Origin of the sequence: Streptomyces sp. NPDC058579 (assembly GCF_042718575.1) — a bacterium.
In the GTDB taxonomy this organism is placed as follows: Bacteria; Actinomycetota; Actinomycetes; order Streptomycetales; family Streptomycetaceae; genus Streptomyces.
Genome location: NZ_JBHXPI010000047.1, coordinates 1 through 47879 on the forward strand (window position 1 = coordinate 1; position 47879 = coordinate 47879).

Annotated in this window: 37 protein-coding genes; 19 read left to right on the top strand and 18 right to left on the bottom strand. The window is 73.3% G+C overall.

Annotated features, from left to right (window positions below; genetic code table 11):
- Positions 1 to 138 precede the first annotated feature (138 nt).
- A complete protein-coding gene (locus tag ACFWRO_RS32155) occupies positions 139 to 1752 on the bottom strand; it encodes a hypothetical protein (RefSeq protein WP_384516596.1) in 1614 nt (537 codons plus the stop codon).
- A 37-nt stretch (positions 1753 to 1789) separates the two neighbouring features.
- Positions 1790 to 1984, bottom strand: a complete 195-nt coding sequence (locus ACFWRO_RS32160; protein WP_015032212.1) for a hypothetical protein — start codon at positions 1982 to 1984, stop codon at positions 1790 to 1792.
- 379 nt (positions 1985 to 2363) lie between these two features.
- On the opposite strand from ACFWRO_RS32160, the gene ACFWRO_RS32165 reads away from it, so the two are divergent.
- The 6 genes from ACFWRO_RS32165 (at position 2364) to ACFWRO_RS32190 (ending at position 11629) form a co-directional block, all read left to right on the top strand.
- Positions 2364 to 2756, top strand: coding sequence for an ankyrin repeat domain-containing protein (locus ACFWRO_RS32165; RefSeq protein WP_384516599.1), 393 nt, complete (start codon positions 2364 to 2366; stop codon positions 2754 to 2756).
- A gap of 252 nt (positions 2757 to 3008) precedes the next feature.
- On the top strand, positions 3009 to 4424 hold the full coding sequence (locus ACFWRO_RS32170) for a HEAT repeat domain-containing protein (RefSeq protein WP_384516601.1): 1416 nt from the start codon (positions 3009 to 3011) through the stop codon (positions 4422 to 4424).
- Between the two features lie 266 nt (positions 4425 to 4690).
- Positions 4691 to 5818 carry a glycosyltransferase family 4 protein gene (locus tag ACFWRO_RS32175; protein ID WP_384516604.1) on the top strand — a complete coding sequence of 376 codons (1128 nt, stop codon included), beginning with the start codon at positions 4691 to 4693 and terminating at the stop codon, positions 5816 to 5818.
- A complete protein-coding gene (locus tag ACFWRO_RS32180; protein WP_384516607.1) occupies positions 5815 to 6993 on the top strand; it encodes a glycosyltransferase in 1179 nt (392 codons plus the stop codon). The genes ACFWRO_RS32175 and ACFWRO_RS32180 overlap by 4 nt, the downstream gene beginning before the upstream one ends.
- A gap of 176 nt (positions 6994 to 7169) precedes the next feature.
- Entirely contained in the window at positions 7170 to 8021 is an 852-nt protein-coding gene (locus ACFWRO_RS32185) for an SGNH/GDSL hydrolase family protein (protein WP_384516609.1), read from the top strand.
- A complete protein-coding gene (locus ACFWRO_RS32190) occupies positions 8018 to 11629 on the top strand; it encodes a hydantoinase B/oxoprolinase family protein (RefSeq protein ID WP_384516612.1) in 3612 nt (1203 codons plus the stop codon). Before ACFWRO_RS32185 ends, ACFWRO_RS32190 begins: the two co-directional genes overlap by 4 nt.
- On the opposite strand, the gene ACFWRO_RS32195 is transcribed toward ACFWRO_RS32190, so the two are convergent.
- From ACFWRO_RS32195 to ACFWRO_RS32230, 8 genes are all read right to left on the bottom strand, one after another.
- The gene (locus ACFWRO_RS32195) at positions 11619 to 12311 is read right to left on the bottom strand and encodes a response regulator (protein ID WP_384516614.1); all 693 of its coding nucleotides are present in this window, start codon (positions 12309 to 12311) and stop codon (positions 11619 to 11621) included. The genes ACFWRO_RS32190 and ACFWRO_RS32195 overlap by 11 nt on opposite strands.
- Entirely contained in the window at positions 12308 to 13516 is a 1209-nt protein-coding gene (locus ACFWRO_RS32200) for a sensor histidine kinase (RefSeq protein WP_384516617.1), read from the bottom strand. The genes ACFWRO_RS32195 and ACFWRO_RS32200 overlap by 4 nt, the downstream gene beginning before the upstream one ends.
- Positions 13517 to 13614: 98 nt before the next feature.
- The gene (locus tag ACFWRO_RS32205) at positions 13615 to 14643 is read right to left on the bottom strand and encodes a DUF418 domain-containing protein (protein ID WP_384516620.1); all 1029 of its coding nucleotides are present in this window, start codon (positions 14641 to 14643) and stop codon (positions 13615 to 13617) included.
- Positions 14644 to 14776: 133 nt separating this feature from the next.
- Complete coding sequence (locus tag ACFWRO_RS32210) at positions 14777 to 15430, bottom strand: ester cyclase (protein ID WP_384516623.1); 654 nt, start codon at positions 15428 to 15430, stop codon at positions 14777 to 14779.
- 166 nt (positions 15431 to 15596) lie between these two features.
- Entirely contained in the window at positions 15597 to 16460 is an 864-nt protein-coding gene (locus ACFWRO_RS32215; RefSeq protein ID WP_384516625.1) for a biotin-dependent carboxyltransferase family protein, read from the bottom strand.
- A complete protein-coding gene (locus ACFWRO_RS32220) occupies positions 16457 to 17083 on the bottom strand; it encodes an allophanate hydrolase subunit 1 (protein ID WP_384516628.1) in 627 nt (208 codons plus the stop codon). The genes ACFWRO_RS32215 and ACFWRO_RS32220 overlap by 4 nt, the downstream gene beginning before the upstream one ends.
- Positions 17080 to 17844: a LamB/YcsF family protein gene (locus tag ACFWRO_RS32225; protein WP_384516630.1), complete on the bottom strand. Its 765-nt coding sequence runs from the start codon at positions 17842 to 17844 to the stop codon at positions 17080 to 17082. The genes ACFWRO_RS32220 and ACFWRO_RS32225 overlap by 4 nt, the downstream gene beginning before the upstream one ends.
- 105 nt (positions 17845 to 17949) lie before the next feature.
- Positions 17950 to 19230, bottom strand: coding sequence for an MFS transporter (locus tag ACFWRO_RS32230; protein ID WP_384516633.1), 1281 nt, complete (start codon positions 19228 to 19230; stop codon positions 17950 to 17952).
- Between the two features lie 173 nt (positions 19231 to 19403).
- Between ACFWRO_RS32230 and ACFWRO_RS32235 the strand changes: the two genes are divergently transcribed.
- The 5 genes from ACFWRO_RS32235 to ACFWRO_RS32255 all read left to right on the top strand — a co-directional run bounded on the left by ACFWRO_RS32235 (position 19404) and on the right by ACFWRO_RS32255 (position 27913).
- Positions 19404 to 20144 carry a GntR family transcriptional regulator gene (locus ACFWRO_RS32235; protein WP_384516635.1) on the top strand — a complete coding sequence of 247 codons (741 nt, stop codon included), beginning with the start codon at positions 19404 to 19406 and terminating at the stop codon, positions 20142 to 20144.
- Between the two features lie 149 nt (positions 20145 to 20293).
- The gene (locus tag ACFWRO_RS32240) at positions 20294 to 21829 is read left to right on the top strand and encodes a hypothetical protein (RefSeq protein ID WP_384516638.1); all 1536 of its coding nucleotides are present in this window, start codon (positions 20294 to 20296) and stop codon (positions 21827 to 21829) included.
- Positions 21826 to 22224 carry a hypothetical protein gene (locus ACFWRO_RS32245; RefSeq protein ID WP_384516640.1) on the top strand — a complete coding sequence of 133 codons (399 nt, stop codon included), beginning with the start codon at positions 21826 to 21828 and terminating at the stop codon, positions 22222 to 22224. Before ACFWRO_RS32240 ends, ACFWRO_RS32245 begins: the two co-directional genes overlap by 4 nt.
- Positions 22221 to 23168 carry a hypothetical protein gene (locus tag ACFWRO_RS32250; RefSeq protein WP_384516643.1) on the top strand — a complete coding sequence of 316 codons (948 nt, stop codon included), beginning with the start codon at positions 22221 to 22223 and terminating at the stop codon, positions 23166 to 23168. The genes ACFWRO_RS32245 and ACFWRO_RS32250 overlap by 4 nt, the downstream gene beginning before the upstream one ends.
- Positions 23169 to 23215: 47 nt before the next feature.
- Positions 23216 to 27913, top strand: coding sequence for a hypothetical protein (locus ACFWRO_RS32255; protein WP_384516646.1), 4698 nt, complete (start codon positions 23216 to 23218; stop codon positions 27911 to 27913).
- A gap of 134 nt (positions 27914 to 28047) precedes the next feature.
- Here the strand turns inward: ACFWRO_RS32255 and ACFWRO_RS32260 are convergent, their stop codons facing one another.
- Positions 28048 to 28476, bottom strand: coding sequence for a hypothetical protein (locus ACFWRO_RS32260; RefSeq protein ID WP_384516689.1), 429 nt, complete (start codon positions 28474 to 28476; stop codon positions 28048 to 28050).
- Between the two features lie 428 nt (positions 28477 to 28904).
- On the opposite strand from ACFWRO_RS32260, the gene ACFWRO_RS32265 reads away from it, so the two are divergent.
- From ACFWRO_RS32265 to ACFWRO_RS32280, 4 genes are read left to right on the top strand one after another with little or no spacing between them, the layout of a single operon-like run.
- Positions 28905 to 31667 carry a nitrate- and nitrite sensing domain-containing protein gene (locus ACFWRO_RS32265; protein WP_384516648.1) on the top strand — a complete coding sequence of 921 codons (2763 nt, stop codon included), beginning with the start codon at positions 28905 to 28907 and terminating at the stop codon, positions 31665 to 31667.
- Complete coding sequence (locus ACFWRO_RS32270) at positions 31664 to 32104, top strand: roadblock/LC7 domain-containing protein (protein WP_384516651.1); 441 nt, start codon at positions 31664 to 31666, stop codon at positions 32102 to 32104. Before ACFWRO_RS32265 ends, ACFWRO_RS32270 begins: the two co-directional genes overlap by 4 nt.
- A 13-nt stretch (positions 32105 to 32117) precedes the next feature.
- The gene (locus ACFWRO_RS32275; protein ID WP_384516654.1) at positions 32118 to 32579 is read left to right on the top strand and encodes a DUF742 domain-containing protein; all 462 of its coding nucleotides are present in this window, start codon (positions 32118 to 32120) and stop codon (positions 32577 to 32579) included.
- Complete coding sequence (locus ACFWRO_RS32280; protein WP_384516656.1) at positions 32560 to 33162, top strand: ATP/GTP-binding protein; 603 nt, start codon at positions 32560 to 32562, stop codon at positions 33160 to 33162. The genes ACFWRO_RS32275 and ACFWRO_RS32280 overlap by 20 nt, the downstream gene beginning before the upstream one ends.
- A 41-nt stretch (positions 33163 to 33203) precedes the next feature.
- On the opposite strand, the gene ACFWRO_RS32285 is transcribed toward ACFWRO_RS32280, so the two are convergent.
- The 3 genes from ACFWRO_RS32285 to ACFWRO_RS32295 all read right to left on the bottom strand — a co-directional run bounded on the left by ACFWRO_RS32285 (position 33204) and on the right by ACFWRO_RS32295 (position 35882).
- Positions 33204 to 34391 (bottom strand): lipid-transfer protein, encoded by a 1188-nt coding sequence (locus ACFWRO_RS32285; protein ID WP_384516659.1) that lies wholly within the window; start codon positions 34389 to 34391, stop codon positions 33204 to 33206.
- Complete coding sequence (locus tag ACFWRO_RS32290) at positions 34388 to 34897, bottom strand: Zn-ribbon domain-containing OB-fold protein (RefSeq protein ID WP_384516661.1); 510 nt, start codon at positions 34895 to 34897, stop codon at positions 34388 to 34390. The genes ACFWRO_RS32285 and ACFWRO_RS32290 overlap by 4 nt, the downstream gene beginning before the upstream one ends.
- 175 nt (positions 34898 to 35072) lie before the next feature.
- On the bottom strand, positions 35073 to 35882 hold the full coding sequence (locus tag ACFWRO_RS32295; RefSeq protein ID WP_384516664.1) for a M15 family metallopeptidase: 810 nt from the start codon (positions 35880 to 35882) through the stop codon (positions 35073 to 35075).
- Here ACFWRO_RS32295 and ACFWRO_RS32300 point away from each other — a divergent pair.
- Positions 35881 to 36441 (top strand): NUDIX domain-containing protein, encoded by a 561-nt coding sequence (locus tag ACFWRO_RS32300; RefSeq protein ID WP_384516667.1) that lies wholly within the window; start codon positions 35881 to 35883, stop codon positions 36439 to 36441. The genes ACFWRO_RS32295 and ACFWRO_RS32300 overlap by 2 nt on opposite strands.
- Before the next feature lie 143 nt (positions 36442 to 36584).
- Here ACFWRO_RS32300 and ACFWRO_RS32305 read toward each other — a convergent pair whose 3' ends face one another.
- Positions 36585 to 38939 (bottom strand): glycoside hydrolase family 31 protein, encoded by a 2355-nt coding sequence (locus ACFWRO_RS32305; protein ID WP_384516670.1) that lies wholly within the window; start codon positions 38937 to 38939, stop codon positions 36585 to 36587.
- Positions 38940 to 39156: 217 nt separating this feature from the next.
- On the opposite strand from ACFWRO_RS32305, the gene ACFWRO_RS32310 reads away from it, so the two are divergent.
- Entirely contained in the window at positions 39157 to 41127 is a 1971-nt protein-coding gene (locus ACFWRO_RS32310; RefSeq protein WP_384516673.1) for an acetoacetate--CoA ligase, read from the top strand.
- 373 nt (positions 41128 to 41500) lie between these two features.
- On the opposite strand, the gene ACFWRO_RS32315 is transcribed toward ACFWRO_RS32310, so the two are convergent.
- Entirely contained in the window at positions 41501 to 42832 is a 1332-nt protein-coding gene (locus ACFWRO_RS32315; RefSeq protein ID WP_384516676.1) for an aminotransferase class I/II-fold pyridoxal phosphate-dependent enzyme, read from the bottom strand.
- Positions 42833 to 42879: 47 nt separating this feature from the next.
- Here ACFWRO_RS32315 and ACFWRO_RS32320 point away from each other — a divergent pair, with 47 nt between their 5' ends.
- Positions 42880 to 44175 (top strand): MFS transporter, encoded by a 1296-nt coding sequence (locus ACFWRO_RS32320; protein ID WP_384516679.1) that lies wholly within the window; start codon positions 42880 to 42882, stop codon positions 44173 to 44175.
- Between the two features lie 22 nt (positions 44176 to 44197).
- Positions 44198 to 45094, top strand: coding sequence for a hypothetical protein (locus ACFWRO_RS32325; protein WP_384516681.1), 897 nt, complete (start codon positions 44198 to 44200; stop codon positions 45092 to 45094).
- Between the two features lie 82 nt (positions 45095 to 45176).
- Here the strand turns inward: ACFWRO_RS32325 and ptsP are convergent, their stop codons facing one another.
- Both ptsP and ACFWRO_RS32335 read right to left on the bottom strand, forming a co-directional pair.
- On the bottom strand, positions 45177 to 46847 hold the full coding sequence (ptsP, locus tag ACFWRO_RS32330) for a phosphoenolpyruvate--protein phosphotransferase (RefSeq protein ID WP_384516684.1): 1671 nt from the start codon (positions 46845 to 46847) through the stop codon (positions 45177 to 45179).
- A gap of 81 nt (positions 46848 to 46928) precedes the next feature.
- Positions 46929 to 47378: a PTS glucose transporter subunit IIA gene (locus ACFWRO_RS32335; protein WP_384516687.1), complete on the bottom strand. Its 450-nt coding sequence runs from the start codon at positions 47376 to 47378 to the stop codon at positions 46929 to 46931.
- Positions 47379 to 47879: the final 501 nt, after the last annotated feature.

The window sequence follows — 47879 nt, forward strand, 5'->3', positions numbered from 1 at the left end:
GCGCTAATCCGCTGTTCTTGTGGGGGGGGTGGGCTTTGTTTTTTTTTTCAGAGTGTGGGGGGGGGGGTTGGTGGCGTCGGCTCGTTTCATTGGGGTGGGGCCCCCCGCGGGGGGGGCCCCCCTTCGCTCTTCGTACGGTCAGCCCTCGGCGGGGACCGGGGTGTGGCCGAGGTCCAGGGTGGGGCCGTGGGCCGGGGCCGGGTCGGGGGCCGAACCGGGGGCCGGGGGCACCGCCGTCGACGTCGCGTCCTGCCGCTCCGGCAGCAGCGTGAGCACCGCCTGCCGGTGTGCCTCGCTCGTCGCCTCGTCGTACGGATCCGGCGTCGCCGGCACCTGCAGGCGCAGCACAGGACCCGTACCGAGGCGGGCGTACCCGCGGCCCGGCGGGACGGCCGGGATGGGTGTCGTGTGCGGCGCGGTGCCGAGGACCGACTCGATCTGGCCGGGCGACGCGGGGCCGAGGACAACGCGGGCGCGGGTGTGCGTCCGTACCGTCTCGCTCAGCGCGTCCACGCTGTCGAACTGTTCCGCCACCACCACCGTGACCTGCGCGGCCCGGCCGTGCCGCAGCGGCACCTGGAGGAGGTCCTGCGGGTCGGGACGCCCGTCGGCCGCCGCCAGGTGACCGAGGATGCTCGGCCGGTCGAGGAGGATCCAGAGCGGGCGCCGGGTGTCGTCGGGCGCGGGACGGCCCGCCTGCCGGGCCCGGTTCGCGGCGATCAGCCGCCGCTCGGTCTCGTGCGCCGCCCACTCCAGGCTCGCCAGCGCGCCCGCCAGTCCGCACTCGATGGCCAGGACGCCCGCACGGCCGGTCAGACAGGCGTACTCGCCGGTGCCGCTGCCCTCGACGATCAGCACGTCGCCGTACGGCAGGGTCTGCAGGGCGATGGAGCGCAGCAGTGAGGTCGTGCCGCCGCCGGGCTGGCCTACGGCCAGCAGGTGCGGCTCGGTCGAGCGTGGGCCCGTCCGCCAGAGCACCGGGGGAGCGTCCTGCTCCCCGTCGGCGGTGAGGACCGGCACCGTCCGCTGGACGGCGTCCGCGTCGGTGAAGCCGAGGACCGTCTCGCCCGGCACGGTGACGAAGCGCTGGGCGGCGATCGTGGTGGGCAGGGCGTGCAGCACGCTCATGACGAGCTGGTTGCCCTCCTCGTCCCAGTCGAAGCGGTACTCCCGGCCGCGCCCGGACTTGGCGTGCAGCAGCTGCTCGATCCGGGCCCTGGAGGCCGCCTCGCCGTCCGTGAAATACGCGGGGTACCGGATGCGCAGGCAGGTCAGGCGCCCGTCGTCGTCGAAGGTGAAGTCCCCGAAGGCGCCGCTCCAGTCACCGCCGTGGGCGAAGAGGGGAGCCGGGTCCTCGGGGACGGAGAGATACGGCACCAGTGCCTCGTAGAGGCCCTTGAGCCGCTCGACCTCGGCGTCGTCGGGCCCGGTCTTGACGACCGGGCGCTCACGGCCCGTCCACGCGGCCGCGCCCATCACCGAGACAAGGGCGAGCAGCGGACCGTACGGGACGAGCGCGACGACGAGGACGCAGGCCGCGACCAGGAGCAGCGTGGGACCGCGCCGCTCCTTCGGGGTCGCGGCCCACCTGGCGCGCATGGTCGCGGCCAGCTTCCGCAGACCACGCGAGATGGTGATCAGCGGATGGAGCACGTCGGTGGCGCTGTCGGCGGCCGTGCGAGCGATCTCTCGACTGCGAGCGATGCGGTCGCTGCCGCTGGTCAGAATGCGGGGGAGTGGTCGCCGGGCCACGTCGTACTCCTGGAGTTGTGGAAGGGGCTGTCGGGCGTCAGAACTTGATCCCGCCCAAGAGGCCGGCGAGGCTCTGGCCGCCTGCGGTGATGCTCGGGGCGATGGCGGTGCCCGCGAGGTAGAAACCGAAGAGGGCGCTGACGAGGGCGTGTGACGCCTTCATCCCGTCCTTCTTGAAGAACAGGAAGCAGATGATGCCGAGCAGGACCACGCCTGAGATGGACAGGATCATGAGGGGTTCTCCTGGTTGAGGGGACAGTCACCATGAGTCCTTCCAGGTTCACAGCAAGTATCTATGCGATTAAAGGTGCAAATGAGTGAAAGTCGGGTGATTTCACTTGACTGGCGGATATAGAGGGCTTGCCCGAGTTGCGAGTAGGGCTGTGGGTGGGGCCGAGGGTGGGCCGGAGCGGGTCCGGATCAGCTGGCGTTGAGTCGGGGTCAGCTGGGGTTGTAGCCGGGTTGAGCTGCAGTGATCTTTGCCGTGGAGGCCTCACGTCATGTCGCCGGACGGGCAGTACCCTGTCGATTCACCCGTACGGCTGCGCTTGCCGTGCGCAGGTCAAGATTCACTGTTCAGGGTTCCGAGGAACGAAAGGCGGGTACGTCGGATGAGCGAGACTCCGGACCCCGAGGTCATCGAGCTGGCGGGCAAGGTTTTCGAGCTGGCCCGCACCGGGGACGCCGAGGCGCTGGCCGCCTACGTCGACGCGGGCGTGCCGGCGAACCTCACCAACGACCGCGGCGACTCGCTCGTGATGCTCGCCGCCTACCACGGCCACGCCGACGCGGTCGCCGCTCTGCTGGCCCGCGGCGCCGAGCCCGACCGTGCCAACGACCGCGGCCAGACCCCGCTCGCGGGCGCGGTCTTCAAGGGCGAGGACGCCGTGGTGCGTGCGCTGCTCGCCGGCGGCGCAAATCCGGAAGCGGGGACTCCGTCTGCCGTGGATACTGCTCGGATGTTTGGGAAGGCAGAACTCCTGGAGCTGTTCGGGACCCGCTGAGGTTCTGGTCGATACCGGGTGAACGCGCGCTGAACCCCAGGTGGGAGCGGTGTCGTAAATGTGGTCGCGGTGGCGAAATGGCTGGGTCATCATGACGTCGAGCCCGCAACGGGCCACCGACGAGAGGCAGAGGAAGATGGTCAACACCAAGCGAAGGACGACGGGCGGCTCGACATGTTGCTGTGCGGCCTAGGCGATCACCAGTGCCCCGTACTTCCGGTCGTGTCGACAGCTTGATGTGAGGCGTCTTCCATGTTCGATCCAGTCATAGCGCCGAGCGGCACCTTGCTCGGCCTGCTGCAGAGGGGCCGCGGCGACGGCACCCTGCACGCGCTCGCCGCCCCCCGTGCCGAGGCCCTCGCGGCCCTGAACCACTGCGTTCTCAGCGACCCCCGCCACGACTGGCAGGTCGAGAACAGGTCCCTCTACTACGCGCGGCTCTACGTCGACCTCGCCGGCGAGCTCGACGAGGTCGAGGCCCACCTCTTCGGCGCCGAGGACCACCTCGACACCGAGGAGAACCGGACCGGGCTCGCGCTCGCCGTCCTCGGGCACCTCGCCTCCTACGGCCGCCAGGACGCCCTGCTGCTGCTCCGGCGGTACGCCGCGACCGGCACGAACTGGGCGTGGGCCCTCGACGAGCTCGCCCTGCGCGACGACGACACCGGGCTTCGCGCCCTCGCGCTCCCCGTCCTCGCCCGCTTCCCGGTCGGCCGCGAAGGCGACGCCGCGCTGGCGAGCGCCGTACGGGACGCCTTCGAGCCGCGCCCGTGGCGGCTTTGGGCCGAGGACCGGCGCGACGCCGTGGGCGCACGGGTCAGAGCCGCCCAGGAACAGGGCTCCTTCGACCGCTGGCAGCGCCAGATGCGACCCAGCGGCCCCCGGCCCGGGTGGAGCGTCCAGGCCGTCTTCGACTGGGCCCAGGAGGGCCTGGAGCGCGGCGCCGAACTGCACGGGCCCGCCGCCCGCTGCCTCACCGCCGTCGCCGGACCCGATGACCGGCCCCGGATCGTCGAGGCCGCCCGCAGCGGACCCGACGGGGCGCGCTGCGCCGCCCTGCACTACCTGGCCGCGTCACGGGACCCCGCCGTCCTCGACCTGATCGAGGCCGCCGCCGGAGGTGCCTCCCGTACCGTCGCCGATGTCGCCGTCGCCGCGTTCGAGCGCATGTGCGGCGAGCCCGCCGTCGACCGCGCCCGGGGCTGGGTCCACCGGCCCGACGCGCTCGGCGCCGCGGCCGGCGCCGTCCTCGCCTGCCGGGGCGGGGTCCAGGACTCCCTGCTCGTCCTCGGCGCGCTCCGCGAGACCGTCCGGGCCGAGGGCCCCGACGCCACCGCCCTCTACGCCCTGGTCGACGGCGCCGGCCGGCTCGGCATCGGCTGCGCCGCACCCGTACTGCGCCACGTCTACCGGGAGACCGCCTCCTCCCAGCTCCGCGGCCGAGCGGCCCGCGCCCTCGCCGCCACCGACCCGACCTTCCCGACGGGCTTCGCCGTCGAGTGCCTCTGGGACTGCGAGGAGACCACCCGCGAGGTCGCGGCCCAGCACGCCGAGACCGGCGACGTCCGCGTCGCGGACCGGCTGCGCCGCCTGGCCGCCGACCCGGCCGAGGAGGCCGAGGTACAGACGGCGGTCCGCAACCGCATAGGCCCCGACCTCCAGGTCTGACCCCGCCCTTCCGGCGAGGGGGCGCTCGGCACCCGCCGGTGGACGGTGGGTGCCGAGGTGCGTATTCGCGTACGGGGGAGGGCTTGATCCGGCCGTCGACCCGGCTTCGCACGGCCGTCGACCCGGCCGTCGTCCCGGGCGTCGGCTCGGCTTCGTACGGCCCCTCGGGACCCTTCTGCGGGCCAGGGGCAAACGCTCATGGGACGTTCCCCGGGTGTCCAGATCCCCGTCGGCGGGAACACGCCGGGCGCGACGACAACACCGGTATGCGTGTCGTCATCGTCACCGAATCCTTCCCACCCGATGTCAATGGTGTGGCGCACTGCGCCCAGCAGACCGCGCGCCACCTCGTCCGCCGCGGCCATGACCCGCTCGTCATCGCCCCGGCCGTCGCCGGAGCCACCGACACCCCGGACACCGACGCACCGTGCCCCGTCGTGCGCGTCCCGTCCCTGCCCCTCCCCGGCTACCCCCAGGTGCGCGTCGCGCTCCCCAGCCGCCGCCTCGCGACGGCCATCGCCGCGCACCGGGCCGACGTCGTCCACCTCGCCAGCCCCTTCGTGCTCGGGGTACGGGGAATGGCGGCCGCGACCCGCCTCGGACTGCCCGCCGTGGCCGTCTACCAGACCGACCTCGCCGGATACGCCCGCACTTACATGGGCGCGGGGGAAGGCGCCGCCTGGCGCCGGCTGCGGGCCGTCCACGGCGCCGCCGACCGCACCCTCGCGCCGTCCACCGCCGCCGCGCGCGACCTGGAGACGCACGGCATCGGCCGCGTACGGCTCTGGCGGCGCGGCGTCGACACCGTCCGCTTCCGCCCCGACCTGCGCGACGAGGCCCTGCGCCGCGAACTCGCCCCCAACGGCGAACTCCTCGTCGGCTACATCGGCCGCCTCGCCCCCGAGAAGCACGTCGAACTGCTCTCCGGCGTCTGCGGACTGCCCGGCATTCGCGTCGTGGTCGTCGGTGACGGCCCGAGCGAACCGGCCCTGCGGGCCGCGCTGCCCGGCGCCCGGTTCCTCGGCCGCCGCACGGGCGACGACCTGGCGAGGATCTTCGCCTCGCTCGACGTGTTCGCCCACACCGGCCCGTACGAAACGTTCTGCCAGACCGTCCAGGAGGCGATGGCGAGCGGTGTTCCGGTCGTCGCCCCGGCAGCCGGGGGGCCGCTCGATCTTGTCGACCACCGCAGGACCGGTCTGCTCGTACCGCCGGACGACACCACCGCCCTACGGGACGCCGTGAGCTCCCTCGCCGAGGCGCCGGCCCTGCGCGCCGCCTACGGGCGGGCGGGACGCGCCGCCGTCGAGGGCCGGACCTGGGAGGCCGTCGGCGACGAGCTGATCGGCCACTACCTGGAGGTCCTGCGCGAGCGGACGGCGGTGGCGGCATGAGAGACCACGCCATAAGCCGGCCGCTGCGCATCGTCCGGCTCGCCAACTTCGTCACGCCCACCTCGGGGGGCCTGCGCACCGCCCTCGAACAGCTCGGTCGCGGCTACCTCGCCGCCGGGCACGAGCCCGTCCTCATCGTCCCCGGCGATGTGGAGAGCGACCGTGTCACCGACCAGGGGCGGATCATCACCCTGCCCGGGCCCGTGCTGCCCGGCACCGGCGGCTACCGCGTCCTCGCCGACCGGCGCCGCGTCCGCGCGCTCCTGGAGGAACTCGCCCCGGACCGCGTCGAGGTCTCCGACCGCACGACCCTGCGCTGGACGGGGGAGTGGGCGCGCCGGGCCAGGGTGCCCTCGGTGATGGTCTCCCACGAGACCGCCGACGGCGTCCTGCGGACCTGGGGCGTACCGGCGGTCGCCGCCGCCCGCGCCGCCGATCGGCTCAACCGCCGTACCGCGTGGGCGTACTCGCGGATCGTCTGCACGACGGAGTGGGCGGAGCGGGAGTTCGTACGGATCGGGGCCCGCAACGTCCTGCGCGCGCCGCTCGGCGTGGACCTGGAGCGGTGCCGCCCGGGGCGGCACAGTGCCGCACTGCGCGCCGAGCACGCGGGCGGTGAGGGGGTGCTGCTGCTGATGTGTTCGCGGCTCTCCGTGGAGAAGCGGCCGGGCACGGCCCTCGACGCCCTCGCCCGGCTCCGGGGCCAGGGGGTCCGGGCGACGCTCGCCGTGGCCGGCGAAGGGCCGCTGCGGGGCGCGCTTGAGCGGCGGGCGCGGGAGGAGCGGCTCCCGGTCCGCTTCCTGGGGCACGTGGCCGACCGCGAGGCCCTGGCCGACCTGCAGGCCTCCGCCGACCTGTGCCTGGCCCCCGGCCCGGCCGAGACCTTCGGTCTCTCGGCCCTGGAAGCACTGGCCTGCGGCACACCGGTGGTGGTCAGCGCCTCCTCGGCGCTCCCGGAGGTCATCGGCGACGCCGGTGCCTGTGCCGCGGACGATCCGGCCGACTTCGCGGCGGCGGTGCGCACGCTGCTCGACCGGCCGGAGCCGCTCCGCCGCGCGGCGGCACGCGCGCGTGCCGAACTCTTCGGCTGGGACCGCTCGATCGCCGCGTTCCTCGACGCGCACGACGCCGCCCCGGCCACGATCCTCGTTCCGCCGCAGGGGGTGCGGGCATGACGACGACGGTTCCCGCCCCGGAGGAGGCCGTGCCGCCGGGCGCCACCCGGACTTCGGATCCAATATCCAAGACATCGGATCCAATATCTTGGATATCGGATCCGATCTCTCCTCCGGGCGCCGCCGTCCCCGCCCCCCGCCGCGCAATCGGATCCGATCCGCCGACACCCCCGCCGGTGCGGTTCGCCGTCCTCGGCGACTCCCTCAGCGAGGGCGTCGGCGACCGGGTCGAGGGCGCCTGGCGCGGCTGGGCGGCCCTGCTCGCCGAGGGCCTCGCCGGGCCCGGGCAGCGCCTGGAGTTCCGTAACCTCGCCATCAGCGGCGCCCAGAGCCGGGAGGTCGCCGAGTACCAGGCGCCCGTGGCGGTGGCGTTCCGGCCCGACCTCGCCTCCGTCGTCGTCGGCGTCAACGACACCCTCCGCCACACCTTCGACATCGAGCAGCTCGCCCGCCGCCTCGACCGCGTCTGCGCGGACCTCACCGCGAGCGGAGCCGTCCTCCTCACCGCCTGCCTGCCCGACCCGGGCCGGATGCTCGCCCTCCCCGCGCCGCTCGCCCGCCCGCTCGCCCGGCGCCAGCGGGCCGTGAACACCCTCGTCCACGCGCTCTCCGCCCGCTACGACGCCGTCCACCTCCACCTCGCCGACTCCACGTGGACCGACGACCGGTCCCTGTGGAGCGCCGACCGGCTCCACCCGGGCGAGCGCGGCCACCGGGCGATCGCCGCGCGGTTCCACGACCTTCTGGCCGCCCGGGACCTCGCCCACGGCACGCCGCCCGCGCCCGAGCCCCAGCAGCAGCCGCCCACCCGTACGGAAGCGGTGCTCTGGCTCGCCACCGCGGGCACCGGCTGGGTCCTGCGGCGCTGCCACGACCTGCTGCCCCAGCTGCTGCACCTGGCCGGCGCCGAACTGCGCCACCGGGCCCGCGGCACCGACGACCGGCTCGACCGGAAGGCCGAACAAGCCCTGAAGGCCGCGCTCGCGGCCGTGTCCCTGGACGCCCCGGTGGCCACAATGGGGGAATGACCGGGCGCTGGGAGTTCTGGATCGACAGAGGCGGCACGTTCACCGACATCGTGGGCCGGCGGCCCGACGGGCGGCTCGTCACCCGCAAGCTGCTCTCCCACGACCCGACCCGCCCCCACGACGCGGCCGTCGCGGGCATCCGGCTCCTCCTCGGGCTCGGCCCCGACGAGACGGTCCCCGCCGACCGGGTCTCCGTCGCCAAGATGGGCACGACCGTCGCCACCAACGCCCTCCTGGAGCGGCGCGGGGAACCGACGGTCCTCCTCGTCACCGAGGGCTTCCGGGACGCGCTGCGGATCGCGTACCAGAACCGCCCCCGGCTCTTCGACCGCCACATCGTGCTCCCCGAAGCCGTGTACGAACGCGTCATCGAGGTCCCCGAACGGGTCGACGCCCAGGGCCGGACCGTCGGTTCCCTCGACGAGGACGCCGTCGCCGAGGAGCTGCGGGCCGCCCACCGCGACGGCTACCGCTCCGCCGCCGTCGTCCTCCTGCACGGCTACCGCAGCCCCGCCCACGAGAGCCGGGTCGCCGACCTCGCCCGCGCGCTCGGCTTCACCCAGATCAGCTGCTCCCACGAGGTCAGCCCGCTGATCAAACTCGTCCCGCGCGGCGACACCACCGTCGTCGACGCCTACCTCTCGCCGATCCTGCGCCGGTACGTCGACGAGGTGGCCCGCGAACTCGCCGGAATCCGGCTCATGTTCATGCAGTCCAACGGCGGCCTGCGCGAGGCCGCCCACTTCCGCGGCAAGGACGCCGTCCTGTCAGGACCGGCCGGCGGCGTCGTCGGCATGGCCCGCACCTCGGAACAGGCGGGGTTCGACCGGGTCATCGGCTTCGACATGGGCGGCACCTCCACCGATGTGTCGCACTACGCGGGCGAGTTCGAGCGTGAACTCGGTACACAGGTCGCGGGCGTCCGGATGCGCGCCCCCATGATGAACATCCACACCGTCGCGGCGGGTGGCGGCTCAGTCCTCCACTACGACGGCAGCCGCTACCGCGTCGGCCCCGACTCCGCGGGCGCCGTCCCCGGCCCCGCCTGCTACCGCGGGGGCGGGCCGCTGACGGTCACCGACGCCAACGTGATGCTCGGGCGCGTACAGCCCGCCCACTTCCCCGCCGTCTTCGGCCCCGACGGCGACCAGCCGCTCGACGACACCGTCGTACGGGAGGGGTTCACCGCCCTCGCCCGCGAGATCGGCGACGGCCGCACCCCCGAGGAGGTCGCCGCGGGCTTCCTGGAGATCGCCGTCCTCAACATGGCCAACGCCGTCAAGAAGATCTCCGTCCAGCGCGGCCACGACGTCACCCGGTACGCCCTCACCAGCTTCGGCGGCGCCGGCGGCCAGCACGCCTGCGCGGTCGCCGACGCCCTGGGCGTCGACACCGTCCTCGTACCGCCGCTGGCCGGTGTCCTCTCCGCGTACGGCATCGGGCTCGCCGACGCCACCGCCATGCGGGAGCGGTCGGTGGAGGCCGAGCTCGACGCGGAGGGGACCCACGCGCGCGTGACGGAGCTCTGCGCCGAACTCGCCGAGCGGACCAGGGAGGAACTGCGCGCCGACGGACTGCCCGACTCCGCGATCACCACCCACGCGCGCGTGCTCCTGCGCTACGCCGGCACCGACGCGAGCCTCCAGGTCGACCTCGCCCCCGCCGAGCGGATGCGCGAGACCTTCGAGGGGATCCACCGCGCGCGCTACGCCTTCACCATGGAACGCCCGCTCGTCGTGGAGGCCGTGTCCGTGGAGGCCGTGGGGCTCGCCGGACCCCATGGTCCCGTCGTCGTCGACGCGGGCACCGGGGAAGGCGCCCCCGCGCGCCGGGCCACCGTAAAGATGCACCACGGCCACCAGGCCGCCGACACCCCGCTGTACCGCCGGGAGGACCTCCGCCCCGGAGCCACCGTCACAGGGCCCGCGATCCTCGCCGAGGCCGATGCGACCACCGTCGTCGACCCCGGCTGGCGGGCGACGGTCGGCGACGGCGGGCACCTCGTCCTCACCCGCGCCACACCCCGCCCCGCGCGCGTGGCGGTCGGCACGGACGTCGACCCGGTCCTCCTGGAGGTCTTCAACAACCTCTTCATGGCGATCGCCGAGCAGATGGGCGTACGCCTGGAGAACACCGCCCACTCCGTCAACATCAAGGAGCGACTCGACTTCTCCTGCGCCCTGTTCGACCCCGAGGGCAACCTGATCGCCAACGCGCCCCACATCCCCGTCCACCTCGGCTCCATGGGCGAGTCCATCAAGGAGGTGCTGCGGCGCGGCGGCGACGAGCTGCGCCCGGGCGACGTCTACGCCATCAACGACCCGTACCACGGCGGCACCCACCTGCCGGACGTGACCGTGGTGACCCCGGTCTTCGACGAGCCGGGCCGCGCACTGCTCTTCCTCGTGGCCTCGCGCGGCCACCACGCCGAGATCGGCGGCATCACCCCCGGCTCCATGCCGGCCTTCAGCCGGACCGTCCACGAGGAGGGCGTCCTCTTCGACAACTGGCTGCTCGTACGGGACGGCCGGCTGCGCGAGGACGAGACGCGGGCGCTGCTCACCGGCGCCCCGTACCCCTCCCGCGACCCGGACACCAACCTCGCCGACCTCCGCGCCCAGATCGCCGCCAACGAGAAGGGGATCGAGGAACTGCGCGCCATGGTCGACCAGTTCGGCCTGGACGTCGTCCACGCCTACATGCGGCACGTCCGTGCCAACGCCGAGGAGTCCGTACGCCGGATCGTGGCCGGCCTCCGGGACGGCTCGTACCGCTACGAGACGGACGGCGGCGCGGTCGTCCAGGTCGCGGTCCGCGTCGACCGCGAACGGCGCTCCGCCGTCCTGGACTTCACCGGCACCTCGCCGCAGCTGCCCGGCAACGCCAACGCGCCCACCTCCGTCGTGATGGCCGCCGTCCTGTACGTCTTCCGGACCCTCGTCGACGACGACATCCCCCTCAACAGCGGCTGCCTGGAGCCCCTGGACGTCCGCGTGCCGCCCGGCTCGATGCTCGCGCCCCGCTTCCCGGCGGCGACGGTCGCGGGGAACGTGGAGACCTCCCAGGCGGTCACCGGCGCCCTCTACGCGGCCCTCGGTGTACAGGCCGAGGGCTCGGGCACGATGAACAACCTGACCTTCGGCAACGCGCGCGTGCAGTACTACGAGACCGTCGCGAGCGGCTCCGGCGCGGGCGACGGCTTCGACGGCGCCGACGCCGTCCAGACCCACATGACCAACTCCCGGCTCACCGACCCGGAGATCCTGGAGTGGCGCCACCCGGTCCGGGTGGAATCCTTCGCCGTACGGACCGGCAGCGGCGGAACCGGCCGGTGGCACGGCGGCGACGGCGTCGAACGCCGCATCCGCTTCCTGGAACCGATGACCGTGACCCTGCTGACCGGCCACCGCCGTGTCCCGCCCTACGGCATGGCCGGCGGGGAGCCGGGCCGGCTCGGCGAGAACCTGGTCGAACGCGCCGACGGCACGGTCGAGCACCTCGGAGGCGTCGACACGACCGAGGTTGCCCCGGACGACGTCCTCGTCCTGCGGACACCGGGCGGCGGGGGCTACGGCACGCCCCAGGGCAGCCGTCGGTTCACCGTCTGACGGATCCCGTCTCCCACGCCCACGCTGCGATCTCCACCCGGTTCCGGGCGTTCAGCTTGGCCTGGACGCTGACCAGGTGGGTCTTGACCGTGGAGAGCGAGATGAAGAGCCCGGCCGCGATCTCCTGATTGGTGCGGCCGCGGGCGACGAGCCGGACGACGTCGAGCTCCCGCTCCGTGAGGACGCCGGACCCGCCCAGGGGCACGGCGGCGTCCGGCTGTTCGCCGAGCCGCTCCAGGAGGCGCAGGGTCACGGCGGGGGAGACCAGGGCGTCACCGCGCGCGGCGGCCCGGACGGCCTCCAGGAGGAGGGCCGTTCCGGCGTCCTTGAGGAGGAAGCCGACCGCGCCCGAGCGCAGCGCCCCGTACAGATACGCGTCCTCGTCGAAGGTCGTGACCACGACGACCCGCATCGGGTCGGCGACGCCGGGGCCCGCGAGGACCCGGGTGACCTCCAGGCCGTCGAGCCGGGGCATCCGTACGTCCACGAGACACACGTCGGGCCGCAGGCGGCGGGCCAGTTCGACGCACTGGGCGCCGTCGGCGGCCTCGGCGACCACCTCGATGTCCGGCTGGGCGTCGAGGATCATCCGGAACCCCGCGCGGACCATGTCCTGGTCGTCGGCGACCAGGACGCGGACGGGATCGGAGGCGGTTCGGGGCGCGCCGGACGTCGTGCTCATGCGGTGGATCCTTCCAGAGGCCGCGCGGCCTGTGCCCCGAGGACCGGCAGGCTCGCGGCCACCCGCCAGCCACCGCCCGGCAGCGGGCCGGTCTCCAGCTCCCCGCCGACCGCCTCCACCCGTTCCCGCAGCCCGATCAGGCCGAAACCGCCGCGACCGCCCGTCGGCCCGCGCCCGGACCTCCCGCCCGCCCGGCCGGGGCCGTTGACGACCTCGACGTCGAGCGTGCGGTCGTCGGCGGTGACCTGGATCCGGATGCCGTCGGTGTCGGGCGAGTGCCGCAGGGTGTTGGTGAGCGCCTCCTGGACGACCCGGTGCACCGAGGTCGCCACCTCCGGCGCGAGCCGGGCGACCCGGGCGGGCGCGGCGATCTCGAGCCGCGCGGCCGGAAGCCCGGTGGAGCCGTCCCCGAAACCGGCGACGAGCGCGCCGAGCGCCACGGACAGATCGTCCTCGCGGGGCGGCCCGGACTCCTCGCGGAGGATACGGACGAGCCGGCGCATCGAGTCGAGGGTCTCCGTCCCGGCCCGCTCGATGTCGGTGAGGATCGCGTCGACCTGCTCGGGCGCCACGTCCTTGACGGCCTGTGCCGCCCGCGCCTGGAGCACGATGCCGGTGACGTGGTGGGCGACGAAGTCGTGCAGGTCGCGCGCGAGGCGCAGGCGTTCCGCGTCCCGTACGGAGGCGACGGCGTGGGCCCGCCGGGTGTCGAGCGCCCGCAGGTAGGCGCCGAGCCCGGCGCAGCCGGCCGCCACGAACGCGAGCACCACGGCGAGCGTCTCGGTGTCGTCGTTGAACCCCAGGCGCAGCGGAGCCGCCGCGGCGGTCACCCCGAGCAGCACCCCGGTCCCCAGGGCCACCGGGGCCCGTTCGATGCCCCGCGCGGCCCGGGTGAGCAGCACGAGGAGGGCGATGGACTCGGCGAACCCCCAGGTGCCGGACCGGACCCCGTCGCCCAGCAGGAAGAACGCGGTGAGCCCGCCGGAGAGCAGCACGGCGGCCCCCGACCGCGCCGGCAGCGCGGGCCGACCCGGCACGAGGACGACGGCGGCGACGAGCGGACCGCACAGCAGCAGCGGCCACGGCCACCACGGGCGGCCCGCCACCAGGTCGAAGCACCAGGGGAGCAGCAGCCCCACGCACAGCAGCGCGGTCGTCGGACGCCGACGACCGCGTGCGGGCGGGGCATCCAGGGGTTCGTTCACGCCCTCGACCCTAAAGGGCCGCTGACCGGCCCGTACGAGGGTGTGCCGGAGCCTGCCCCGGGGGGAGGGCGGGCTCCGGTGTCAGGGTGAGCAGGGACTCACCCGGTCTGTGCGGTACGGGGCTTGGCCAGGGGCACGGCCTGCCACCAGGTGACCGAGCGCCAGCCCCACTCCAGGGGCCCGTAACGGTGTCCGGTCAGCCACCAGCGGCTCGCGGCGGCCTGGACGGCGATGATCGCGGCGGAGAGCGCCAGGGCCGTGCCCCAGCGGCCCGAGTCGTGGAGCCCGAGGACCGGAGCCGCCGCGAGGACCAGCAGCGTCGCGGTGACGTAGTTGGTCAGCGCCATCCGCCCGAGCGGGGCGAAGAAGCGGGCGAGGGCGCCGCCCGCCGGGGTGCGCAGGAGGAGCAGGAAGCCGGCGATGTACGCGAGCGCCGAGACGAGACCCGCGGCCGCGCCCACGCGGGTGGCGAGCGGGTCGGTCGGCGGGATGCGGTGCTGCCAGAGGGTGGCCGCGACGGCCAGCGGTGCGGCGAGGGCGAGGACGACACAGAGCTGCCCGCCCCGCCGCTCCAGGCTGTCGGCGATCCCGTACCGGGCGGTCGCCATGCCGAGCAGGAACAGTCCCGGGATCAGGCCCAGGCCGCCCCCGGCCAGGGTGAAGCCCGCGACGGTCAGCGCGCCGCCCGCGAGGGCCACGGCCCAGCGCGGTAGCCAGGTGGCGGGGACGAGCACGACCAGCGCCGCGATCGCGTAGTAGCGCAGTGCCTCACCGGGCTGGAGCAGGCCGTGCAGCGCGCCGAGCAGCCCGAGCGCGACGAGCCGGCGCAGCAGAAGGACCCGCGGCCGCTCGGAGCGCGTGGCGGCCCCCTCGTAGAAGAGGGCGAAGCTCAGGCCGAAGAGGAACGAGAAGATCGGGAAGAAGCGCTGGTGGACCGTCAGGTCGAGCGCTTCGGATATGGGATACGAATTCCCGGGAACGATGTAGCCCACCATGTTCGTGATCTGCGGGACGTTCACGAGCAGAATGCCGCAGAGCGCGAAGCCCCGCAGTGCGTCGAGCGCGTCGATCCGGGGCCGGCGGACCGTGGAGGTCGAGGGGGCGGCGGCAGGGGCCTGCGATCGCACGGGAGGAAGCTCCTTCTCGGGGAGGGGTGTGCCGATGAGAAGCCTCCGCCGGGACGGGCCCCACCACCTCGGCCGGGAGATGGGGCCGCCTCGTCCGAAAGTACGGTTCGCCCGGGCGCCGTCCGCCCCTCCGTCAGCCCTTGACGCCTAGCTGGGCGAGGAGCGTCTGGTTGTCCTCGATGTGCCAGTCCTCGACGATCTGCTTCTTGCCCACGTGCTGGATGTCGATGGCGTTGAACTCGACCTTCTGCCCCTTGCCCTTCACGCCGTCGAACGTGCCCGTGAAGGTGCCCCGGAACACGAGCCGCGCGGTGATCTTGTCGCCGGTGATCAGCAGGTCGGAGAGCTCGCAGGTCAGGTCGGGGACGGCGGCCCGGAAGTTCTTCGAGGCGAAGGCGGGTCCGGCCGGGCCCTGCGGACGGCCGGGCGGCAGCGTGTTGTCCTTGAAGTCGGGGCTGACGGCGGCCTTGAGGTAGCTCGTCCTCCCCGTGTGCCAGAAGGTGTAGAGCTGCTGGGCAAGGCGGATCTCCTGCCGGGCCCGCCGCTCGCTCAGCGAGCCGTCGACCGTCAGCGCCTTCGGACGCACCAGATCGGGCGAGCGGTCCACGAGGCGCATCGGGTCGCGGGAGCCGTGCGACGCCGTCACCGGGGCGTCGGCCGTCGCGGAGTCCGCCGTCGTGGAGCCGGCCGTCGTGGAGTCGGCCCACGACAGGCCGCCGGAGGCGATTCCCGCGCACAGAGTCACGGCGGTGAGGGAGAAGGCGACGGCGGCGGTACGGGTACGCATGGGTCCTCCGGAGGACGGTGTGGGGGTGGGGGGGGCCGGTCATGGGCGGCTGTGGCCTTGTGCCTGCCGCCGCGTACGACTCAACCCCACCCCTCCGCCATACGTCCAAGGCATGTTTTCTACCGCCGCCATGACTTCTCGTTATGCCCGGGGGAGCGTTCCCGCCTCAGCCCATCGGTACGAACCGCACCACCGTCCCCGGTACCGCCTGCGCCGCTGCCGCCAGGTCCGCCTCCCGCACCACCGCCACCACCGGATAGCCGCCGGTCGTCGGGTGGTCGGCGAGGAAGACCAACGGGCGGCCGTCCGGAGGCACCTGGACCGCGCCCAGGACCATGCCCTCACTGGGGAGTTCGGCCGTCACAGCCCGCTCCAGCGGCGGTCCCTCGGTGCGCAGACCGATCCGGTTGGTGGCCGGAGAGACCCGGTACGCGCGCGTGGCCAGCGTGCGCAGGGCCGCCGGGGTGAACCAGTCGTGGCGCGGGCCCAGCCGGACCCGGAGGACGAGTTCGTCCGCCGGACCCGGCCAGGGGGGAGCGTCGACCCACCCCCGTGGGGCCGACTCCGCTCCCAGCGGCAGCACGGCTCCGTCCGCCAGCGGCGCCGGACCGAGCCCGGACAGCAGGTCGGTGGAGCGGCTGCCGAGGACGGGTTCGACGGCGAGCCCGCCGCCGAACCCGACGTACGCGCGCAGGCCACGGGCGGCCCGGCCGATCTCCAGGAGCGCCCCCGCCGGTACCCGTACCGCCGTCCCCCAGGCCGCCGGCCGCCCGTCGACCGTGACCGGGCACGGCGCCCCGCCCACGGCCACGGTGACCGGGCAACGGGGCCGCACCGCACATCCGTCGACCGTGGTCTCCAGGACCGCCGCGCCCTCCGGGTTGCCCACGAGGCGGTTCACCAGACGGGCCGCGCCGGGATCCAGCGCCCCGGAGCGGGGCACGCCCAGATGCGCGTACCCGGTCCGCCCCAGGTCCTGCACGGTGGTCAGCGCGCCTGCCCGGACCACCGCCAACGCACGATCGGTCACCGGCTCTCCACGACGAAGCGCACCCGGGCACCGGGCGTGAGCAGCGCGGCGGGCTCACGGCCCGCGTCCCAGAGCACCGTGTCCGTGGAACCGATCAACTGCCAGCCGCCGGGGGACGAACGCGGATAGACCCCCGTGTACGGCCCCGCGAGCGCGACCGACCCGGCCGGGACGGAGGTGCGCGGAGTCGCCCGGCGCGGCACCTGGTACTGCTCGCCGAGCCCGGTCAGATAGCCGAAGCCCGGCGCGAACCCGCAGAACGCGACCCGGAACTCGGTGGCCGAATGGATCCGGACCGCCGTCTCCACGGACACCCCCCAGAGCGCGGCGACCTCGGCCAGATCGGGACCGTCGTAACGGACCGCGACCTCGACGGCTCGCTCCACGCGCGCGTGGAGCGGCGGGATCGACCACTCCCGCAGCTGGCCCGCCAGCACGTCCGGCGTGTCGACCCCGTCGAGGAGCACCGTCCGCGCCGCCGGCACGATCTCCCGTACGGACGGCAGGACACCGCCCGCCCGCCGGCGCAGCAGCTCGGCGTGGAACGCCTCCGTCTCCGTACCGCTCCCCAACTCGACGAGCAGCGCCCGCTCGCCCACCCGGTACACCCGTCGCGCCTTCATGCGAACGCCTCCACCGTGACTCCCGTCGCCTCCAGTTCGGCGCGCACCCGCCGGGCCAGGCCCACCGCGCCCGGGGTGTCCCCGTGCAGGCAGAGCGAGCGCGCCCGTACGGCGACGGACCGGCCGCAGTGCGCGGTGACGACCCCGAACCGGGCCATGGACACCGACCGTTCGACGACCTCGGCCGGATCGGTGACGACGGCCCCCTCCTGCCCCCGTGGCAGCAGGGAACCGTCGGCCGTGTACGCCCGGTCGCCGAACGCCTCGGTCACCACCGGCAGCCCCGCCCTCCCGGCCGCCTCGTGCAGTCGCGAACCGGGCAGCCCGAGCACGGGCAGTCCGCCGCCCGCGAGCAGCACCCCGTCGACGACCGCCGCCGCCTGTGCCTCGTCCCGGACCACCCGGTTGTACAGCGCGCCGTGCGGCTTGACGTACGCGACCCGCGACCCGGCCGCCCGGGCGAACACGTCGAGCGCCCCGATCTGGTACGCGATCTCGGCCGCCAGCTCGTCCGCCGGGACGTCCATCGCGCGCCGGCCGAAACCGGCCAGGTCCCGGTAGGAGACCTGGGCCCCGATCGTCACGCCCCTCGCCGCGGCCAGCTCGCAGACACGGCGCATGGTGACCGCGTCCCCGGCATGGAAGCCGCAGGCCACGTTGGCGCTGGTGACGACGGAGAGCAGCTCCTCGTCGTCGGTGAGCGTCCAGCGGCCGAAGCCCTCGCCGAGGTCGGCGTTGAGGTCGATCGAGACCCGGGTCATGGTGGTTCCTTCCGTCACGTGCGGCGACGCGGGCGGCTCAGGCCGCGACGCGGTACTCGGACTCGCGCACATCGGTGACCGCGGGCGTCTCGGTGACCGCGGGCGTCATGCCAGTTCCTTTCCGCGGGTCTCCGGCAGGCCGAGCAGCGCCAGGACCGCGAGACCGTAGCCGATCGCCCCGAAGATCAGCGCGCCGCCGACGCCCCAGCTCTCGGCGAGGAAGCCCACCAGCGTCGGGAAGATCGCGCCCACCGCGCGCCCGGTGTTGTACGTGAAGCCCTGACCCGTGCCCCGTACCGCCGTCGGGTACAGCTCGGCGAGGAAGGAGCCGAACCCGCTGAAGATGGCCGACATGCAGAAGCCGAGCGGGAATCCGAGGACGAGGAGGAGCGTGTTCGCCCCCGGCGGGATGTTCGTGTACGCGAGGACGGACAGCGCCGACAGGGCCGCGAAGAGCGCGATGTTCTTCTTCCGGCCGAGCCGGTCGGTGAGGTACCCGCCGGTCAGATAGCCGATGAAGGCCCCGGAGATCAGGAACGTCAGATAGCCGCCGGTGCCGACGACCGTCAGTCCCCGCTCGGTCTTCAGGAAGGTCGGCACCCAGGTGGCGAGGGTGTAGTAGCCGCCCTGGACGCCGGTCGAGAGCAGTACGGCGAAGAGCGTGGTGCGCAGCAGCGTCGGCTTGAAGATGGCGGTGAACGAACCTCGTTCGGCCGAGCCGCGCCGGATCTCGGCGGCCTGCGGGGCGTCCTCGACGTTCCGCCGGACGTAGACCACGAGCAGCGCGGGCAGGGCGCCCGTCCAGAACATGATCCGCCAGGCGAGGTCGGCCTCCACGAACGCGAAGACCAGGGTGTACACGATGACCGCGAGCGCCCAGCCGGCCGCCCACGCGCTCTGGACGGCGCCGAGCGTACGGCCCCGGTGCTTGGCGGAGGCGTACTCGGCGACCAGGATCGCCCCGACCGCCCACTCGCCGCCGAAGCCGAGGCCCTGGAGGGCGCGGAAGACCATCAGGGTCTCGTAGTTGGGCGCGAAGCCGCACAGGACGGTGAAGAGCGCGTAGGTGATGACCGTGATCATCAGCGCCTTCACCCGGCCTATGCGGTCGGCCAGGATGCCGGCCAGCGCGCCGCCGACCGCCGACACGACCAGGGTGACCGTGGTCAGCAGACCGGTCTGGCCCTTGTCGAGGCTGAAGTAGGCGGCGATCGCCACCATCGAGAGCGGCAGGGTGAAGAAGTCGTAGGAATCCAGGGCGTATCCGCCGAACGCGCCGCCGAAGGCGCGGCGGCCGCGAGGCCCGAGGGCGCGCAGCCAGGCGAACGCGCCCGTGTCGTCGGGCCGTTCGCCCTGGGTCTGCTGCTGGGTCTGTGTCGTGCTCATCTGCACCTCGCAGAGCGGGAGGAGCGTGCCTGAGGGACGTACTGAAGGACCGTGCGGTGTCGTCAAGGTAGGGGATCGTTGAACGATCCGACAAGAGGTAGGTCGTCATGTTCTTGTTTCCGGGCAGGACCTGCGATTGACTCGGCCGCGAACGACGAGAGGAACGAGGCGCGGTGGGCGGAATCGGTGGAATCGGCGGGAGCGGCCAATCCGGTGAACTCGGCGAACTCGCCGACGACCGGGCCCTGCTCGGGCGGACCAGCACGGCGGAACGCGTGGCGGACATCCTCCGCACCCGGATCGCCGAGGGCTTCTTCCCGCCCGGCACCCGGCTCTCCGAGGACAGCATCGGCGGCGCGCTCGGGGTCTCCCGCAACACCCTGCGCGAGGCGTTCCGGCTGCTCACCCACGAGCGGCTGCTCGTCCACGAACTCAACCGGGGCGTCTTCGTCCGGGTGCTCGCCGTCGAGGACGTCGCCGACATCTACCGCACCCGCCGGCTCGTCGAGTGCGCCGTCGTCCACGGCCTCGGGGAGCCGCCGTTCGCCGTGGACGGTCTGGTCGCCGCCGTCGAGGAGGGCCTGGCCGCGGCCCGCGCCGAGGACTGGAAGGGCGTCTCCACCGCCAACATCCACTTCCACCGCGAACTGGTCGCCCTGGCGGGCAGCGCGCGCACGGACGAGCTGATGAGGGGCGTCCTGGCCGAACTCAGGCTCGCCTTCCACATCGTGGACGACCCGCGCGGGCTGCACGAGCCTTATCTCGTACGAAACCGGGAGATTCTGGAAGCCCTGCTCGCCGGGGAACGCGAGACGGCGGAACGGCTCCTGGCCGGCTACCTCGACGACTCCCGCACCCGGGTCGCCGAGGCGTACGCGAAGGCGGTCGACGAACCGGAGCGGGCGGAGGCGTAGGGGGCTGGAGGGGGGCGGAGGCGTAGGGCTGGAGGAGGCGGAGGCATAGGGGCGGCCCTGAGCCCCCGGCGGGGCGAAGACCCAGGTGCGGCCGGGTCGTATCTGCGCCGTTTCGACCGTTGTCAGTTCGAGGACCTAATCTGTGCACCGTGACTTCGCCTGCCTCGACGGACCTCGTTCCGCCCCAGCTCAGCGCGGGGCCGCGGCCCGCGCCGGGTCCGGCCGCCGACGAAGGGCTCGCGCGGCGCCTCCGCGCGCTCGCGTGCACCGCCCCGCTGCACGACCTGGACACCCGCAAGGCGAACCTGGCGGGTGAGTACTCGGTCTACGCGATGGCCGAGGTCGCCCTCTCCGCCATCGACCTCGTCACGCTCAACATGGACTTCGACACGGGCGCCGACCACGAGCAGATCGTCTCCCGCCTGCTGCCCCGCGTCGCCGCCCAGGCCCCCTCCCGCCCCGCAGCCGAGCACGAGCGGGTCGCCCGCTGGGTCCTGGAGAACCTGATCAACGTCGGCAGCGTGGACCGCGGCTTCCGCGCCGTCTACGGCACCTTCGGCGCGGACGGCGTCTACACCCGCCGCGACTACGACTTCAAGCTGATCGAAGAGGTCCCCGGCTACGGCGGCGGGGTCTACCTCCGGACGACCGACGAAGCGGTCAACGTCCTGGTCGGCGCCCTGGACACCGATGTCACCAGCGCCCAGATCGCCGCCGAGGTGAAGCTGGAGGTGCTGATCAGCCGGGGCCGGCTCGCCGACGCCCAGCTCGCCGCCGAGCAGGCGCGGTACCGCACCGTGCAGTACGCCGAGACCCTCCGCAGGACCCTGGAGGCGACCCGCCGGAACGTGCGCGCGGTGGACTGGCTCGAGGCCGTCCCGGACATGATCGCCGAGGCCCTCGACCACGTGGCCGACCGCTACCGCCACGAGAACGCGATCCTCACCAACATCCGCAAGGCCCGCGACGAGGCGGAGGGCCCCGAGCACAAGCGCCGCGCCGCCGAGCTCGTCGACATCGTCAAGGACTGCATCCGCCGCCACACCCAGCTCCAGTCCCGGCTCCTGGAAGCGGGCCCGCTCTTCCGCGCGGAGCAGGACCGGCAGGCCTTCGCGGCCCCGACCTCGTACACCGGGATAGACCTGTACGGGCAGCTCGTCGCGCCGATCCTGCCGCTCCCCGTCGAGCGGGCGACCCGGGTCACGGACGCGTTCTTCGCCCGGGGTACCGGTCTGCGCACCCCCGCGTCCGTGCGCGTCGCCGACCTCGTCGAGATGCTCCTCACCCCGCCCGTCGAGCGCGAGCACCTCGGCGCGGAGATGCCCGAGCCGGACCTGATCGCCACGCCCGACGACAGCCGCTTCAGCGACGAGCAGCTGGCGAGCGCGAAGCAGCTGCTCGACCTGGAGCACGACGCCCCGCGCCGCCTCTCCGGCCTGCTCGCCGAGGCCCGCCTCCGCGCCCCCGGCGACCCCGACCTCCCGTACCTGGTCGCTCTCCTCGCCGTCCACGCCGCGAGCCCACCGGTCGGCACGGCGTACCGCCAGGGCGAGGAGCGCCTGCTCTTCGCGGTGGACGACGGCACGCAGCTCGACGACCCGGAGTTCGGCGGCGCCGACCTGATAGTCGGTACGGCGCTCCTGGACGCGCTCGGCATGGCGGCGGACCGCTCGGAGGCCTCATGACCACCGAGCAGGCGGTCCCCGGGAGGACTCCCGAGCCGGAGGCTCCGGACGGTCCGGAGGCTCCGGACGCGACCGCGACCGCGACTGCGACCACGACCGCGACCACGGACGCGGCGCAGGCCGCGGCCCCGGGCGAGGCCGCCCCGGCCGTGCCCCTGCCCCCCATGGTCATGGGGGTCGTGCCCGTGCCCCCGCCCGCGCCGGTCCGGCGCAGCCCCGCGCCGTACGTGCGGGCCATGCGCCTGACCGTCACGCGCCCGGTCGAGCCCGCCCCGCCCCGGCGCCCCGCCGTGCGGGTCACCCCGGTCCGCCTCCCGCTGCCCCGCCCCGAACCGACCGCACCAGCGCCGACCCCCACGACCCGTACCACCCCTCCCGAGGAGCCCCAGCCGTGAGCGAACACCACGCCGAGCACGCCGACGCGTGGAGCGAGCCGGAGCCCCCGCACACCCCCGCCGCCAACCCGGCGGCACCCCACGCGCACACCGCCACGCCCGCAGCGCCGTCCGCACCGCACGCCGTCACCCCCGCCGACGCGGCCGACGCCGCGCGGCTCGTGTCCTTCGGGCTCCAGCCCAAGCTGCTGCCCGCCCGGGACGCCGAGTACACCGAGCTGCTCCGGCGCTACCGCGAGGACCCCGCCTTCGCGCGCCTCGCCGACGCCGTCGCGACCGGCCTCGGCCTCGTCGTCCTGGAGGTCTCCCCACGCGCGGGGATGGCCGTCACCGCCGGTGAGGACTCCGTCTTCGCCGTCCGCATGGGCGACTACGCGCGCCGCGCCAACACCGACTCGGCCGACCGCTTCCTGCACGGTCTCGCCCACCTCGCCGTCGCCGCCATGGCCTTCCCCCGCCCCGAGGACCTCGCCGACGACGGCTACATCGGCCGGCTCACCGTGAACGGCGTCGACGCCTTCGTACGCCAGGCCTGCCGCCGGCTCGAAGAACGCGCGGAGGAGCAGGGCGAGAACACCGACCCCGCCTCCGACGCCCCCGGCCTGGAGGCCGCCTGGCGGATCTACGCCCGCCGCAGCTCCACCGGTGCCACCAAGGACGCCCGCCGCCTCGCGGGATCCACCACAGGCATCGTCGGCAAGGCCGTCGCCTTCCTCACCGAGTCCGGCTTCCTCCAGCGCACCGGCGACGACGCGGGCGGCGCCTACCGCACCACCGCCCGCTACCAGCTCCAGGTCCGCGACATGGCCGGCAGCGCCGCCATGGCCGAGCTGATCGACCTCGGCGTGGTCCCCGTCAGTGACGGCACCGCGACGCTCCTCCCGCCGCCCGAGGGCGACGACCTGGAGCTCGCCGCCGACGCCGGCCTGCCCTTCCACGCATAACCGCCAGACTTCAGAAGCTTCAGAAGACGACTGAGAGCCGCGCCGCCATGTACGAGTTGTCCCGGGTCCGCCTCTACTCCATCGGTCCCGCCGGTGCGCGTTACGCCGACACCGTCCTGGACCTGCGCGGAGTCGGCGCGCCCGTGCCCAACCCCGCCCCCACCCAGGCGGAGTTCTTCGAGGACGAGCCGGTCGGCCCGCCGCGCCGCCCCGCCCCCGCGGGCGTGCTCTTCCTGGAGAACGGCGGCGGCAAGTCCGTCCTCCTCAAGCTGATCTTCTCGGTCATGCTCCCCGGCCACCGCAACACCCTCGGCGGCGCCAGCTCCGGCGTGCTGCGCAAGTTCCTGCTCGCCGACGACTGCGGTCACGTCGCCCTGGAGTGGCAGCACACCCTCACCGGCGAGCTCGTCGTCGTCGGCAAGGCCAGCGAGTGGCGGGGGCGCCAGGTCTCCAACGACCCCCGGAAGTTCGCCGAGGGCTGGTACTCCTTCCGCCCCGGACCCGGCCTCAGCCTGGACAACCTGCCCGTCGCGGAGGCCACGTCCGTACGCCCGCCCGTCGAGGGCGCGTCCGGCGCGCAGGGCCGCCGCCGCACCATGAAGGGCTTCCGGGACGCCATCACGGAGGCGGGCAAGGCGTACCCGCACCTGGAGGTCTACTGGGAGGAGATCCACGACCGCTGGAACGAACACCTCGGCGACCTGGGCCTCGACCCCGAGCTCTTCCGCTACCAGCGGGAGATGAACGCCGACGAGGGCGAGGCCGCCGGCCTCTTCGCGGTCAAGAAGGACTCCGACTTCACCGACCTGCTCCTGCGGGCCGTCACCGACACCCGGGACACCGACGGCCTCGCCGACCTGGTCAGCGGCTTCGGCAACAAGCTCGGCCGGCGCGCCGAACTCACCGCCGAACGCGACTTCACCGCCGGCTCCGTCGACCTCCTCGGCCGCATCGTCGAGGCCGCCGAGACCCGGGCACGCGCGCGTGACGTCCACGCCGGGGCCGAGCGCCGAACCCGTACGCTCGCCCGCCGGCTCTCCGCCCGCGCCACCGAGGAACGCGCGCGTACGGCCGAACTCGCCCAGCAGGTCACCTCCGCCGCGCACGCGGTCTCCGAGGCCGAGACCGCCCGCGGCCGCAGCTCGCTCATCGCGGCAGAACTCGCCTTCCGGCACGCCTCCCTGGCCCTGACCGTCGCCGAGAAGGGCGCCGCCTCCCAGCGGCGCGAGCTCATCGAGGCGCGCACGCTGCACTCCGCCTGGCAGGCCGCCGAGGCCGTGCTCCGCCACCGGGCCGCGGGCGACCGCTCCGCGCGCGTGGCCGCCGCGATCCTCGAGGCCGAACGGGACGCCGCCCCCGCGCTCGCCGCCCGCGCCCTGGCCGCCGCGGACCTCGTACGGGCCCTGCACGCGGCCGCCGGGGAAGGCGAGCGGCACGCCGCCGAGGAGGAGGAGCGCTCCGCCGCCCTCCAGGAGGCGGGCGAGACCGCCCACCGCGACGCGACCGTCGCCGCGACGGAGGCCCAGCGCGCCCGCAGTGAAGCCGGGCACCTGCGCCAGCGCCTCGCCGAGGTCGCGCAGGAGACGGCCGAGGCGGTACGCGCGGGCTGGCTCGACGACTCCGCCCCTGACGCCGACCCGGCCCGCGCCGCCCTCGCCGCGAGCGACGCCGAGAAGACCGCGGTCGCCGCCTGGGACGCGGCCCGCGACGCAGCCCGCGAGGCGGCCGACCGCGCCCGCGAGGCGGCCTCCACCGAGTCCCGCGCCGAACTCGCCGCCGCCCGCGCCACGGACGCCGCCGAGGCCGCCGAGAACGCCTACGACGCGGAGCGCCGCACGGCCGACTCCCTCGCCGCCGACACCCGCCTCGCCGACCTCCTCAGCCTGCCCCCGCAAGCCCCCTCTCCGCTGCCCGGACAGCGGGCGGGGGAGGACGGCCGCGCGGGCGAGGACGGCCCCGGAGCCGCCGCCCCGGTCGCCCCCGAGGAAGCCTCCGGTCCCGAAGGGACCCCCGGTCCGCTCACCGTCACCGAGTTCGACCGCTACGCCGACGAACTGCGGAGCCTGCTCGACCAGTCCATCGCCTCCGCCGAGCGCCAGCTCTTCGACCTGCGCACCGTCGCCGCCGACGACTCCCGCATCCTCGGCGCCCTCGGCGACGGCGGGCTCCTGCCGCCCGGCCCGGACGTGCTCCACACCGTCGAGTACCTCGGCGAGCAGGGCATCCCGGCCCTCCCCGGCTGGCGCTACCTCGCCCAGGCCGTCGACCCCGCCGACCACGCCGCCGTCCTCGCCGCCCGCCCCGAGCTGGTCGACGGTGTCGTGATCACCGACCCCGTCTCGTACGCCCGCGCCCGCGAGGTCCTGAGCACGGCCGCCCTGCTGCCGCGCTCCACGGTCGCCGTCGGCACCGCCGCCGCTCTCCTCGCCCCCGTACCGAGCCCGGAATCTGGCGAGGACCAGGGCGTCTTCCTCGTACCGCCGAACCCGGCCATGCACGACGAGCACGCGGCCGACGAGGAACGGCACGCCCTGCGCGCCCGCGCCGCCGCGCGCGACGAGGAGATCCGTACGCTCGCCGCCCGCCTCACGGGCGACCGCTCGCTCGCCGCCCGGATCGGCTCCTGGCGCGCCGACTGCCCGCCCGGCATGCTCGCCGAGCTGGCCGCCGTCGCCGCCACCGCCCGCGAGACCGCGGAGGCGGCCGCGGCCACCCTCACCGAGGCCCGTACGGTACGCGCGGAGGCCGACGAGGCCGCCGCCGACGCCGCCCGCGTACGCGACGAACGGCAGGAGGCCGCCCAGCGCGCCCGCCGCGCCGCCGACGCCCTCGCGGGCCTGGCGTTCCGGCTGCGCGAGCGCTCCGCCTGGCAGGCCAAGCTCCGCGAACTGGCCGACGACGCCACCGAGTCCGAGGCCCGCGCACAGACCTGCCTGGAGCGGGCCAGGGCCGCCGACGAGGACCGCCGCGCCGCCCAGCGCGCCGCCGACGACGCCCACCGCACCGCCCGCGCCCTGCGTGCCGAGCGCGCCGAGATCGCCGGCGCCCCCGACCAGCTCCCCGAGGAGGCCGCGGACGCCCCGCGCACCGCGCTCCCCACCCTGCGGGAGGCGTACCGCGCCGCTTCCCAGCTGTACGAGAAGGTCGGCGTCGGCGCCGACCTCCGCGCCGAACAGGCGCGCGCCGAGAGCGACGAGTCCGCCGCGCTCGCCGAACTGGACCGCCTCACCAACAAGGTCCGCGTCCGCGCCGAACAGCTCCTGGAGTCCATGGACGGCGCCGACGGCCCCTCCCGGCAGGCCGCCGCAGCCCGCGCCGAGTCCCTCGTCCAGATGCTGGAGAGCCGCGCGACCGAGGCGAGCGAGAAGCTCGGCCGACTGCGCGGCGAGTCCGAGCGGCTGGCCCCCGAGGACGGCGCGTCGCACACCGAGCTCCCCGAGGACCTGGTCCCCGCCGACGCCGAGCACGCGCAGGCCCTGCTCCGTACCGCGACCACCGAACTCGGGGCCCGCAGCGACGCCCTGGAGGCGGCCCGCACCGCGCACACCGGCCTCCTGCGCGCCCACCGGGCCGCCGAGGACGCCGCCGGCGGCTTCGACGAGACGGCGGCCCTCCTGCGTGACCTGATGCGCGACCACACCGAGGACGAGGAGGACGGCCCGGAGCCGTACCCCGGCACGCTGGAGGAGGCGCGGCAGACCGCCGCCGAGGCCCGCCGCTCGCTGCGCGGCTGCTCGGCCGACCTCTCCGGGGCCGACGCCGCCGTCCGCGAGGCGAGCGACATCCTCGTCCGGCACGCCAACTCGACCCGCTACGAACAGGTCCGCACCCCCGCCCGGCAGCAGATCCGCGAACTGCCCGCCGCCGCGCTCCCCGAGCACGCCGCGAAGTGGGCCGAGGCCTTCGCGCCCCGGCTCCGCGTCCTCACCGACGAGCTGGAGCAGCTGGAGCGCAACCGCGACTCCATCGTCGACCGGCTGCGCGGGCTCGTGGAGTCCGCGCTGACCACGCTCCGCTCCGCGCAGCGTCTTTCGCGGCTGCCGGAGGGGCTCGGCGAGTGGTCGGGCCAGGAGTTCCTGCGCATCCGCTTCGAGGAGCCGGACCAGGCCACCCTCGCCGAGCGGCTCGGCGAGGTCATCGACGAGGCGACCCGGGCCGCCGTCAAGAAGAACTCCGACCTGCGCCGCGACGGCATGTCCCTGCTCCTGCGGGGCGTTCAGTCGGCCCTGGAGCCGCGCGGCATCGCGGTCGAGATCCTGAAGCCCGACGCCGTGCTGCGGGCCGAGCGCGTGCCGGTCGGACAGATGGGCGACGTCTTCTCGGGCGGCCAGCTCCTCACCGCCGCCATCGCCCTCTACTGCACGATGGCCGCCCTGCGCTCCAACGACCGGGGCCGCGACAAGCACCGCCACGCGGGCACGTTGTTCCTCGACAACCCGATCGGCCGCGCCAACGCCACGTACCTGCTCGAGCTTCAGCGGGCCGTCTCGGACGCCCTCGGCGTCCAGCTGCTGTACACGACCGGTCTGTTCGACACGACCGCGCTCGCCGAGTTCCCGCTGGTCATCCGGTTGCGCAACGACGCGGACCTGCGGGCCGGGCTGAAGTACATCAGCGTCGAGGAGCACCTGCGGCCGGGCCTTCCGCAGCCGACCGCCGAGGACGGCGCGGTCCATGGCGAGATCACCGCGACCCGGATGTTCCGCCGCTCGCAGGAGGAGCACCAGGAGCCCGCGCAGAGGTGACAGCGGCGCGGCCGTACCGCGCTGAACACGGCGAAGGTGCGGCCCGTAGCGCCCTGAACGCGTCGAACGGCCCGGCCCCGCAAGGGGACCGGGCCGTTCGCATCCGTTCCTCAGGCCGTCAGGCTTTCAGGCCCTCAAGCCGCCTCGGACAGCGCCGGCGCCTCCGCGCGCCGTAGACCCGAGGCCCCGTGGCCGCCCGGGTCGCCTTCTGCGACGGCCCGCGCGGCCTTCTGCTCCCGGCGCCGCTCGCGGCGCGACGGGCGCGCCGTACTGCTCGGTTCGGACACCACTCCGTTCCGCTGCCGCCACACCTGACGCGTCACCCAGACATCGAGCACGCTCCAGGTCGCCACGACCGTGCTGCCCACGGTGGACAGCAGCATCGGAAACGCGAGCCACGAACTCGTGACCGCGCAGAAGAAGGCCACCACGGCCTGTACCAGTGTGATCGACGTGATCATCACGGCTCGTACGGCGGCGGTACGCACCGGGTCCGGCATACGGCGCCGGGCCTTCTCGTCCTCCACCCACAACTGCCGCGCTGACCGCGCCTCGTACTCCATCGCTTCGTCACTCCCCACGCCGACCGTCCTCAGGGGTGGCTGCCCGTCTTGAGCGGCTTTACTCGGACGCACCCCTCCCCACGGACAAAGACGCTCAGCGGGGGGAAAAGGTTTCCCCACCCCCATACCGGAACGAAAAATTCCAGCCATCCGTTCGACAGCCGCCTGCAAGGTTCCGCAACGTGTCCTGCGCCACATTGTGGAATCCCAACTCCCCGGATAGCGGGACATCTCCAGAACAACGCTCACTCAAGAGGCTGAAAATCGCCTGGATGCGTCTTCGAGTTGGCTGTGATGCAGTAGTAGGCTCACGCCGCCAATTGTTGAAGTTGATGGTTGACGCCCTGGGTTGACGCTGTGTGTTGACGCCGCGCGTCGCACAGGAGGACCTCCGCGCCGGGCGGGGGCCTGCCGAACTGGGGGAGGCCATGCGCTTTCGCGGGAAGTCCATCCGCCGGAAGATCGTGGCGTTGCTGCTCGTACCGCTCGTCTCCCTCACCGCCCTCTGGGGCTTCGCGACCGTGCTCACCGGCCGCGAGGCCGACCAACTCCTCGACGTCGGCTACATCGTCGAGAAGGTCGGCTACCCGATCGAGGACACCGCGCGCGTCATCCAGAAGGAACGCCGCGAGTCGCTCGCCTACCTCGCCGACCCGCGCGCCTCCGACGCCCTCACCGGCCTGCGCAAGCAGCGCGAGGCCACCGACCGTCAGATCGCCCTGGTCCGGCGCAACGCCGCGGACTCCGGCGTACGCGACGAGATGCGGCCCGTCGCCTCGCAGCGCCTCGACTCCCTCCTCACGGCCCTCGACGGCCTGGACGCGCTCCGCCGCTCCGTCGAGAACCGCAGCATCGGCCGGATCCAGGCGCTCGACTTCTACAACCGCCTGGTCGACCCCTGCTACAGCTTCCTCACCACCCTCCACGCCCTGGAGAACGTGGAGATGGACAAGCAGGGCCGGGCCCTCGTCGGCGTCACGCGCGGCCGCGAGATGCTCTCCCGCGAGGACGCCCTGGTCCTCTCCGCGCTCAAGTCCGAGCGCGTCACGGCCGAGGAGATCCGCGCGATCACCGATCTCGTCGCCCAGCGCAAGCTGCTGTACGAGGTCAACCTGGAGATCCTCCCCACGGTCGAACGCGAGCGGTTCGAGCGCTACTGGGGCAGCCCCGAGACCGAACCGCTGCGCAGCGCCGAGGAGGACCTGATCGCCGCGGGTCCCACCAAGAACCCGCGTGTCGTCACCGCCGAGCGCTGGGAGGAGCGGGCCACCCCGGTCCTCGACGACCTCGCGCGGGAGAACACCGCGGCGGGCGACCGCTACCAGGACCGCGTCCAGCCCGCCGCCTACAGCGTGCTCCTCAAGGCCGGCATCGCCGGCGTCCTCGGCTTCCTCGCCCTGCTCCTCTCCGTCGTCGTCTCCGTCCGCGTCGGCCGCGACCTCGTCCGCGACCTGCGCCGGCTCCGCAAGGAGGCCCAGGAGGTCTCCGGTGTACGGCTGCCGAGCGTGATGCGCCGCCTCGCCGCAGGCGAACTCGTCGACGTCGAGACCGAGGTGCCGCACCTGCGGTACGAGGACGACGAGGTCGGCCAGGTCGGCCAGGCCCTCAACACCCTCCAGCGCGCCGCCGTCGAGGCCGCCGTCAAGCAGGCCGAACTCCGGCGCGGTGTCTCCGAGGTCTTCGTCAACCTCGCCCGCCGCAACCAGGTCCTGCTGCACCGCCAGCTGACCCTCCTCGACACCATGGAACGGCGCACCGAGGACACCGAGGAACTCGCCGACCTGTTCCGCCTCGACCACATGACCACCCGCATGCGCCGCCACGCCGAGGGCCTGGTGATCCTCTCCGGCGCCGCGCCCTCCCGGCAGTGGCGCAAGCCCGTCCAGCTCATGGACGTGGTCCGCGCGGCCGTCGCCGAGGTCGAGGACTACGAGCGGATCGAGGTACGGCGCCTGCCCCGGCTCGGCGTCGGCGGCCCCGCCGTCGCCGACCTCACCCACCTCATCGCCGAACTCCTGGAGAACGCCACGGTGTTCTCGCCCCCGCACACCGCCGTGCAGGTCCTCGGCGAGCGGGTCGCGAACGGCTTCACACTCGAAATCCACGACCGCGGCCTCGGCATGCACCCCGACCTGCTGCTCGACGCCAACCTGCGGCTCGCCGAGACCCCCGAGTTCGAGCTCTCCGACACCGACCGCCTCGGCCTCTTCGTGGTCAGCCGGCTCGCCCAGCGCCAGAACGTCCGGGTCTCGCTGCAGCCTTCGCCGTACGGAGGGACCACCGCGGTCGTCTTCATCCCGGCCGCCCTGCTCACCGACGCCCCCGAGACCGAGGGCGGCGGCTTCCGCCTGGACCGGACCTCCACGGAGCGCAGGCCCGCGCTCACCAAGGTGCCGGGCGGTGCCGCACCGGCCACCGGACCCACCCGGTCCGGCGCCCACACTTTGCTCGACGGCGGGCTCAGCGGCGGCCCCGACACGCCGTTCCGCGTGCCGCTCGACGGCCCCGTCGAGCTCGAAGCGCCCCTGGGCACGGCCGGGTTCGACGAGCTGCTCAAGCCCTCCGCGGCCGACCTGGAGGACACCGAGAGCGAGCGCGGCGGCCTCTTCCGGCCCCGGGGCCACCGCCGCGGCCTCGCCCCGGCCCCCGCGCCGGACGGCGAGCAGCACCAGCAGGCCCCGGACCAGTCGCCCGACCGGTCCCAGGACCGCGGCCCCGTACCGCTGCCCAAGCGCCGTCCGCCCACGCTCGTCGTGGACCGCGGCCGCCGCGTCGACGAGCCCGGCCGCGCCCACCCGATCCCCGCCCAGGACCCCGAGACACCGGGCAGGGGCAACGGCAACGGCAAGGGCAGCGGCAGCGGCAGCGGCACGGGCAGGGGAAGCGGAGGCGGCACCCCGGGCATGCCGCCCACCCTGGTCCCCGTACCGCCCGACGGCCCGGCGCCGTTCGGCGGGCTGCCCCGCCGGGTCCGGCAGGCCAGCCTCGCGCGCCAGCTGCGCGAGACGGACGACCGCACCGACTCCACGGCCGCCACGGGCTCCGCAGCCCCGGCCGGCACGGACTTCGAGCGCGACGCCGAGGAAGTGCGCGACCGCATGGCTTCGATGCAACGGGGCTGGCAGCGCGGACGACGGCAGAACGCCGAGACGACAGCACCAGGAACGACACCCGAGGGGGACGGTCGATGACCGCACCGAACGCCGCAGCAACCCAGACCTCCGGAAACGGCAACGGCGAGCTGAACTGGCTCCTCGACGAGCTGGTCCAGCGGGTCGGGTCCATCCGCAAGGCACTGGTGCTCTCCGGCGACGGACTCGCCACCGGCGCCTCCGCCGACCTGACCCGGGAGGACAGCGAGCACCTGGCCGCCGTCGCCTCCGGCTTCCACAGCCTCGCCAAGGGCGTCGGACGCCACTTCGAGGCCGGCAAGGTCCGCCAGACGGTGGTGGAACTGGAGGACGCGTTCCTCTTCGTCACGGCGGCGGGCGACGGCAGCTGCCTCGCCGTGCTCGCCGACGCCGACTCGGACGTCGGCCAGGTCGCGTACGAGATGACGTTGATGGTCAAGCGGGTCGGCATCCACCTGGGGACGGCGCCTCGCTCCGGGCTGACCGCCGGAGGGTGAGTGGGGGGACACCATGACTGACGGCACGACGGAGGGCACGGCCGGGCGCACGGCCGAGGGCGAGCGCGCCCCGGACTCGTGGGACCAGAGCGCGCAGCCGGCCCACCACTGGTTCGACGACGACGCCGGGCCGGTGGTCCGTCCGTACGCGATGACCCGCGGCCGGACCAGCGCCGCCACCCGCCACCGTCTCGACCTGATCGCCCTGGTGGTGCCCGAACCGGCCGCCGACGACCCCGGCCGGGACCAGACCCTGTCCCCCGAACACGTGGAGATCGTCGAACGCTGCTCGGACACCCCCCAGTCGATCGCCGAACTCGCCGCCGGACTCGACCTCCCCGTCGGGGTCGTCCGGGTCCTCGTCGGCGATCTCGTCGAGGACGAACTCGTCCATGTGACCCGCCCCGTTCCGCCGGCCGAGCTGCCGGACGTGAGCATTCTCCGCGAGGTGATCAATGGCCTTCGGGCGCTCTAGCCGCACCAAGCCGCTCGTCGAACCGGTGACCTTGAAGATCCTGGTCGCGGGCGGCTTCGGGGTGGGCAAGACGACGCTGGTCGGCGCCGTCAGCGAGATCAGACCCCTGCGCACCGAGGAGATCCTCAGCGAGGCCGGCCGGCCCGTGGACGATCTCCACGGAGTGGAGAAGAAGTCGACCACCACGGTCGCCATGGACTTCGGCCGGATCACGCTCCGCGAGGACCTGGTGCTCTATCTGTTCGGCACGCCCGGCCAGGACCGGTTCTGGTTCCTCTGGGACGAGCTCGCGCAGGGCGCGCTCGGCGCGGTCGTCCTGGCGGACACCCGGCGCCTGGAGGACAGCTTCGCGGCGATCGACTACTTCGAACGGCGTGGCATCCCGTTCACCGTCGCGGTCAACTGCTTCGAGGGCGCCCGGCGGTTCCCCACCGAGACCGTCCGGGGCGCGCTCGACCTCGACCCGGAGGTCGAGCTGCTGATGTGCGACGCGCGCGACCGCGAGTCGGTCAAGAACGTCCTCGTCGCGGTCGTCGAGCACGCCCTCGTCCTGGCCGACCAGAGCGCGCCCGTGGCCCCCTGACGGCGGTCGCGGGGGCTCGGCCTCGGCTCAGTCGGCTCCGCTCAGCGCACCGCCACCACCGCCGAACCGTGCCCGAACAGCCCCTGGTTCGCGGTGATGCCGGCACGGGCACCCGGCACCTGCCGGTCTCCGGCCGTGCCCCGCAGCTGCCAGGTGAGCTCGCAGAGCTGCGCGATGGCCTGGGCGGGCACGGCCTCGCCGAACGACCCCAGGCCGCCGCTGGTGTTGACCGGGACACGGCCGCCGAGGGCCGTGACCCCGTCCCGTACCAGCTTCGCGCCCTCACCGGCCCCGCACAGACCGATGTCCTCGTACCACTCCAGTTCCAGCGCGGTGGACAGGTCGTACACCTCCGCGAGCGACAGGTCCTCGGGACCGAGCCCCGCCTCCTCGTACGCCGCGCGGGCGATCGACGCGCGGAAGGAGTGCGGCGCGGGGGAGACGGCGACGGCCGAGTCGGTCGCGATGTCCGGCAGGTCGAGGACGGCCTTCGGGTACGTCGGCGTGACGGTGGAGACAGCCCGGATACGGACCGGGTCCGGGTGCCCGTGCCCGCGGGCGAACTCCATGCTGGAGAGCACAAGGGCCGCGCCCCCGTCCGAGGTGGCGCAGATGTCGAGCAGCCGCAGCGGATCGGCGACGACGGCAGAGGCCGCGACCTCCTCGGCGCTGACCGTCTTGCGGTAGCGGGCCAGCGGGTTGAGCGCCCCTGCCGCCGCGTTCTTCACCTTCACCTGGGCGAAGTCGTCCACCGTGTCGCCGTACAGAGCCATCCGGCGGCGGGCGTAGAGCGCGAAGTAGGCGGGGTTGGTCGCCCCGAGCACGCGGAAGCGGAGCCAGTCGGGGTCGTCGGGCCGCTCCCCGCCCGCAGGGGCGAAGAACCCCTTGGGCGCGGAGTCCGCGCCGACGACGAGGACCACGTCCGCAAGGCCGGCCAGGATCTGGGCCCGTGCCGTGCCGACGGCCTGCGCGCCCGAGGCACAGGCCGCGTACACGCTGGTGACGCGTGCCCCCTGCCAGCCGAGCGCTTGCGCGAACGTCGCGCCCGCCACGTAGCCCGGGTACCCGCACCGCATGGTGTCCGCGCCGACCACCGAGCCGACGTCCCGCCAGCCGATGCCGGCGTCCGCGAGGGCCGCCCGCGCCGCCGCCGTACCGTACTCGACGAAGCTCCGGCCCCATTTGCCCCACGGGTGCATCCCGGCACCGAGGACGGCGATGTCGTTCATGACCGCTCCTCCGTTTCAGGGGTCTCCGACGGCTCCACGCGCGCGTGGACGGGCCGCCAGTTCCAGGTGGTCCAGATGTGCTGGTCGTCCTCGTTGAGAACGCCCGGCACCACCTCGACCTCCATGCCGACGGCCAGGTCCCCGGTCCGCACCCCCGGCGCCGCCTGCCCGAGCACCACCATCGCCTCCGCTTCCAGTTCCACGGCGACGAGGGTGTACGGCTCCCAGGGCGCGTCCGGGTCGGAGACGTAGGGCGCGGGTGGGCGGTAGCGGCCGTCGGTGTACGACCACACCCGGCCGTATCGCGAGAGAGGCGTCTCGACGAGCGTTCCACCGCCCGCGCAGCCGGGGTTGCGGCACCAGCCGTCCTCGCGCGGGAAGAACACCGAGGCACAGGCCGTGCAGCGGGTGCCGAGGAGCCGGAACTCCGCCTCTCCGCCGGGCCCTGCCCCGCCGCTGTCGTCCGTGAACCATCCGGCCACCACCGGCCTGCGCGTCCGTGTCACGACGGCCTCCCCGACCCCGAGATCACCTGTACCTGACGAAGCGTCAGAAAGTTTGTCATGAATGCCGCGCGCTGAGAACCGTACGGACCTTTATCGCGTCCCTACGTACGGAACGGGCGGCCGGGGCCCACGGGGGTGGTCCCGGCCGCCCGTTCCTTCCTTCGTCACCCCTCCGTCAGTGCCCGGCCACGGACCGCCGGGCCACCGGGAAGTCGAAGAAGGTGCTCGGGAACGGCTCCGGCTTGAAGGTGAAGTGCCACCACTCCTCGGGCAGGTTCACGAAACCCTGCTCGGCGAGGGTCTCCTTCAGGAGCTGCCGGTTCGCCCGCTGGGCCCCCTGGATCCGCGGATCGTCGGTGTGCGAGAGCGTGTCGAAGCAGTCGAAGCCCGTACCCATGTCCACGGAGTTGTCCGGAAAACGCTCGCCCCGCGGCTTGGAACACTCCACCAACGGCTCACCGGGCACGTACGCGCGCGTGGGCCGGGCCGGCAGCCGCACGATCGTCACATCGACCGTCGAGCCCCGGCTGTGCCCCGACTTCTCCGCGATGTAACCGTCCTCGAACAACCTCGACTTGTCGACGAGTGGATAGAACTCCTTCTTCATCCGCTCGTCCTCCAGGTCCTTCGCCCAGCGCACGAAGTGGTCGACGGCCCGCTGCGGGCGATAGCAGTCGTAGACCTTCAGCGTGTAGCCCCGCGAGCGCAGCTTCACCTGGGCCCGGTGCAGCGCCTCGGCGGCCGGACGAGTCACGATGCAGAGCGGCTGCCGGTAGCCGTCCACGCGCTCGCCCACGAAGTTGTGCACCGTGGTGTAGCGCATCTCCTGAAGGATCGTCCGGTCCACGGAGCTCAGCGCCACGAACTCCTTCGGCGCCTCCGGTTCCGGTCTGGCCTGCGCGGACGGCACGGCGGCGGTGGCGGCCAGCAGCCCCGCGGCAGCGAGCGCACCGAGCGTACGTAAAGCGGAAGCAAGTCTCGTCATGCGCACCGTCTATCAGGTTCGCGGGGTATGGGAAAGAGTGATCGCGTACGGTCCAGACGTGAAGGACACCTACTGCTCCAGCTGCGGCACCCGCTACGCCGAACCGGCCGACTGGCCCCGCACCTGCGCCGCCTGCGGCGCGGTCGCCTACCGCAACCCGCTGCCCGTCGCCATCGCCCTGCTCCCCGTCACGGACGCGCGGGGCACCGGACTCGTCGTCATCACGCGCACGATCGAACCGGAGCTGGGCGGCGTCGCCCTTCCCGGCGGCTTCATCGACCACTCCGAGGACTGGCGCGACGCCGTCGTCCGCGAACTGCGCGAGGAGACCTGGATCGAGGCTTCCGCGGAGGACGTACGCCTCGCCGACGCGCTCAGCTCCCCGGGCGGCCACCTGCTCCTCTTCGGCCTGCTCCCGACCCGCGCGGCGGACGAACTGCCGCCCTCCGCCCCGACGGACGAGACCAGCGGCCGCCACATCCTCCGCGCCCCGACAGAACTGGCCTTCCCCCTGCACACGGAGGCGGCCCGCCGCTGGTTCGCCGGCAAGTACACCTGAGGCCCGTGGGGATCGGAGATCGGATCCCGGAGATCGGATCCCGGAGATTGGATCCCGGAGATTGGATCCCGGAGATTGGATCCCGGATCCAATCTCCGATGTCCAATATCCAATCTCCAATCTCCGATTCCCCACCGGCAGCCCTACCCCTCCACGCCCCGCACCCGCACCGGCAGCTCCACCTCGACCGCGCCCTCGTCCGTGACCCGTTCCACCACCACCCGCCCGTCCACAAGTCGCGACGCGTACCGCTCGATCTCGCCGGGCTCCCACCCGTCACCGGTGTCCCGTACGACGAGTCCGCCACCGGTCCGCCCGGCCGCCGGGGCCCACACCTCCAGTGCGAGCTCCCCGTCCTCGCCCCGGACCGGAATCACCGATCCCGCCCGCGCGAGCACCGGGATACGGGACCAGGGCGCGTCGAGCAGGATCTGACCGGGCCCGTCGTACGCCTGCCCCGTCGCCGTGTCGTACCAGCGGCCGCGTGGCAGCCGCACCGCCCGCCGGTCGGTGCCCCGGGCGAGCACCGGGGCCACGAGCAGCGCGTCGCCCACGAGGAACGCGTCGTCGCAGTCCCGCAGCGCCCGGTCCTCCGGCGCCCCCCACCACACGGGCCGGATGTACGGCGCCCCGGTCAGCCGCGCGAGTTGGGAGAGCGTGACGAAGTACGGTCGCATGCGCTCCCGTTCCGCGAGAGCCACGCGCGCGTGCTCCAGGACCTCGGGGCCGAACGCCCACGGCTCCCGGCGCCCGGCGTCGATCGCCGCGTGCGTGCGGAACAGCGGCATCCACGCCCCGAGCTGGTACCAGCGCAGGAACAGCTCGGGCGAGGGACTCCCGTCGAAGCCGCCCACGTCAGGACCCGAGTACGGCACCCCGCACAGCCCGAGCCCCAGGACCAGCGACAGGGACGCCCGGAGCCCCGGCCACCCGGTCGCCACATCGCCCGACCAGGTCCCCCCGTACCGCTGCATGCCCGCCCAACCCGAGCGGGAGAAGAGGAACGGCCGTTCGTCCGGCCGCAGCCGGCGCAGCCCCTCGTAGCCGGCCCGCGCCATCGCCAGCCCGTAGACGTTGTGGCCCTCGCGGTGGTCCCCGCCTCGCCCCTCAAGGGCGTGCCGGGCCGAGCGCGGCAGCGTCTGGTCGCCGAACGGGGAGAAGGAGACCGGCTCGTTCATGTCGTGCCACACCCCGGAGAAGCCCTGCGCGAGCCGCTCCTCGTACAGACCGCCCCACCACTCCCGTACCGCCGCGTCCGTGAAGTCCGGATAGGCGCACTCGCCCGGCCACACGACCCCGTGGACCTCGTTGCCCCGCGCGTCGCGGACGAAGGCCCCGGCCGCCGTCCCGGAGTCGTAGACGGCGTTCCCCGGCTCCGCCTTCACCGCCGGGTCGACGATCGACACCAGCCGTACGCCCTGCTCCCGCAGCTCGCCCGCGAGCCCCGGCAGATCGGGGAACGACTCGCGGTCCACCGTGAACACCTGGTGCGCGTCGTAGTGGTCGATGTCCAGGTGGAGCACGGACAGCGGGAGCCCCCGCTCGCGGTAGCCGGCCACCACGCGCCGTACCTCCCGCTCGCTGCCGAAGCCCCACCGCGCGTGCTGCGGACCAAGCGCCCAGGACGGCGGCAGCGCCGGCGCACCCGTCAGCGCCGCCCAGCCGTGGAGCACGCGCGCGGGAGTACCGACCACCACCCAGCAGCGCAGCGGCCCCCCGCTCATCCGGACCTCGCTCGTCCCCGGCCGGTCGTGCCCCGAACCGGCCCCCTCCTCACCTTCGGTGAGGGTGACCTGCCCGTCCCAGGTGCTGTCGTGGAACGCCAGATGGGTCCCCGCGTCGGCGACGACGAACTGCACGGGCATCGTGATGTACAGCGGATCGTCGCCGGGGGAGAAGCTCCCCTTGGGGTCGGTGTTCCACAGCCGGTACGTGCCGCCGCGCAGGCGCGGCCCCGAGGCCCGCCCGCCGAGCCCGAAGAACCGCGCGTCCGCCGGCACCTCGCTGCGCTGCACCCACCGCGCGGGACCGCCCGCCACCGGCTCCCACCAGCGCGGCGGCAGATCCCGGCGCAGGACCACCCCACCGGGTGTACGGATCTCCACCGCCCCGTGCCGCGATACGGCGACCGTCACCCGTTCGGAGACCACCCGCCAGCCGCCGTCGGTGTCCGGTTCGAGCCGGGCCCGCGGATCCGGCTCCGGAGCCTCACCGGCCGACGCGTACGACGGCAGCTGCTCGGCCCCGTCCCAGCCCCAGAACACCGTGCCTCCGGCCGACACACTGATCCGCAGCTCCGAGCGGGCGAACCTGACGATCCCGCCGCCCGGCAGCGGCTCCGCCTCGCCCACAGGACCGGGCACCCGCGCCCGCTCCTCACCCCTCGGCGGCAGCCCCCACGCGTCCGTCCTGCGCTGACGCCACGCCGAACGCACCGCCCGCAATCCCCGCACCGAACCGAACACCCTCACCGAACGCACCAGCTCACGACCGTCCATGCTGCTCAGCCTGCCATTGGGCATGGCCCCGGAGGGGTTCGTTCAACTGCCGTTCACCCGTGGTGAGAGCACATATTCAGCACCCCGACCATGGGCGGGGAACCCTGGTGCGAACGCCGCTCCCATGGCATCGTCCCTGTCAGCCGCGTCACGCGCACACCCCAGCACGTGCGCGGGACACACGCAGACCCCGCGTACGCCCAGGGAGCCACCCCACATGACATCAGCGCACACCGAACCGCTCTGGCAGCCGGACGATGCCCACATCGCCGCCGCCGCGGTCACCCGCTTCCAGGCCTGGGCCGCCGAACACCACGGAGCCCCGGCCGCAGGCGGCTACCCGGCCCTGCACCGCTGGTCGGTCGAGGACCTTGAGTCCTTCTGGCGGGCTGTCGCCGAGTGGTTCGACGTCCGCTTCTCCACCCCGTACGAGCGGGTCCTCGGCGACCGTTCGATGCCGGGCGCCCAGTGGTTCCCGGGAGCCACCCTCAACTACGCCGAGCACGCCCTGCGCGCCGCCATCGAGCGCCCCCATGACACGGCACTGCTCCATGTGGACGAAACACATGAGCCGCGCCCGGTCACCTGGGCCGAGCTGCGCCGCCAGGTCGGCTCCCTCGCCGCCGAACTCCGCGCCCTCGGCGTGCGCCCCGGCGACCGCGTGAGCGGCTACCTGCCCAACATCCCCGAGGCGGTCGTGGCCCTGCTCGCCACCGCCGCCGTCGGCGCCGTATGGACCTCCTGCGCGCCCGACTTCGGGGCCCGCAGCGTCCTCGACCGCTTCCAACAGGTCGAGCCGGTCGTCCTGTTCACCGTGGACGGCTACCGCTACGGCGGCAAGGAGCACGACCGCCGCGAGACGGTCGCCGAACTCCGCGCCGAACTCCCCACCCTCCGCGCCGTGGTCCACATCCCGGTCCTGGGCACGGAGCCCCCCGAGGGAGCGCTCGCCTGGTCGGCCCTCACGGCGGCCGACACGGAACCGACCTTCGAGCAGGTCCCGTTCGACCACCCCCTCTGGGTGCTGTACTCCTCCGGCACGACGGGCCTGCCCAAGGCCATCGTGCAGTCCCAGGGCGGCATCCTGATCGAGCACCTGAAGCAGCTCGGCCTGCACTGCGACCTGGGCCCCGAGGATGTGTTCTTCTGGTACACGTCCACGGGCTGGATGATGTGGAACTTCCTGGTCTCGGGTCTCCTCACGGGCACCACGGTCGTCCTCTACGACGGCAGCCCCGGCTACCCCGACACGGGCGCCCAGTGGCGCGTCGCCGAACGGACCGGGGCCACCCTGTACGGCACCTCCGCCGCGTACGTCATGGCCTGCGCCAAGGCGGACGTCCACCCCGGCCGGGACTTCGACCTCTCCGCGATCAACTGCGTCGCGACCACGGGCTCCCCGCTCCCGCCGGACGGCTTCCGATGGCTGCACGACGAAGTACGGGCGGACCTCTGGATCGCCTCGGTCAGCGGCGGCACGGACGTCTGCTCCTGCTTCGCAGGAGCCGTCCCCACCCTCCCCGTCCACATCGGCGAACTCCAGGCGGCCGGCCTCGGCACGGACCTCCAGTCCTGGGACCAGTCCGGCAAGCCGCTGATCGGCGAGGTCGGCGAACTGGTCGTCACCAACCCCATGCCGTCCATGCCGATCCGCTTCTGGAACGACCCCGACGGCAGCCGCTACCGCGACAGCTACTTCGAGATGTTCCCGGGCGTCTGGCGCCACGGCGACTGGATCACGATCACCGACCACGGCTCGGTCGTCATCCACGGCCGCTCCGACTCCACCCTGAACCGCCAGGGCGTCCGGATGGGCAGCGCGGACATCTACGAGGCCGTCGAACGCCTCCCGGAGATCCGCGAATCCCTCGTCATCGGCCTCGAAGAGCCGGACGGCGGCTACTGGATGCCGCTCTTCGTCCACCTCGCGGACGGCGCGACCCTGGACGAGGCGCTGATCGCCCGCATCAAGCAGACGATCCGCACCGAACTCTCCCCGCGCCACGTCCCCGACGAGATCATCGAGATCCCGGCAGTCCCGCACACCCTCACAGGCAAGCGCCTCGAAGTCCCAGTCAAGCGCCTCCTCCAGGGCACCCCCCTGACCAAGGCCGTAAACCCAGGCTCGGTAGACAACCTGGACCTCCTCCACTTCTACGAAGCCCTGTCCCACAACCGAAACAACTAACCCCCGCAGCCGCCGACGAAGGGCCGGGCTCCACACCCGGAGCCGGCCCTCCCACGCCGCGCCCCAAGGCCGCCGCAGAGGGAGCCTCCTGGAGTCCGTCTCGCCCTGGCCGCGCCCCACGACCGCCGACGAAGGGGCGGCTCCACCCCCGGAGCTCGGCCCTCCCACGCCCCAAGGCCGCCGCCCCCACCCGGAGCTCGGCTCGCCCACGCAGCGTCCCGGCCCCCGTGCCGGGAGCCGCACCGCACCCAGAGTCCGGCCCCAGCCCCCCACCCAACCCGCGGCGCGAAGCTGCCGCGTCGCGGGGGTTCGGGGGCGGCAGCCCCCGGTCTCGTCAGAGTTTCGGGAAGGGGCGGGGTGGGGGAGAAAACACCTACCCCCCGTACGTCGCCTGCGCCTCACCCAGCACATCCGCGAAGTCCGAGGCCAACCGCCCCGCCCCCACCACATCCAGCGTCGCCGTAGTGATCCGCACCGCCGTAGGCGAGGCGATCCGGAACCGCGCCCCCGCCGCCACCCACCATCCGCGCGTCCGCAGCCCGTTGACCATCGCCGACTCGTCCCGTACGGGCACCCACACATTGAGCCCGCTCGCGGAGCGGCCGCCCCCGCTCACCCCGACGCCGCACGCACCGAGCGCGTCGACGAGCGCAAAACGCCGCTCCGCGTACGCCGCCTCGCCCGCCGCCACAAGATCGGCGACCGCCGGGTCGGAGAACAGCCCGACGACCGTCTCCTGAAGGACGTGGCTGACCCAGCCGGACGTCATCAGCATCCGCCCGTCGTGCCGCGCGAGCGTCACCGGATCGCCGGTGACCCCGGCCCACCGCAGGTCGACGCCCAGCCGCTTCGAGACCGTCCGCACCTGCGCCCACCGTTCGAGCCCCGCCGCCGCCAGCGTGGGCACCACCGGACCCGCGAGCTCCACGTTGTAGTCGTCCTCGACGACCAGGACCTCCGGGAACCCCCGCAACAGCGCGGCCAGTTCGTCCCGCCGCCCGGGCGTGAACGACGCCCCCGTCGGGCTCTGGGCACGCGGACTGCACACCACCGCCCGCACCCCCGTACGCAGCGCGCCCCCCAACGCCTCCGGCGTCATCCCTTCACCGTCCACCGCCACCGGCACCATCCGCAGGCCCAAGGCCGGTACCAGGTCCAGGAGATGGTGGAACCCGGGGTCCTCCACCGCCACCGCGTCCCCCGGCCGCAGCTCCACGGAGAGCAGCCGCGCGACGCAGTCGAGCGCCCCGTGCGCGAACGTCACCCGCTCCGCCGGCACACCGTCCCGGGCGAACCACGCGCGCGTGAGCTCCTCCAGAGCGGCGAGCCGGGGCGCGGCGCGGTGTGAGCCGTACACCGGGCGGACCTCCGCCGGCGGCCGCAGGACGGGCAGGAAGGCGGGATCGGGAAGGCCGCTGGCCAGGTCCACAAGCCCCGGTGGCACGCGCGGCGGCCGCCGCGACGCGACTGACGGCGCCTCCGCCACCACCGTGCCGCCCCGGCCGCGCGTCACCACCAGACCGCGCCGCCGCAGCTCCTTGTACGCCGTCGCGACCGTGCCAGGGCTGATCCCCAACTCGTCCGCGAGCCGCCGCACCGGAGGCAGCGCGTCCCCCGGCGCGAGCTCGCCCTCGGTCACACCGCGCTCGACGGACGCGGCAATCCCCTTGGCCGTCGCCCCCTGGATCGAATAATGTATTGCCACGTACTGAATTCTGTATCAATACAAAACTCAGGTCAAGGGGGAACCGAGTGAGCCGCCCGACTCCGTGGCCCAGCACCGTCCTCAACCGCATACCCGGCGGCCGCGACGGCCGCCGCATGCTCGTCGTCAGCATCATCGACAAGACCGGCACCGGCCTCTGGGCCGGTTGCACCGTCCTCTACTTCACCTACGTCTCCGGTCTCGGCCTCGGCCAGGTCGGCCTCCTCATGACCGTCTCCGGCGGCGTCGGCATCGCCGGCGCCCCACTCGCCGGCCGCCTCGCCGACCGCTTCCCCCTCGTCAAGATCATCGTCGGCGCCCAACTCCTCCGCGGCGCAGCCCTCCTGCTCCTCCTGACCACCGACCACCTGCTCCTCCTCACGCTCTACTCCGCCCTCGGCGCCCTCCCCGACCGAGCCGGCAGCGTCCTCATCAAGCTCTACGCGGCCCGCATCGCCGGCCCCGACCGCGTCCGCTACCAGGCCATCCAGCGCACCACCGTCAACATCGGCTGGTCCATCGGCGGCCTCGGAGCCGCCGCCGCGCTCGCCACCGGCAGCACCCGCGCCTACGGCCTGCTCCTCATCGGTAACGTCGTCACCTACCTGGTCATCGCCGCGCTCACCCTCCGCTGCGCCGAACCCCCGGCCCCCTCCCGCACCGTCACCACCTCCACCTCCACCTCCACCGAAGCGGGCGACCCTACGCCCACCCCACCGACCTCCCCGTGGCGCGACCGCACCTTCCTCGGCTACACCGCCACCGACGCCGTCCTCTTCCTCGACGACACGATCCTCCAGGTCGCCGTCCCCCTCTGGATCGTCCACGCCACCACAGCCCCCGTCGGGCTCGCCCCGCTCCTGCTCGTCCTCAACACCGTCCTCGTCGTCCTCTTCCAGGTCCCCCTCGCCCGGTACGGAGCCACCACGAGAGCCGCCCGCCGACTCCTCGTCCCCCTCACCGCCCTCTTCCTCATCGGCACCCTCGCCCTCGCCGCCTCAGCCGCCGGCGGCACCGCCCTCGCCGTCACGGCCCTCGTCGTCGCCGTCATCGCGCTCACGTTCGCCGAGATCATCCACGCGACCGCCTCCTGGGAACTCTCCGTCGCCCTGGCCCCCGCCCACGCGCAGGGCGCCTACCTCGGAGTCCACGGACTCGCCCAGTCCACCCAGCGATTCGCCGGCCCCCTCCTCGTCACCGGCGTCATGTCCGCCGGCCCGCTCGCCTGGCCCCTGCTCGGCCTCGGCCTGGTCGCAGCGGGCGCCGCACAGCACCGACTGATCCGCGACCGCCTCACCAAGTCGTCACTGTCAGTGCCGAAGGTTACGGTGAGTGAGCACTGATCGACAGCGCCCAGGGGGAGACATGACACGACCAGGCACCACCACATCCATGCGCCGCGCCCTGCGCCGCGAAGTCCCCAGCACCGTCGGGCTCCTCGCCGACGAGGACGACTTCACCGCCATGCGCCGGTACGCCACCTTCGCCTTCGACGACCACCCCGCCTACCTCCAGCAGATCGAAGGACTCCTCAAGTCCCTCGCCACCCAAGGCGGCCACACCACCGTCGCCCTCTTCGACCCCGAGGAGTACGAAGAGTTCTGCGAGAAGACCGGACTCGACCCCGACCGCCCCGCCAGCCGCAGCCGCTACACCGCCGAACTGGCCGCCACCGGCGCCCTCGTCGCCTACACCGGCCAACCCATGACCACCCTCGTCCCCACCCTCATCGACACGGCCGTCCGCCACGCCACCTGGGAGTACGCCACGACACTCCTCTCCGGCGTCGGCGACTGCGCCACCTGCGGACAGGACATCGGCCGAGAAGCCTTCGCCCACGCCTCACGCCAGCTCACCCGGCTCCTCGAAGCCGCCGGCCCCGGCACCCACCACCTCGTCTGCAGCGTCCCCGCCGACGACGAACACCTCCTCGCCGTCCTCCAGGCGACCCGCGACGACAACGGCCCCGCCTACCTCGACCGCGACGAAGCAGCCGAGTTCGCCACCGTCCTCGCCGTCGGCATCGCCCTCGACAGCCCCGGGGGAGTCGTCCTGCGCACCACCACCCCAGGAACCCGCGACCGCCTCCACGGCTGGCGCCTCACCGCCGGAAACCTGCACCCGCTCAACGAGGCCGAAGTCTTCAGCGCCTACTGCACCGACGCCCGCACCGGAGAACCCATCGCCCCCGAACCAGGCGTCGACCACCGCGCCGGCTTCCCCCTCGCCCCCGACGAGGACGACTGGCCCACCCACCACTGACGGCCACCACACACGCCGAAGGGGCTCCCCGCCACACCAGTGACGGAGAGCCCCTCCAAAGACACCCACTAACGCACGGGGATCACTCCCCGGACAGCACCGCCTGCGCGGCGACCCGCGCCTCCTCGGCCGTGTCGGCAGCCCGAGCCGCGGCCGCGGCCCGCTCGCACTGCGCCAGCGTGTACTTCGCCAGCGTCGCCCGCACATAAGGAATGGACGCGGCACCCATCGACAGAGAGGTGACACCCAGACCCGTCAGCACACAGGCCAGCAGCGGATCCGAAGCGGCCTCACCACAGACACCACAGCTCTTGCCCTCGGCCTTGGCCGCATCCGCGGACATTGCCACCAGGTCGAGCAGCGCCGGCTGCCACGGATCCTGCAGCCGCGACACCGCACCGACCTGACGGTCGGCGGCGAAGGTGTACTGCGCCAGGTCGTTGGTGCCCAGCGACAGGAACTCCACCTCCTGCAGGATCGAACGAGCCCGCAGCGCGGCGGAGGGGATCTCCACCATCGCACCGAACTTGGCCTGCAGCCCCGCCTCACGGCACGCGTCCGCGAACGCCTTCGCGTCCGTACGGTCCGCCACCATCGGCGCCATGACTTCCAGGTACACCGGCAGACCCTCGACGGCCTTCGCCAGCGCGGTCAGCTGCGTCCGCAGCACCTCCGGGTGATCGAGCAGCGAACGCAGCCCCCGCACACCCAGAGCCGGGTTCGGCTCGTCCGCCGGCGTCAGGAAGTCGAGTGGCTTGTCCGCACCGGCATCCAGCACGCGTACGACCACACGACCCTCGGGGAAGGCCTCCAGCACCTTGCGGTACGCCTCGACCTGCTTCTCCTCGGTCGGAGCCTTCTTGCTGTCGTCCAGGAAGAGGAACTCCGTACGGAACAGACCGACACCCTCCGCACCGGCCTCCACCGCGGCCGGCACGTCCGCCGGGCCACCGACGTTGGCGAGCAGCGGCACCTTGTGCCCGTCCGACGTCGCACCCGGACCGCTGGACGCGGACAGCGCGGCCTTGCGCTCGGCGGCGGCCTTCGTGAGCTGCGCCTTCTTCTCGACGCTCGGGTCCACGAAGATCTCACCGGTGGAACCGTCCACCGCGATGACCGTGCCCTCGCCGATCTCACCCGCGCCCGGCAGCGCCACCACAGCGGGCACACCCAGCGCCCGCGCGAGGATCGCGCTGTGGCTGGTCGGCCCGCCCTCCTCGGTCACGAAGCCGAGCACCAGCGTCGGGTCGAGCAGCGCCGTGTCGGCGGGAGCCAGGTCCCGGGCGATCAGCACGTACGGCTCGTCACTGTCCGGCACACCCGGCATCGGCACCCCGAGCAGCCGCGCGACGATACGGTTCCGCACGTCGTCGAGGTCGGCCACGCGCCCGGCCATGTACTCACCCGCACCCGCGAGCAGCTCGCGGTAGTGGGAGAACGCGTCGTAGATACCGCGCTCGGCCGTGCTGCCGACCGCGATACGGCGGTCCACGTCAGCGATGAGCTCGGGGTCCTGGGCGATCATCGCCTGGGCCTCCAGCACGTGCTGGGCCTCGCCACCGGCCAGATTGCCGCGCGCAATCAGGTCGGCAGCCACAGCCTCCACGGCCTGACGGGCGCGCCCCTGTTCGCGCTCCGCCTCCTCGGCCGGAATCTGCTTGGCCGGCGGCTCGAGAACCGCTGTACCCATGTGCCGGACCTCGCCGATCGCCACTCCGTGGCTGACGCCGACGCCTCGCAGCGTTGTCTCCATCTCACCGTCTCCGATAGAGCGGCGGCATCCGGCCGCCGCGATGAATGTCGAACCGTGGTCGTCCCGAGGACGACGCCGGCGTCAGCTCCAGCCGAAGAGCGCGTCGCCGGACTTCACTTCGCCGTCCTCGACGACATCGGAGAGGGAGTCGGCCGTGGCCTCCAGGGCCACGACGGGACAGATGGGGGATTTGCCGGCGGCCTCGACGGCGGCCGGATTCCAGCGGACGACGGCCTGTCCCCGCTGCACGGTGTCGCCCTTGTTGACGAGCAGCTCGAAGCCCTCGCCATTGAGCTGAACGGTGTCGATGCCGAGGTGCGTCAGCACACCGTGACCCTCGCCGTCGACGACGACGAACGCGTGCGGGTGCAGAGAGACGATGACGCCGTCGACCGGAGACACGGCCTCCGACGCTTCACGTACGGGATCGATGGCGGTGCCGGGACCGACCATCGCGCCGGAGAAGACCGGGTCGGGTACAGCGGCGAGACCGATGGCGCGACCAGCAAGCGGCGACGTCACGGATGTCATGGGAAGCCTCCCAGGGGCGGAGATTGTGTGGCGCCGTCACTGCCTGTCCTGGACGGCGTACTGTTCAGAAGCCTAAGTCATAAGAAGTCCCGGTTCCGCACGAGACGTACCAGTTGGCGGACCTAGGGACTACCCCGAAACGATTTGCCTCAGCTGACGGTGGGATGTACTGTCGTACTCCTGCCTGACCCCAACGCGGCTTTGAGTCGTGGGTCGGCAGCACCTATCGAGCCAGATCCTAACCCCAGTGGTCTACACCTCTGCATGCCTGCGGAGGGGTGGTCAGGGGGACTGAAAAAGCCTGGTAGTGTTTGACCCCGCCGCAAGGGAAAGCGCGAAAAGCGAATTCCGAAATCGGCAGCCCGCTCCAGCGGGTGGCAGAAACGGGAAATCGGATCTGCTAAGCTGGAAACACGAAAGACCGAAGGGAAAAGCCCGGAGGAAAGCCCGAGAGGGTGAGTACGAAGGAAGCGTCCGTTCCTTGAGAACTCAACAGCGTGC

What these genes read in the sequence shown, in the direction of transcription:
- ACFWRO_RS32225 (WP_384516630.1), bottom strand. Translation starts at nt 17,844, where the DNA reads ATGACCCGGGTCTCGATCGACCTCAACGCCGACCTCGGCGAGGGCTTC.
- ACFWRO_RS32245 (WP_384516640.1), top strand. Translation starts at nt 21,826, where the DNA reads ATGACCACCGAGCAGGCGGTCCCCGGGAGGACTCCCGAGCCGGAGGCT.
- ACFWRO_RS32230 (WP_384516633.1), bottom strand. Translation starts at nt 19,230, where the DNA reads ATGAGCACGACACAGACCCAGCAGCAGACCCAGGGCGAACGGCCCGAC.
- ACFWRO_RS32210 (WP_384516623.1), bottom strand. Translation starts at nt 15,430, where the DNA reads ATGCGTACCCGTACCGCCGCCGTCGCCTTCTCCCTCACCGCCGTGACT.
- ACFWRO_RS32190 (WP_384516612.1), top strand. Translation starts at nt 8,018, where the DNA reads ATGACCGGGCGCTGGGAGTTCTGGATCGACAGAGGCGGCACGTTCACC.
- ACFWRO_RS32285 (WP_384516659.1), bottom strand. Translation starts at nt 34,391, where the DNA reads ATGAACGACATCGCCGTCCTCGGTGCCGGGATGCACCCGTGGGGCAAA.
- ACFWRO_RS32295 (WP_384516664.1), bottom strand. Translation starts at nt 35,882, where the DNA reads ATGACGAGACTTGCTTCCGCTTTACGTACGCTCGGTGCGCTCGCTGCC.
- ACFWRO_RS32280 (WP_384516656.1), top strand. Translation starts at nt 32,560, where the DNA reads ATGGCCTTCGGGCGCTCTAGCCGCACCAAGCCGCTCGTCGAACCGGTG.
- ACFWRO_RS32325 (WP_384516681.1), top strand. Translation starts at nt 44,198, where the DNA reads ATGACACGACCAGGCACCACCACATCCATGCGCCGCGCCCTGCGCCGC.
- ACFWRO_RS32305 (WP_384516670.1), bottom strand. Translation starts at nt 38,939, where the DNA reads ATGGACGGTCGTGAGCTGGTGCGTTCGGTGAGGGTGTTCGGTTCGGTG.
- ACFWRO_RS32270 (WP_384516651.1), top strand. Translation starts at nt 31,664, where the DNA reads ATGACCGCACCGAACGCCGCAGCAACCCAGACCTCCGGAAACGGCAAC.
- ACFWRO_RS32160 (WP_015032212.1), bottom strand. Translation starts at nt 1,984, where the DNA reads ATGATCCTGTCCATCTCAGGCGTGGTCCTGCTCGGCATCATCTGCTTC.
- ACFWRO_RS32175 (WP_384516604.1), top strand. Translation starts at nt 4,691, where the DNA reads ATGCGTGTCGTCATCGTCACCGAATCCTTCCCACCCGATGTCAATGGT.
- ACFWRO_RS32220 (WP_384516628.1), bottom strand. Translation starts at nt 17,083, where the DNA reads ATGAAGGCGCGACGGGTGTACCGGGTGGGCGAGCGGGCGCTGCTCGTC.
- ACFWRO_RS32180 (WP_384516607.1), top strand. Translation starts at nt 5,815, where the DNA reads ATGAGAGACCACGCCATAAGCCGGCCGCTGCGCATCGTCCGGCTCGCC.
- ACFWRO_RS32335 (WP_384516687.1), bottom strand. Translation starts at nt 47,378, where the DNA reads ATGACATCCGTGACGTCGCCGCTTGCTGGTCGCGCCATCGGTCTCGCC.
- ACFWRO_RS32170 (WP_384516601.1), top strand. Translation starts at nt 3,009, where the DNA reads ATGTTCGATCCAGTCATAGCGCCGAGCGGCACCTTGCTCGGCCTGCTG.
- ACFWRO_RS32260 (WP_384516689.1), bottom strand. Translation starts at nt 28,476, where the DNA reads ATGGAGTACGAGGCGCGGTCAGCGCGGCAGTTGTGGGTGGAGGACGAG.
- ACFWRO_RS32165 (WP_384516599.1), top strand. Translation starts at nt 2,364, where the DNA reads ATGAGCGAGACTCCGGACCCCGAGGTCATCGAGCTGGCGGGCAAGGTT.
- ACFWRO_RS32275 (WP_384516654.1), top strand. Translation starts at nt 32,118, where the DNA reads ATGACTGACGGCACGACGGAGGGCACGGCCGGGCGCACGGCCGAGGGC.
- ACFWRO_RS32265 (WP_384516648.1), top strand. Translation starts at nt 28,905, where the DNA reads ATGCGCTTTCGCGGGAAGTCCATCCGCCGGAAGATCGTGGCGTTGCTG.
- ACFWRO_RS32195 (WP_384516614.1), bottom strand. Translation starts at nt 12,311, where the DNA reads ATGAGCACGACGTCCGGCGCGCCCCGAACCGCCTCCGATCCCGTCCGC.
- ACFWRO_RS32310 (WP_384516673.1), top strand. Translation starts at nt 39,157, where the DNA reads ATGACATCAGCGCACACCGAACCGCTCTGGCAGCCGGACGATGCCCAC.
- ACFWRO_RS32255 (WP_384516646.1), top strand. Translation starts at nt 23,216, where the DNA reads ATGTACGAGTTGTCCCGGGTCCGCCTCTACTCCATCGGTCCCGCCGGT.
- ptsP (WP_384516684.1), bottom strand. Translation starts at nt 46,847, where the DNA reads ATGGAGACAACGCTGCGAGGCGTCGGCGTCAGCCACGGAGTGGCGATC.
- ACFWRO_RS32300 (WP_384516667.1), top strand. Translation starts at nt 35,881, where the DNA reads ATGCGCACCGTCTATCAGGTTCGCGGGGTATGGGAAAGAGTGATCGCG.